The 56,385-nt window shown below is 65.9% G+C and carries 49 protein-coding genes and 1 pseudogene (1 of these 50 only partly in view); 27 read left to right on the top strand and 23 right to left on the bottom strand.

Annotated features, from left to right (window positions below):
* Positions 1-392 carry the 3' portion of a DUF6524 family protein gene (locus tag ACYQ1H_RS05320; protein WP_460026999.1) on the top strand. Its footprint begins 10 nt before the window's first position, so only the last 392 of its 402 coding nucleotides appear in the window; the start codon falls outside the window, past its left edge; it ends in the stop codon at positions 390-392.
* Between the two features lie 15 nt (positions 393-407).
* Here ACYQ1H_RS05320 and ACYQ1H_RS05315 read toward each other — a convergent pair whose 3' ends face one another.
* On the bottom strand, positions 408-1,730 hold the full coding sequence (locus ACYQ1H_RS05315; protein ID WP_460026998.1) for a M18 family aminopeptidase: 1,323 nt from the start codon (positions 1,728-1,730) through the stop codon (positions 408-410).
* 140 nt (positions 1,731-1,870) lie between these two features.
* Between ACYQ1H_RS05315 and ccmA the strand changes: the two genes are divergently transcribed.
* Genes ccmA through ACYQ1H_RS05300 form a run of 3 tightly spaced genes read left to right on the top strand, consistent with a single transcriptional unit; the run spans position 1,871 to position 3,922 of the window.
* Positions 1,871-2,500 carry a cytochrome c biogenesis heme-transporting ATPase CcmA gene (gene ccmA, locus ACYQ1H_RS05310; protein ID WP_460026997.1) on the top strand — a complete coding sequence of 210 codons (630 nt, stop codon included), beginning with the start codon at positions 1,871-1,873 and terminating at the stop codon, positions 2,498-2,500.
* A gap of 5 nt (positions 2,501-2,505) precedes the next feature.
* Positions 2,506-3,174 (top strand): heme exporter protein CcmB, encoded by a 669-nt coding sequence (gene ccmB / locus ACYQ1H_RS05305; RefSeq protein WP_460027021.1) that lies wholly within the window; start codon positions 2,506-2,508, stop codon positions 3,172-3,174.
* 4 nt (positions 3,175-3,178) lie between these two features.
* A complete protein-coding gene (locus tag ACYQ1H_RS05300) occupies positions 3,179-3,922 on the top strand; it encodes a heme ABC transporter permease (protein WP_460026996.1) in 744 nt (247 codons plus the stop codon).
* 97 nt (positions 3,923-4,019) lie between these two features.
* Here the strand turns inward: ACYQ1H_RS05300 and ACYQ1H_RS05295 are convergent, their stop codons facing one another.
* The gene (locus ACYQ1H_RS05295; RefSeq protein ID WP_460026995.1) at positions 4,020-4,277 is read right to left on the bottom strand and encodes an Lpp/OprI family alanine-zipper lipoprotein; all 258 of its coding nucleotides are present in this window, start codon (positions 4,275-4,277) and stop codon (positions 4,020-4,022) included.
* Between the two features lie 302 nt (positions 4,278-4,579).
* On the opposite strand from ACYQ1H_RS05295, the gene ACYQ1H_RS05290 reads away from it, so the two are divergent.
* Positions 4,580-6,214 carry an alpha-D-glucose phosphate-specific phosphoglucomutase gene (locus ACYQ1H_RS05290; RefSeq protein WP_460026994.1) on the top strand — a complete coding sequence of 545 codons (1,635 nt, stop codon included), beginning with the start codon at positions 4,580-4,582 and terminating at the stop codon, positions 6,212-6,214.
* A 109-nt stretch (positions 6,215-6,323) separates the two neighbouring features.
* Here ACYQ1H_RS05290 and rsmA read toward each other — a convergent pair whose 3' ends face one another.
* The 4 genes from rsmA to ACYQ1H_RS05270 are packed head-to-tail and all read right to left on the bottom strand — an operon-like array spanning position 6,324 to position 12,344.
* Positions 6,324-7,109, bottom strand: a complete 786-nt coding sequence (rsmA, locus tag ACYQ1H_RS05285) for a 16S rRNA (adenine(1518)-N(6)/adenine(1519)-N(6))-dimethyltransferase RsmA (protein WP_460026993.1) — start codon at positions 7,107-7,109, stop codon at positions 6,324-6,326.
* Positions 7,106-8,119, bottom strand: a complete 1,014-nt coding sequence (gene pdxA, locus ACYQ1H_RS05280) for a 4-hydroxythreonine-4-phosphate dehydrogenase PdxA (protein WP_460026992.1) — start codon at positions 8,117-8,119, stop codon at positions 7,106-7,108. The genes rsmA and pdxA overlap by 4 nt, the downstream gene beginning before the upstream one ends.
* Positions 8,116-9,480, bottom strand: coding sequence for a peptidylprolyl isomerase (locus ACYQ1H_RS05275; RefSeq protein WP_460026991.1), 1,365 nt, complete (start codon positions 9,478-9,480; stop codon positions 8,116-8,118). Before ACYQ1H_RS05275 ends, pdxA begins: the two co-directional genes overlap by 4 nt.
* An 11-nt stretch (positions 9,481-9,491) precedes the next feature.
* Positions 9,492-12,344: an LPS-assembly protein LptD gene (locus ACYQ1H_RS05270; protein WP_460026990.1), complete on the bottom strand. Its 2,853-nt coding sequence runs from the start codon at positions 12,342-12,344 to the stop codon at positions 9,492-9,494.
* A gap of 206 nt (positions 12,345-12,550) precedes the next feature.
* Here ACYQ1H_RS05270 and ACYQ1H_RS05265 point away from each other — a divergent pair, with 206 nt between their 5' ends.
* Positions 12,551-13,564 (top strand): aminoglycoside phosphotransferase family protein, encoded by a 1,014-nt coding sequence (locus ACYQ1H_RS05265; protein WP_460026989.1) that lies wholly within the window; start codon positions 12,551-12,553, stop codon positions 13,562-13,564.
* The gene (murU, locus tag ACYQ1H_RS05260) at positions 13,561-14,229 is read left to right on the top strand and encodes an N-acetylmuramate alpha-1-phosphate uridylyltransferase MurU (protein ID WP_460026988.1); all 669 of its coding nucleotides are present in this window, start codon (positions 13,561-13,563) and stop codon (positions 14,227-14,229) included. The genes ACYQ1H_RS05265 and murU overlap by 4 nt, the downstream gene beginning before the upstream one ends.
* A 4-nt stretch (positions 14,230-14,233) precedes the next feature.
* On the opposite strand, the gene asnB is transcribed toward murU, so the two are convergent.
* The 4 genes from asnB to argH form a co-directional block, all read right to left on the bottom strand.
* A complete protein-coding gene (asnB, locus tag ACYQ1H_RS05255; protein ID WP_460026987.1) occupies positions 14,234-16,093 on the bottom strand; it encodes an asparagine synthase (glutamine-hydrolyzing) in 1,860 nt (619 codons plus the stop codon).
* 1 nt (position 16,094) lies between these two features.
* Positions 16,095-17,801: an ArnT family glycosyltransferase gene (locus ACYQ1H_RS05250; protein WP_460026986.1), complete on the bottom strand. Its 1,707-nt coding sequence runs from the start codon at positions 17,799-17,801 to the stop codon at positions 16,095-16,097.
* 145 nt (positions 17,802-17,946) lie between these two features.
* Complete coding sequence (locus ACYQ1H_RS05245) at positions 17,947-18,570, bottom strand: histidine phosphatase family protein (RefSeq protein ID WP_460026985.1); 624 nt, start codon at positions 18,568-18,570, stop codon at positions 17,947-17,949.
* 5 nt (positions 18,571-18,575) lie between these two features.
* A complete protein-coding gene (argH, locus tag ACYQ1H_RS05240) occupies positions 18,576-19,964 on the bottom strand; it encodes an argininosuccinate lyase (protein ID WP_460026984.1) in 1,389 nt (462 codons plus the stop codon).
* A gap of 179 nt (positions 19,965-20,143) precedes the next feature.
* Between argH and leuS the strand changes: the two genes are divergently transcribed.
* Genes leuS through nadD form a run of 5 tightly spaced genes read left to right on the top strand, consistent with a single transcriptional unit; the run spans position 20,144 to position 26,265 of the window.
* A complete protein-coding gene (leuS, locus tag ACYQ1H_RS05235; protein WP_460027020.1) occupies positions 20,144-22,747 on the top strand; it encodes a leucine--tRNA ligase in 2,604 nt (867 codons plus the stop codon).
* A gap of 2 nt (positions 22,748-22,749) precedes the next feature.
* A complete protein-coding gene (locus ACYQ1H_RS05230; protein ID WP_460026983.1) occupies positions 22,750-23,271 on the top strand; it encodes an LPS-assembly lipoprotein LptE in 522 nt (173 codons plus the stop codon).
* Positions 23,268-24,311: a DNA polymerase III subunit delta gene (gene holA, locus ACYQ1H_RS05225; protein ID WP_460026982.1), complete on the top strand. Its 1,044-nt coding sequence runs from the start codon at positions 23,268-23,270 to the stop codon at positions 24,309-24,311. The genes ACYQ1H_RS05230 and holA overlap by 4 nt, the downstream gene beginning before the upstream one ends.
* Before the next feature lie 29 nt (positions 24,312-24,340).
* Entirely contained in the window at positions 24,341-25,579 is a 1,239-nt protein-coding gene (locus ACYQ1H_RS05220; protein WP_460027019.1) for a glutamate-5-semialdehyde dehydrogenase, read from the top strand.
* A 38-nt stretch (positions 25,580-25,617) separates the two neighbouring features.
* Entirely contained in the window at positions 25,618-26,265 is a 648-nt protein-coding gene (nadD, locus tag ACYQ1H_RS05215) for a nicotinate-nucleotide adenylyltransferase (protein WP_460026981.1), read from the top strand.
* A gap of 117 nt (positions 26,266-26,382) precedes the next feature.
* Here the strand turns inward: nadD and ACYQ1H_RS05210 are convergent, their stop codons facing one another.
* The 7 genes from ACYQ1H_RS05210 to ACYQ1H_RS05180 form a co-directional block, all read right to left on the bottom strand.
* Positions 26,383-26,907: a PepSY domain-containing protein gene (locus ACYQ1H_RS05210; RefSeq protein WP_460026980.1), complete on the bottom strand. Its 525-nt coding sequence runs from the start codon at positions 26,905-26,907 to the stop codon at positions 26,383-26,385.
* A 288-nt stretch (positions 26,908-27,195) separates the two neighbouring features.
* Positions 27,196-29,607, bottom strand: a complete 2,412-nt coding sequence (bamA, locus tag ACYQ1H_RS05205) for an outer membrane protein assembly factor BamA (RefSeq protein ID WP_460026979.1) — start codon at positions 29,605-29,607, stop codon at positions 27,196-27,198.
* 86 nt (positions 29,608-29,693) lie between these two features.
* Positions 29,694-30,428: a phosphate signaling complex protein PhoU gene (gene phoU, locus ACYQ1H_RS05200; RefSeq protein ID WP_460026978.1), complete on the bottom strand. Its 735-nt coding sequence runs from the start codon at positions 30,426-30,428 to the stop codon at positions 29,694-29,696.
* Between the two features lie 90 nt (positions 30,429-30,518).
* Positions 30,519-31,598 carry a 23S rRNA (cytidine(2498)-2'-O)-methyltransferase RlmM gene (gene rlmM / locus ACYQ1H_RS05195; RefSeq protein WP_460026977.1) on the bottom strand — a complete coding sequence of 360 codons (1,080 nt, stop codon included), beginning with the start codon at positions 31,596-31,598 and terminating at the stop codon, positions 30,519-30,521.
* 10 nt (positions 31,599-31,608) lie between these two features.
* Positions 31,609-32,877: a molybdopterin molybdotransferase MoeA gene (gene moeA / locus ACYQ1H_RS05190; RefSeq protein WP_460026976.1), complete on the bottom strand. Its 1,269-nt coding sequence runs from the start codon at positions 32,875-32,877 to the stop codon at positions 31,609-31,611.
* Positions 32,858-33,445: a molybdopterin-guanine dinucleotide biosynthesis protein B gene (gene mobB / locus ACYQ1H_RS05185; RefSeq protein ID WP_460026975.1), complete on the bottom strand. Its 588-nt coding sequence runs from the start codon at positions 33,443-33,445 to the stop codon at positions 32,858-32,860. Before mobB ends, moeA begins: the two co-directional genes overlap by 20 nt.
* Positions 33,438-34,448 carry an NAD-dependent epimerase gene (locus ACYQ1H_RS05180; protein ID WP_460026974.1) on the bottom strand — a complete coding sequence of 337 codons (1,011 nt, stop codon included), beginning with the start codon at positions 34,446-34,448 and terminating at the stop codon, positions 33,438-33,440. Before ACYQ1H_RS05180 ends, mobB begins: the two co-directional genes overlap by 8 nt.
* Before the next feature lie 255 nt (positions 34,449-34,703).
* On the opposite strand from ACYQ1H_RS05180, the gene ACYQ1H_RS05175 reads away from it, so the two are divergent.
* The 3 genes from ACYQ1H_RS05175 (at position 34,704) to argE (ending at position 38,270) form a co-directional block, all read left to right on the top strand.
* Entirely contained in the window at positions 34,704-35,324 is a 621-nt protein-coding gene (locus ACYQ1H_RS05175) for a TIGR04211 family SH3 domain-containing protein (RefSeq protein WP_460026973.1), read from the top strand.
* A gap of 61 nt (positions 35,325-35,385) precedes the next feature.
* Positions 35,386-37,089 (top strand): dihydroxy-acid dehydratase, encoded by a 1,704-nt coding sequence (gene ilvD, locus ACYQ1H_RS05170; protein ID WP_460026972.1) that lies wholly within the window; start codon positions 35,386-35,388, stop codon positions 37,087-37,089.
* 11 nt (positions 37,090-37,100) lie between these two features.
* Entirely contained in the window at positions 37,101-38,270 is a 1,170-nt protein-coding gene (argE, locus tag ACYQ1H_RS05165) for an acetylornithine deacetylase (protein ID WP_460026971.1), read from the top strand.
* On the opposite strand, the pseudogene ACYQ1H_RS05160 reads toward argE, so the two are convergent.
* From ACYQ1H_RS05160 to ACYQ1H_RS05150, 3 genes and pseudogenes are all read right to left on the bottom strand, one after another.
* Positions 38,180-38,916 (bottom strand): annotated as a pseudogene (locus ACYQ1H_RS05160) (type II toxin-antitoxin system YhaV family toxin). The gene argE and the pseudogene ACYQ1H_RS05160 overlap by 91 nt on opposite strands.
* Positions 38,909-39,238 carry a type II toxin-antitoxin system PrlF family antitoxin gene (locus ACYQ1H_RS05155; RefSeq protein WP_460026970.1) on the bottom strand — a complete coding sequence of 110 codons (330 nt, stop codon included), beginning with the start codon at positions 39,236-39,238 and terminating at the stop codon, positions 38,909-38,911. Before ACYQ1H_RS05155 ends, ACYQ1H_RS05160 begins: the two are co-directional and overlap by 8 nt.
* A 359-nt stretch (positions 39,239-39,597) precedes the next feature.
* Entirely contained in the window at positions 39,598-40,206 is a 609-nt protein-coding gene (locus ACYQ1H_RS05150) for an ABC transporter substrate-binding protein (protein ID WP_460026969.1), read from the bottom strand.
* Positions 40,207-40,372: 166 nt separating this feature from the next.
* On the opposite strand from ACYQ1H_RS05150, the gene ACYQ1H_RS05145 reads away from it, so the two are divergent.
* The 6 genes from ACYQ1H_RS05145 (at position 40,373) to ACYQ1H_RS05120 (ending at position 48,494) form a co-directional block, all read left to right on the top strand.
* Positions 40,373-42,556, top strand: coding sequence for a TonB-dependent receptor (locus ACYQ1H_RS05145; protein WP_460026968.1), 2,184 nt, complete (start codon positions 40,373-40,375; stop codon positions 42,554-42,556).
* A gap of 8 nt (positions 42,557-42,564) precedes the next feature.
* On the top strand, positions 42,565-43,491 hold the full coding sequence (locus ACYQ1H_RS05140) for a GTP-binding protein (protein WP_460026967.1): 927 nt from the start codon (positions 42,565-42,567) through the stop codon (positions 43,489-43,491).
* Positions 43,492-43,949: 458 nt separating this feature from the next.
* Positions 43,950-44,951, top strand: coding sequence for a CobW family GTP-binding protein (locus ACYQ1H_RS05135; protein WP_460026966.1), 1,002 nt, complete (start codon positions 43,950-43,952; stop codon positions 44,949-44,951).
* A gap of 142 nt (positions 44,952-45,093) precedes the next feature.
* Positions 45,094-45,576, top strand: a complete 483-nt coding sequence (locus ACYQ1H_RS05130; RefSeq protein WP_460026965.1) for a YchJ family protein — start codon at positions 45,094-45,096, stop codon at positions 45,574-45,576.
* Positions 45,577-45,726: 150 nt separating this feature from the next.
* Positions 45,727-46,356, top strand: coding sequence for an MEDS domain-containing protein (locus tag ACYQ1H_RS05125; RefSeq protein ID WP_460026964.1), 630 nt, complete (start codon positions 45,727-45,729; stop codon positions 46,354-46,356).
* Positions 46,353-48,494 (top strand): putative bifunctional diguanylate cyclase/phosphodiesterase, encoded by a 2,142-nt coding sequence (locus ACYQ1H_RS05120; protein ID WP_460026963.1) that lies wholly within the window; start codon positions 46,353-46,355, stop codon positions 48,492-48,494. Before ACYQ1H_RS05125 ends, ACYQ1H_RS05120 begins: the two co-directional genes overlap by 4 nt.
* A gap of 51 nt (positions 48,495-48,545) precedes the next feature.
* Here the strand turns inward: ACYQ1H_RS05120 and ACYQ1H_RS05115 are convergent, their stop codons facing one another.
* Positions 48,546-51,743, bottom strand: coding sequence for a PAS domain S-box protein (locus ACYQ1H_RS05115; protein WP_460026962.1), 3,198 nt, complete (start codon positions 51,741-51,743; stop codon positions 48,546-48,548).
* Positions 51,744-51,960: 217 nt separating this feature from the next.
* Here ACYQ1H_RS05115 and ACYQ1H_RS05110 point away from each other — a divergent pair, with 217 nt between their 5' ends.
* The 4 genes from ACYQ1H_RS05110 (at position 51,961) to ACYQ1H_RS05095 (ending at position 53,725) form a co-directional block, all read left to right on the top strand.
* Entirely contained in the window at positions 51,961-52,296 is a 336-nt protein-coding gene (locus ACYQ1H_RS05110; RefSeq protein ID WP_460026961.1) for a hypothetical protein, read from the top strand.
* Between the two features lie 22 nt (positions 52,297-52,318).
* Positions 52,319-52,945, top strand: a complete 627-nt coding sequence (locus ACYQ1H_RS05105) for a TMEM175 family protein (protein ID WP_460026960.1) — start codon at positions 52,319-52,321, stop codon at positions 52,943-52,945.
* A gap of 80 nt (positions 52,946-53,025) precedes the next feature.
* Positions 53,026-53,334, top strand: a complete 309-nt coding sequence (locus ACYQ1H_RS05100; protein WP_460026959.1) for a hypothetical protein — start codon at positions 53,026-53,028, stop codon at positions 53,332-53,334.
* A gap of 190 nt (positions 53,335-53,524) precedes the next feature.
* Positions 53,525-53,725, top strand: coding sequence for a BglII/BstYI family type II restriction endonuclease (locus ACYQ1H_RS05095; protein WP_460026958.1), 201 nt, complete (start codon positions 53,525-53,527; stop codon positions 53,723-53,725).
* 58 nt (positions 53,726-53,783) lie between these two features.
* Here ACYQ1H_RS05095 and ACYQ1H_RS05090 read toward each other — a convergent pair whose 3' ends face one another.
* Positions 53,784-54,062 carry a helix-turn-helix domain-containing protein gene (locus tag ACYQ1H_RS05090; protein WP_460026957.1) on the bottom strand — a complete coding sequence of 93 codons (279 nt, stop codon included), beginning with the start codon at positions 54,060-54,062 and terminating at the stop codon, positions 53,784-53,786.
* Positions 54,031-54,534 (bottom strand): response regulator transcription factor, encoded by a 504-nt coding sequence (locus tag ACYQ1H_RS05085; protein WP_460026956.1) that lies wholly within the window; start codon positions 54,532-54,534, stop codon positions 54,031-54,033. The genes ACYQ1H_RS05090 and ACYQ1H_RS05085 overlap by 32 nt, the downstream gene beginning before the upstream one ends.
* A 12-nt stretch (positions 54,535-54,546) precedes the next feature.
* Here ACYQ1H_RS05085 and ACYQ1H_RS05080 point away from each other — a divergent pair, with 12 nt between their 5' ends.
* The gene (locus ACYQ1H_RS05080; RefSeq protein ID WP_460026955.1) at positions 54,547-55,872 is read left to right on the top strand and encodes a sensor histidine kinase; all 1,326 of its coding nucleotides are present in this window, start codon (positions 54,547-54,549) and stop codon (positions 55,870-55,872) included.
* Between the two features lie 212 nt (positions 55,873-56,084).
* Positions 56,085-56,385, top strand: a 301-nt coding sequence (locus ACYQ1H_RS05075; protein WP_460026954.1) for a hypothetical protein, incomplete at its 3' end; no start/stop codon positions are given.

The raw sequence follows: 56,385 nt of genomic DNA, 5'->3' as shown, positions 1-56,385 counted from the left end.
TATTGCTTCGTTTCCTGATGGCGCTGGTGCTGGTGTTCGCAACCTGGAATCCCAGCGGGCATTCCTATCTGCACTGGCTGCTGCGTTCGCTGCCCGATATCACCGCGCCACTGGCCTTCACCGGCGTGGTGCTGCTGATCGGCTGGGTGTTGTTCCTGCACGCGACACTGGAGTCCCTGGGGTTCCTCGGGGTCCTGCTCGCCGCCGCCTTCTTCGGTACCCTGACCTGGCTGTTCTTCGACCAAGGCTGGATCACCGCCGAGAACGGCATCGTCACCTATGTATCACTGGTCGTCCTGGCGGCCATCCTCGCCGTGGGCATGGCCTGGTCGCACCTCTGGCGGCGCCTGTCGGGCCAGGTCGAGGTCGACGAGGACCGCGACCAGCGCTGAGAGGCCCTGCGCCTCTCAGCGCCGGAATGGGGCGGGGCTCTCCAGGAAGGTGCGCAGCAGGGCCATCAGCCAGAACTGATCCAGCACGCCGGCGCTCTCGCGCGCGCTGTGCATGGCCCACATGGGAGCGCCGCAGTCGATGGTGGGAACGCCCAGGCGGGCGGCGGTCATGGGGCCGATGGTCGAGCCGCAGCCGAGATCCGTCCGGTGCACGTAGGTCTGGCCGGGCACGCCGGCCTCCCGGCACAGCTCGATGAAACAGGCTTCGGTGAAACCGTCGGTGGCATAGCGCTGGTTCGCGTTGACCTTGACGGCCGGGCCGCCATTGACGCGAATGCCGTGCAGCGGCTCGTAGGCGTTGGGGAAGCTGGGGTGCCAGGCGTGCGCGGCATCGGCGCTGACCAGGAAGCTGCGGGCCAGGCCTCGCCGGTAACCGGTCCCGTCGTCGCCGCGACTCGATGCCAGTCTTTCCAGCACGTCGGCCAGGAAGCTGCCGTCCGCGCCCCTGTGGCTTTCGCTGCCGATCTCCTCGTGATCGAAGAAGGCGCAGACGGCGGTGGTTTCCCGCTCGCCGGCATTCAGCAGCGCCGTCAGGCCGGCATGGCAGGATGACAGGTTGTCGATCTGGCTGTCCGCCAGGAATTCCCCCCCGGCTCCCCAGAAGCTGCCGGGCTGATCGTCGAAAACCGCCAGTTCGAAACTGAGGACGTCATTGGCCTCGACCCCTGCCTGACGGGCCAGCAGGCGTAGGAACTGGCTTTCCGCTCCCAGCGCGTCATGCAGCAGCCCCAGGATCAGGGGCAGTTCCGTCTGCTTGTGCAGCTTGAGACCCTCGTCGTTGACCTTGCGGTTCATGTGGATGGCAAGGTTGGGCAGGCGCGCGACGGGCTGCTCGAAGCGGATCAGCCGGCTGGCGATGCCGTCGGGGCCGCGCAGGTGCACGCGGCCGGCCAGGTTGAGGTCGCGGTCGGTGAAGGTCGCCAGAATGGGACCCCCGTAAACCTCCACACCCAGCCGCAGCAGGCTATCGGCAGCATGGGCGGCCTTCGGCTTCAGGCGCAGCCCCGGAGAGTCGGTGTGCGCGCCGATCAGCCGGAACCCGGCTGCCGAGGGCGGCGCCGAGCCGACCCGAAAGGCGATCAGCGAGGCGCCGCCGCGGATGACATAGCGGCGGTCGCCCGCCTCCAGCGGCCAGTCCTCGTGCTCGGCCAGCTCGCGGTAACCCTGCCGGCGCAGGCGGCTGGCCAGCATGTCGACGGCATGCCAGGGACTGGGGCTGGCATCGATGAAGTCCAGCAGATCCTGGGCGTGGCGGCGTTGATCGGGCGAGATGTCCATTGGTGCAGCGGCCGGGGCGTTGAGTGATGCCGCAGTTTAGCCGATCGGTGGCCGCTGGCGCTCGCTGCCCGGCCCCGGGCGGTGCCGATTCTGCGATAATCGGTGGCCATGCCCTCACCCATGATTCGCGCCGGCGCCTGATGTCTGTTCCGATTCCCCTGCTGGAGGTGCGGCGGCTTGCCTGCCGCCGTGGCGAGGTGACGCTGTTCGAGGAACTGGCGTTCACGCTGGACCGCGGCGAGGTCCTGCAAATCGAGGGCGCCAACGGCAGCGGCAAGACCAGCCTGCTGCGCATTCTGGCGGGGCTGACGCCGGCGGACGAGGGAACGGTCTTGTGGCAGGGGTGGGACATTCGCGAGCGGCGATCCGAATTCCATGGCCAGCTGGCCTATCTGGGGCATCATCTGGGCTTGAAGCACGAGCTCACGGTCGTCGAGAACCTGCGTGCCGCGGCCGGCATCCAGGGCATGGGGGGCGCCGTCTCGCGTCTGCCGGGCGTGCTGGACAAGGTCCGGCTCGATCACCGGGCCGATTTGCCGGTGCGGGCCCTGTCGGCCGGCCAGCGGCAGCGCGTGGTGCTGGCACGCCTGCTGCTGCTGGGCACCGTCCTGTGGATACTCGACGAACCGTTCACGGCGCTGGATGCTGCCGGGGTCGATCTGGTGCGCAGCCTGGTCGAGGAGCACCTGGAAGAGGGCGGCGTCGTGATCCTGACCTCGCATCAGGCGGTCCCCCTGGGCCAGCGCCTGCGCAAGCTGGCGCTGTCGTGAAGCCAATGCTGGGAGCACTGCTGGCGCTGGTCAGGCGCGATCTCCTGCTGGCCTACCGCCATCGCGGGGAACTGGCGAATCCACTGCTGTTCTTCATGATTGTGGTGACCTTGTTCCCGCTGGGCGTCAGTCCCGCGGAGGCGCTGCTGAAAATCCTGGCGCCCGGCGTGATCTGGATCGCTGCCCTCTTGGCGGCGCTGTTCTCGCTGGAGAGCATGTTCCGTTCGGATTTCGAGGATGGCGCGCTGGAGCAGATGGCCATGAGTCCGCAGCCGCTGGCACTGCTGGTGCTGGGCAAGGTGCTGGCGCACTGGCTGGTCAGCGGCTTGCCGATGCTGCTGATGGCGCCCTTGCTGGCGTTGTTCCTGTCCCTGCCGGTGGCGGGCATCCTGGCGCTGGAACTGACCCTGTTGGTCGGGACGCCGCTGCTGAGCCTCCTGGGGTCGATCGGCGTGGCGCTGACCGTCGGCCTGCGCCGGGGCGGGGTGTTATTGACCTTGCTGGTTCTGCCCCTGTACATCCCGGTGCTCATTTTCGCCACCAACGCCGTCACCGTTGCCGTGGCCGGTCTTCCCTACGACGGGCAGGTCTATTTTCTGGCGGCACTCCTGGCGCTTGCCGTGACGCTGGCGCCATTCGCCACCGCCGCCGCCTTGCGCATCAGCCTGAGTTGACATCATGTGGAACGCGATCTGGTTGTTTTTTCACAAACTGGCCTCTCCCAAGCATTTCTATCGCATCAGCGGGCGGTTGCTGCCCTGGCTGGGCGGATTGACGCTGGTTCTGTTGCTGGCCGGTCTGTATCTGGGGCTGTTCGTGGCGCCGCCGGACTATCAGCAGGGACAGAGCTACCGCATCATCTTCGTGCATGTTCCCAGCGCCTGGATGTCGTTGTTCGTCTATACCTTCATGGCGGTGCTCAGCGCCATCCACCTGATCTGGAACATCAAGCTGGCCGATGTGATGGTCCGGAGTTCGGCGACCCTCGGCGCGTCGTTCACCCTCCTCGCGCTGGTGACGGGGTCGCTCTGGGGCAAGCCGATGTGGGGCGCCTGGTGGGTCTGGGATGCGCGCTTGACCTCGGAGCTGATCCTGCTGTTCCTCTATCTCGGCTACATGGCCCTGGTGTCGGCGATCGAGGACACGCGCACCGCGGCCCGGGCCGGCGGGGTGCTGATCCTGGTGGGCGTGGTCAACATTCCCATCATCCATTACTCGGTCGAGTGGTGGAATACCCTGCACCAGGGACCGACGGTGACCAAGATCGACAAGCCGTCCATTCACCTGAGCATGCTGGTGCCGCTGTTGCTGATGGCGGCGGCGTTCCAGTTCTACTATTTCACGGTCGTGCTGATGCGCGCCCGGGTCGAGTTGCTGTCGCGGGAGCGTCGTGGCGAGTGGGTGAAGGAGGTGGTGTCCTGAAGCCCCCCCGGGGACAGCTCCGGCAGTCACGTACACAAAAAAACCCGGTGGGTTGCCCCACCGGGTTTTTCGCAAGTTTTTCGCGGAGGCGAAAAGCTTATTTCATAGCGCCCTTGCGGAAGCCACGGTCCAGCTTGGCGTTGACTTCTTCGGCAGCGGCAGCCGCGCGGCGAGCAGCGGCGTCGGCGCTGGTGGCAGCGGACAGCGCTTCGTCAGCGGTGCTCTTGACAGAAGAGATCTCAGCCTTCAGGCCGTCAACCTGGGTCTGCAGGGCAGACAGGTCGCTTTTGCTGGCGCAGCCAACGGTCAGGCCAGCAGACAGAAGAACGATGGACAGCTTGGTTGCATTCATCATTGTGGGTTTCCTTCTTATGATGCGGTCGTTTAAGAAAGCATCTCTACTTTATCAAGGATGAAGCACAGATGCCGCTCGGAATTTAGTTTGCCGAGATTTCGCCAAACTTTCCAGTATTATTTTTACACAATCTGTTGCGATGTCACCAGCGATTTGGCGTTTTGACGCCAAATCTTCATCAAGCGAGCGGGTGCGCTTCCGCCGGTGGGGCCCTTGTCGACCCGGCTGCCGCGACTGCTGTCCGAATGCCCGAATTCAGTACAATGCACGCGGAATCTTCCTCTCAAGACCATGAGCCCATCATGCAGATAAGAACCATCGAGACGCGTCCCTACCCGGACCAGAAGCCCGGCACCTCGGGGCTGCGCAAGAAAGTCAGAGTCGTGCTGCAGGAGCATTACCTGGAAAACTTCGTCCAGTCGGTTCTGGACGTGATCGACGATGCCCGGGGCATGCCCCTGGTGCTGGGGGGCGACGGCCGCTTTCACAACCGCCGCGCCGCGCAGACCATCATCAAGATGGCGGCGGCCAATGGCGTCGGCCGGCTGCTGGTCGGGCAGGGCGCCCTGCTGTCGACGCCGGCTGCCTCCTGCCTGATTCGCAAGCAGGGCGCGCAGGGCGGCTTTGTCCTGTCCGCCAGCCACAATCCCGGTGGACCGGACGAGGATTTCGGCATCAAGTTCAACGCCGCCAACGGGGGGCCCGCGCCCGAGAACTTCACCAACGCGGTCTATGCCCGCACCAAGGCGATCACCGAATACCGGATCGCCGACACAGACGATGTCGACCTTGACACCCCGGGCGACTGGCGGGTGGGCGACATGGTTGTCACCATCGTCGACCCGGTTGCCGACTATGCCGAATTGATGGAAGGCCTGTTCGATTTCGCGGCCATGACCTCAGCGCTGAAGTCCGGCGCGATCTCGATCTGTTTCGATGCCATGCATGCGATCACCGGACCCTATGCCCGGCGCATCCTGGTCGACCGGCTCGGCGCCGCGCCGGATTCGGTCATGAACGCCACTCCGCTGGAGGATTTCGGTGGCGGGCATCCCGATCCCAACCTGGTCCATGCGCATGCCCTGGCGGAACGCATGTACGCCCCCGGCGCGCCGACCCTGGGCGCGGCCTCGGATGGCGATGGCGACCGCAACATGATCATGGGCGATCGTTTCTTCGTCACGCCCAGCGACAGCCTGGCCGTGCTGGCGGCCAACCTGCACCTGTTGCCCGGGTACCGGGATGGCCTCAAGGGCGTGGCCCGCTCGATGCCCACCAGCCAGGCGGTCGACCGCGTCGCCAGGGCAATGGGCATCGATTGCTACGAGACCCCGACCGGCTGGAAATTCTTCGGCAACCTGCTGGACGCCGGCAGGATCACCCTGTGTGGCGAGGAGAGCTTCGGCACCGGTTCCGATCATGTCCGTGAAAAGGACGGCCTGTGGGCCGTGCTGGCCTGGCTGAATCTGCTGACGGTGCGCCAGCAGTCGGTGGCCGACATCGTGCGCGAGCACTGGCGCGCATTCGGCCGGGACTATTACTCGCGGCACGATTACGAGGGCATGCCGGCCGCCATCGGCGACGGCATCATGGCGCATTTGCGCGGGCAGCTGGCGGGCTTGATTGGCCGCAGCTTCGGTGCCAACACGGTATGCCTGGCGGACGATTTCAGCTACACTGATCCGGTGGATGGCAGCGTCAGCCCGAACCAGGGCATCCGCATCGTCTTCGACAATGGTTCCCGCATCGTCTTCCGCCTCTCCGGCACCGGGACCGAGGGAGCGACCCTGCGCATCTATCTGGAACGCTACGAGCGCGATTCCTCCCGGCATGATCTCGATCCCCAGGATGCCCTCCAGGACCTGATCGAGCTGGCCGAGCAGCTCGGCGAGGTCCGGCAGCGCTCCGGCATGGCGGTGCCCACCGTCATTACCTGACGGGAAAGGCGCGCCGCGATCCGGTCATGGCCGGTTGCCTGCCCGCAGGCTGCCGGACCGCGGCGGCTGGAGTCCCGTCCTGTCCCGCCCGTTTATCGTCAGGTCCTTGCTATGGGTTCTGCCGCTGGCTCAGGCGGCGGGCCAGTCCGGCGAAGGCGGCCAGGTCGAGCGTTTCGGCCCGGGCACCGGGATCGATACCGGCGGCCAGCAGGTCGGCTTCGTCGAGCAGATGCCGCAAGGCGTTGCGCAGCGTCTTGCGCCGCTGGGCGAAGGCGGCCGCGACCACCTGGCCCAAGGTCACGGCGTCTGCCGTAACCGGCGGTTCGGCGTGGGGCGTCAGGCGCACCACGGCCGACATCACCCGGGGTGGCGGCTGGAAACTCTCCGGCGGCACCTCGAACAGCTTTTCCGCCCGGCAGCGGTATTGGGCCATCAGGCTCAGCCGGCCGTAATCGGGTTCGCCCGGCCCGGCGCACAGCCGATCCACGACTTCCCGTTGCAGCATGAAGTGCATGTCCTCGATCCGGTCCGCGGCGGCCAGCAGGTGGAACAGCAGCGGTGTCGAGATGTTGTAGGGTAGGTTGCCGACGATGCGGAGTTTCCCGCCTTCGCTCAGCCCGGCAATGTCGAATTTCAGCGCATCCGCTGCGTGCAGCCGGAATCCGGGCCGTTCGGCGAAGCGCTGACTCAGCCGGGCGACCAGATCGCGGTCGATCTCGATGGCGTCCAGCCGCGCCGAGCGGCCGAGCAGGGCCGCCGTCATCACACCCTCGCCCGGGCCGATTTCCACCAGATGATCCCCGGGGCGCGGGTTGACCGCCATGACGATGCGATGCACCACGGTATCGTCGCGCAGGAAATTCTGGCCGAAACGCTTGCGGGGAATATGGTTCATGCGGTTTGCGTGGAAGGGGACGGGACGCCGCGCGATCGGCCCGTCCGGACCAGGTCGGCGGCGGTCTCGATGGCGGCCAACAGGCTGCCGGGATCGGCCTTGCCGCTTCCGGCCAGGGCCAGGGCCGTGCCATGGTCGACCGAGGTGCGGAGAATCGGCAATCCCAGGGTGATGTTGACGGCGCGACCGAAACCCAGGTGCTTGAGCACCGGCAGGCCCTGGTCATGGTACATGGCGAGCATGGCATCGGCCTGGGCCAGTACCGGCGGCAGGAACAGGGTGTCGGCGGGCAGGGGGCCGGTCAGTCGCAGACCCTGTCGCCGGAGCGAGGCAACGACCGGTTCGATCACGTCGATTTCCTCTCGCCCCAGGTGCCCGCCTTCGCCGGCATGTGGGTTGAGGCCGGCGACCAGGATATGCGGTTCGGCGAGCCCGAAGCGGTTGCGCAGGTCGCGGTCGAGGATGCGCAGGATGCGCTCCAGGCCCGGGCCGGTAATGGCGCGGCTGACCTCCGCAAGCGGCAGGTGCGTGGTGGCCAGCGCCACCCTCAGCCCGGGAGCGGCCAGCAGCATCACCGGATCGCCGCCGGTCAGCGCGGCAATGAATTCGGTATGGCCGGTAAAGGGGTAGCCGGCCTCGTTGAGACTGGCCTTGTTGACCGGACCGGTCACCAGCGCGTCGCAGACGCCGTCGAGACAGGCGCGGACGGCGGCCTTGAGCGTCGTCAGCAGATAATCCGCGTTGTCCCGGTTCAGCCTGCCGGCCCCGGGATCGGGGCAGTCGGCCACCGGCCAGACCCACAGGCGTCCCGGCGTCGCGGTGCACGGGTGGCCGGGCTGCCAGATGACGAGTTCGATCCGCTGGCCGAGCTGGCGGGCGCGCTGCGCCAGCAGCGCGGGATCGCCGACCACCACCAGATCGGCAGGCAGGCTTCGTTCGGCGAGCGCCAGGCAGAGATCCGGGCCGATGCCGGCCGGTTCGCCTGGGGTCAGGGCGAGGCGCGGCCTCACGGTTCCGGCTTCGCCGGCGGTGGCGGCGGCGTGCCGTCCGGGGCCAGTTCGGGTATCCGGTACTCGACATAGGCCTCGTCCCGGATGCGGCGCAGCCACAGTTCCGTCTCTTCCGCCAGCTTGCGCTTGAAGATCTCGTCCTGTGCCTGCTTTCTCAGCAGTTCCTCCGTATCGTCGGACTCCTGCCGTTCCAGCACCTGGATCAGGTGCCAGCCGAACTGGCTCTGCACCGGATCGCTGAACTGGTTCGGTCCGAGAGCATTCATCGCCTGCTCGAATTCCGGCACCAGCGCGCCGGGCGCGACGAAGCCAAGGTCGCCGCCCTTGACGGCAGAGCCCTTGTCATCGGAGTTGCCCCGCGCAAGATCGCCAAAATCGTCGCCGGCCTCGATGCGGGTCTTGATGGTCTCCAGCTTTTTCCTGGCGTCTTCGTTGGTGATGAGTTCGTTGGGCTTGATGAGGATATGGCGGACATGCGTCTTGGTGACACGCTGCACGTCGCCGCCGCGCGTTTCCAGCAGCTTGATGAGGTGGAAGCCGCTCGGGCTGCGGATCGGGCCCTGGATGTCGCCCTTCTTCATCTTCGGCACGAGGTCGGCAAACAGGGTCGGCATCTCGCTCAGCTTGCGCCAGCCGAGCTCGCCGCCCTTGAGTGCTTCGGATGCATCGGAGGAACTCAGCGAGGCCTGGCGGAAATCCAGGCCCTGCCTGAGATCGGCGACCAGCTTCTCGGCCTTCTCGCGGGCAGCCTGCACCGCGGCTGGCTGTGCCGCCTGGGGGGTGGCGATGAGGATGTGGCCGAGCAGGAATTCGGCGTTGGGGTCGGCGCCGGACTTGCCGCGGGTCTCCATCCAGTTCTGGATCTCGCGGTCGCTGATCTTGATCTGGCTGTTGACCTGATTGCTGCGCAGACGCTGCTGCGCCAGCTCGCCACGGATCTGTTCGAGGAAATCGGGGTATTCGATGCCTTCGGCGCGCAGCGAGCCGCGCAGTTCCTCGGGCGTCAGGTTGTTTTTCTGGGCGATCTGCTGCACCGCCTGGCGCAAGGTTTCGTCATCCACCCGCAGGCCGGATTTTTCCGCCAGACTGATCTGGATCTTCTCCAGGATCATCCGGTCCAGCACCTGGCGCGCCAGGGTGATCCCGGAGGGCATGGGGGTGTCGCTCTGGGCCAGTCCCTGGCGGATGGCGGCGATCTTCTTCTGCAGTTCGCTCTCCAGGATCACATCGTCCTCGACCACGGCAACGATGCGGTCCACGCCATCGGCGGCGGCGGGCGGCACGGGCAGAGACGCCAGCCCGGTCAGGCCGGCGAGCAGCAGCGCGGAACGGGACAGGCGGGACATGAACGGTTTGACCATGGGTGTCGGTATCAGTAATCGCTGAATCGGTAACCGCTGACGCTGCGTTCGAGGAACTTGTCGACCTCGTCGCCCAGCGTGGTGAGTCCCTTCAGTTCCAGCTGCATGAACACGGCATTGTTGGATTGCGCCGTGCCGTCGGATTCGATGGTGTTCAGGTAGCGGCGTCCCAGCAGGGTGAAACGCCAGCAGCAGGTCTCCCGCTCGAAGCCGAAGAAGCTCTCGGTCGTCACATCGTCGAGTATCGAATACTGCCAGCGGCCGATGGCGTACCAGCCGGCGAGGATCGGCAGACGCATGGAGACATCGGTGAGGTTGAGGCAGCCGAAGTTGTTGGTGTAGTAGTTCTGGCCCAGGTCGTTCGGCAGGCAGGTATCGGTGTACTGGTTGCGGCGGTAGCGGTAGGCGACATTCAGCAGCTGGTTCTGGCGGTTGTTGTATTGCAGGCCGACCTGTCCGCGCTCGATGGAGTTGAGCGACGGGTTGTACTGTCCGGCGGTGTAGACCGACCAGTTCTCCGTGATGCCGCCGTATACGTCGCCGACGATGTTCGAGAAGGTCTGGGCATAGGTGTCCGGCGGAAGCCCCACGGGCGTGACCTCGCGGCGCTGGAAGTAGAACTGGTTGCCCAGGGTCGCCCGCAAGCGTTCGATGCCGGTGGTCTGGTCGATCAGCCGCGAGGTCACCGCTGCCGTCAGCTCGTTGGCGTCACCGATGCGGTCATAGCCGGCGAAGCGGTTCTCGCGGAAGAGCTGGTAGTAGGTGAAGTCGTAGCTGGTGGTATCGAACAGCGGGATGTTCTGCTGGTTGACCGTGGGAATGTAGACATAGAACAGCCGCGGCTCGATGGTTTGCTGCATGGCCCGGTCGCCCAGGGGAAATTCCCGGTCGAAATAGGTGCCGCTGTCCATCGACAGGATGGGCACGGTGAAGTTTTCGCTGGTCCCGGCGGTCGTGTTGACGCCCAGGCTCTGCTGCAGGCCCGACCAGAATTGTGGGCTCTGCAGCGTGTACTGGTTGAACGCCAGGGTGGCGCTGGGCCGGAAGAAGGCGGCGCTGGTCTCGATCGGGTAGCTCAGCTTGGGCCGGATCAGGAAGCGCTGACCCATGGTCATCTCGTTGCTGTCGGCCTGGATGTAGGCCATCTGGCTCTCGTTGCTGAACTGCAGGCCCGAGTCCAGGATGTTGTGGCCGAAAAAGTGGCTGACCTTGGGCAGGTAGAAATAGGGATACTGATCCTTGGGGATGCTCGGATCGATGGTCTGGAAGTAGTTGGCGATGGCGTTTACCGGCCCGATCGGGCTGTTGTAGTTCAGCGTCGCGGAACTGGGGATGTTGCGGTAGTCGACGATGGCCAGCGGCGAGCCCAGCTGGTTCAGGTAGTAGGGGTCGGAAACCCAGTTGGCCTGGATGCGGCTGGAAATGTTCTCGGAAATCTTCGCGTCGTTGGTCCAGCCGACCTGGCCGCGCGTGGTCGGGATTTCCTGACCGGTGCCCTTGGTGCTCTCCGCCAGCTGGTCGTAGGGCAGGATGTCGCCCACCAGGCGACCGCGGGAGTACTCGGTCAGGTAGCGGAACTCGTTGCGCAACATGAAGCCCCGCTTCGAGAAGTACGAGGGCTGTATCGTGTCGTCGAAATTCGGCGCGATGTTCAGATAGTAGGGCACCCTGACGATGGCGCCGCTGGCGGAGTTGCCGCCGATGCTGGGGCTCAGCAGGCCGGAGACGCGCCGGTTGTCGATCGGGAAATCCATGTAGGGCGCGTACAGGAACGGCACGTCCATGAATTCGAACCAGGCGCTCTGCGCCGTGCCGGTGCCGGTCTCCTTGTTGATCTTGAGCTTGTCGGCGTGCAGGACCCAGTCCTGGTTGCCGGTCGGGCAGGTCGTGTAGCTGGCGGTCTCGTAGCGCGACAGGGTGTTGCTGTCGATGTGGGTCAGCCGCGAGGTGCCGCGCCCGGGAACCGCCGGCAGGATGAACTGGGAGTTGCGGAACACGCCGCGATCGGATTCGCCGTCCATGAAGCCCGAGTCGCTGGAAAGGATCATCCCCTTTTCCTGATAGGTGACGTTGCCATGCACGTTGACGGCGTTGTTCTTCAGGTTGCGGGTGATGTAGTCGGCCCACAGGCGCTGGTCGGCCTTGACCATTTCCGCCGAGCCGTTGAAATTCGAAACCTCGCCGTCGATCAGCTCGAAGTAGTCGGAGTGGATGTCGACCGGCGCCTTCTCGCGCGCCAGTTTTTCCCCGGGACTCAGCAGGAACTCGGCCATGGGCGGGGGCCGCCGCTTGCCCACCTTGGGCGCGCAGCTGCGCTGCCAGGGGTTGGCCGGCAGCTTGCTCATCATGTTCTCGAAACGGTCCTCGTCCTCGCGCGTGATGCTGCTCGACTGGGCCCAGTTTTCGGTCGCCTCGCCTGCCTCGCTGACGACATGGGCCAGGCCGCGTGGGTCGCGACCGCTCAGCGAGCAGGACCAGCCGCGGTCGGGGCCTTCATCCAGGCTGGGCACGCAGCTCCAGCCTGCCACCTTGGCCTTGGCCGGCTCGCCCCTGGCCTCGGGGGTGTCGAAGGGCGCGCGGCTGTTCAGCAGCTCGGGCCTGTCCTCGGGGTCGCTGCCGGGGCGCGCGGCACCGTTGTCGGCGGCGGGGGGTGCGGGCTCCTCGCCCAGTTCGATGCCGCTGTCCTGGTTCTTCGGCGTCGGCCTGTGCGGCAAGGGGGTGGCCGAACCGCAGTTCCAGGCGCCGTTGCCGCTCTTGCGCTGGCAGTCCCAGTCGCTGCTGGCGCCTGCCGCCAGCGGCGGCGTCAACGCGCTGGCGCTGGCCACGACGAGGCCGAGCAGCGGCCCGCACCGCCGGGCGCGCATCGTCTCCCCGGCCGGGGGCGCATCGGGACAGTCAAAGGGAGGCGAGTTCCGCAGCAAGTCGGGTATCGGGAAAAGTGGGCGTCGGGGTACGCAAGGCACGAGTCGTCGTGACGTGGACTTTATGGTCAAATAACCCGTTTGAATGCCGCATTTTACCCAATGGCTGGGTTTCGGTAAGTTTTTTATCTGCCATGCCCCCGCGCCCGATGCAAGATCCGGATTTCCGCTACCGTCAGCTGCTTGACTGGCTGCGCCATGACCTTGGCTGCCAGCCGCTGGACATCGCGCCGGCCTCCGCCGACGCCAGTTTTCGCCGCTATTTCCGGATCCGGCTGGAAGACGGAACCCGCATCGTCATGGATGCGCCGCCGCCGCAGGAGAATGTCCGGCCGTTCGTGGCCATCGCCGGCCTGCTGCGCGAGGCCGGGGTGCAGACTCCTGCGGTGCATGCGGTCGATGCCGAGCGTGGTTTCGTGTTGCTGGGCGACTTCGGCGATCGCGACTACCTGCGGGCGCTGGATGACGAAAGTGCCGAAGCACTGTATGGCGACGCGCTGGAGACCCTGCTGGCCTTGCAGCGCAACGTGGTGGTGGCCACGGCCGGCTTGCCGGCCTACGACGAGGCCCTGCTGCGACGCGAACTGGGGCTGTTCCGCGAATGGCTGCTGGAACGCTGGCTGGCGCTCGCCCTGACGCCGGCGGAGGAGGCCCTGCTGGCCGACACCCTGGACCTGCTGGTGCAATCGGCGCTGGAGCAGCCGCGGGTGTGCGTGCACCGCGACTATCACTCGCGCAATCTCATGGTGACCGGAACCGGCAACCCCGGCGTACTGGATTTCCAGGACGCGGTGATCGGCCCCCTGACCTATGACCTGGTCTCGCTGCTGCGGGACTGTTACGTGGTCTGGCCACCCGCCCGGGTGCAGGCCTGGGTGGACGGCTATCGCGATCGTCTGCTGGCGGCGGGATTGCTTGGCGCGGGCGAGGCTGGCCGGTTCGGCCGCTGGTTCGATCTCATGGGCATGCAGCGGCATCTCAAGGCTGCCGGCATCTTCGTCCGCCTCAAGCTGCGCGATGGCAAGCCCGGCTATCTCGCCGACATTCCGCGAACCCTGGGCTATGTGGCCGAGGTGGCGCGTGCCTATCCCGAGCTGACGGCCTTCGCCGGGTTTCTCGACCAGCGCGTGTGGCCGCGCCTGAGCGCGGGGGAGCGCCCATGAAGGCCATGATCCTGGCGGCCGGGCGTGGCGAGCGCATGCGCCCGCTGACCGACCGCACCCCCAAGCCGCTGTTGCAGGCGGGTGGCCTGCCCCTGATCGAGCACCTGATCCGGGGCCTGGTCGCGGGTGGCATTCGCGAACTGGTGGTGAACACCGCGCACCTCGGCGAGCAGGTCGAGGCCGCGCTGGGCGACGGTTCGCGTCTGGGCGCCGCCATCGTCTACTCGCCCGAGCATCAAGCGCTGGAAACCGGTGGCGGCATTCACAGGGCCCTGCCGCTGCTGGGCGAGGAACCCTTTCTGGTGGTGAACGGCGACATTGCCACCGATTTTCCCTTCGGGACCCTGGTCTCGCGCCCCATCGAGCTGGCGCACCTGGTGCTGGTGCCGAACCCGCCCCACCATCCGGCGGGCGATTTCGGGCTGGATGGCGAGCGTACCCTGGAGACGGCCGGAAGCTGCCACACCTTCGGCGGCATCGGCGTCTATCGACCGGCCCTGTTTCGGGACTGCGCGCCGGGGCGTTTCCCGCTGGCGCCCCTGCTGCGCGCGGCCATGCGCGAGGGCCGGGTGTCGGGACAGCTTTACCCGGGTTTCTGGATGGACATCGGCACTGTCGACCGCTTGCGGGCCTTCGAGCGCCACCTGGCCAGCCGGGCCCCCTGACGCTTCAGGGCCGGCGGGCGGGTGCCGCCGTGTCCAGCCAATCCAGCCATTCGCTCAGCACCACCAGCGCCCACAGGGCCCGGCCGTGATCGGCCTGGCGCCGCAGGTGTTCCTGCAGCAGCGCGGCGATGGCCTGGCGGTCCAGCCCCAGGCGATCCAGCGCCGGCCGCGACAAGGCGGCCTCGACCCAGGGCAGCAGGGGTTCCTCGCGCAGCCAGCGGCTCAAGGGCACCGACAGGCCGCGTTTCTTGCGGTAGACGATGTCCTCCGGCAGGTAGCGGGTGGCGTAGCGCTTCAGGAAGACCTTGGTCTGGATGCCGCGCACGCGCTCGCGGGCCGGCAGGGTGGCAGCGAATTCCATCACCGCCGGGTCGAGGAACGGTGCGCGCAGTTCCAGCGCCGAGTGCATGCTGGCCCGGTCGGCCTTGGTCAGCAGCCCCTCCGCCAGCGAGCGCTCCAGATCGTAGTGCTGGATGCGGTCCAGCAGGCTTGTATCCGCCGGCGGTTCCCAGATCCGGAGTGCCGGCACGATGCCGAGGCGCGCCAGGGTGGCGGGCGCAAGGCTGGCGTTCCACAGCACATGCCGGGCGATACCCTCCAGGTTGTCACCCTGGACGAAGCGCTTGAGCAGGAAGGACAGGGTGACCTTCCTGTCGCTCGGTGGCCAGCGCTCGATCAGCGTCCGCAGGGCGGCGCGCAGGGCACCCGGCAGGCGAGCGTAGCGCTCGGCCAGGCCGGCGCCGAAATAGGTCGGGTAGCCGCCGAACAGCTCGTCGGCGCCCTCGCCCGAGAGCGCCAGGCGGATGTCCTGCGCGGCGCGCTCGGAGAGCAGGGCGGTGGGCACCCAGGCCGGGTCGGCCAGCGGCTCGCCGCTGGTGTGGATCACCGCCCGCAGGAGCCGCGGCAGCTCAGCTGGCGTCACCCAGACCGGGATGTAGGCGATGCCGAGATCGCCGGCGACGCGCTCGGCGTATTGGCCCTCGTCGAAGGAATCCTCCCCGAAGCGCAGCCCATAGGCGGTGAGGGGCTTGTCCGGATGCAGGCTGCGGGTGACGGCGGCGATCAGCGAGGAATCGACGCCGCCGCTGAGGAACAGTCCGACCGGTACGTCCACCTCGCTCTGTCGCCGTACCGCCTGCCGGAACAGGCCGTCAAAGGCCTCGATCGAGGCATCCGGGCGAGAGGGGCTCGGCTTGGGCCAGCGCCAGTAACGGCGGGTTTCAATGCCGTGGGCGGTCAGGGTCACGCACTCGGCTGGGCCTACCTTGATGACACCGGCCAGCGGGCTGTCGGGGGCCGCGAAATAGCCAAGTTGCAGGTAGCGGTGCAGGGCCGGGGCATCCAGGGCAGGTGGCTCAGCCTGCCTTGCCGCCATGGCCGCCAGCTGCGAGGCGAAGGTCACGGTGTCGCCATCCACGGCATAGAACAGGGGCCGCTCGCCCGCCCGGTCGCGCGCCAGCAGGAGCCTGCGCTCGCGCGGATCCCACACGGCCAGGGCGAAGGCACCGACCAGGCGGTCGACGAACGCCGCGCCGAGTTCCAGGTAGAGACCCGGCAGGACGGCGACATCGGTATCCTCCGGCACCGGCCGGCCGCGCCCGGCCAGCCAGGCGCGCAGTTCCCCGTGGTTGTCGATCTCGCCGTTGCAGACCACCATGACGCCGGTGGCGAGGTCGACCATGGGCTGTTCGCCGCTGGTCAGACCGCGGATCGTCAACCGCGCCATGCCGAATGTCGCGCTCGTGCCGTGCTTGATCCAGTGCCCGTCCGGGCCGCGATGGACCAGCCGGTCCAGCATCGTGCCGACCGCCGTCCCGCCGAGTTCCGCTTCCGCCAGGCTTGCCTGTCCACAGATGCCGCACATGTCAGCGCTCCGTTGCCGGCAGCAGGGTGCCGATGTAGTCGTTGCGGTAATGCTCCAGCCGCGCCCCGTGTGGCCTGGCCAGGGTTTCCAGTTCGTTGCGGCGGTGCGCGCGCGTCAGGAGATAGACGGGATGGGCGCGCGAGGCGAGATACGCCGCCAGCTGCCGGCTGGGTATCAGGTGCTCCGGCCAGGGTTTGCCGGAGGCCAGCGAGAACAGCACGTAATTGCTGGTCAGCTCGTGGCCATCCTCGGTGAATACGGTGATCGGCTTGCCGAGATAGAAGGGCAGGCCGTGCGGCATGCAGCCCAGGCAGGCAAATTCGGTGTCGGCCGGCAGCTGTCGTGGCAGGTTGGCGGCAATTTCGCGGGCCGACTTGATGCCGGCATGGCGCGGGATCCAGTCGAATTGCAGGGTGATCAGCCAGAGCGGGGTGGCCAGGAAGGCCAGCATCGCCAGGCGGACATGGTCCCGTGCCCAGGCGACCCCTGCCAGCAGGGCGACGGTGATCAGCGAAATGGCAAGGCCAGGCAGCAGATCGCCGAAGTGTTGCAGGAACTCCGGCTTCGGGGTCAGCGTCGCTGGCCATGAGGTCGGGGCGTATGCCAGCAGCAGCGCCGGCGCGCTCAGCAGCAGGGCAGCCAGCGCCAGTCCGGCGCAGGCGTTGCGTACCAGGCGCCGCGCCGCTTCGTTGCCTGTCAGGGCCTCGCCGAGCACGCGGGCGACCAGGACACCCAGGGCAATGACACCGGTAAGGATGTAACCCGGCAGCTTGGACTGCGACAGCGAGAAGAACACCACGACAATCAGGGCCCAGATGACGAACAGGCGGTCCGCGGCGTCGAGCTGCCGCCGTTCGCGCCAGGCCATGGGCAGGGATGCCGGCAGCAGCATGCTCCAGGCGAAGAAGCCGCCGGCGATGATCAGGCCATAGTAGTAGAACGGCTGGGTCCGCCGGAATTCCGTGGTGGTGAAGCGGGCGATCGACTCCTTCATGATCCCGTAATACGGGAAGTCCGGGCAGGCCAGGGAGAGACCGGCAAACCAGGGCAGCACCACCGCCAGGAACAGGCCGACATGGACCGGCGCGAAGAAGCGGCGGATGGCGCGCCAGTTGCCGGATGTCCCGTGGTAGGCGGTCATCACCAGCAGTGGCACCAGGAATCCGACCGGCCCCTTGACCAGGGTGCCCAGCCCGGCCATCGCCGTTGCCGTCAGGTACCAGCGCCGCCGGCCGGCGGGGTCTTCCCGGGTTTCCGCCAGGAACGCCGAGAGGATGGCGGCGCAGACGCAAAAGGCCAGCGTCATGTCGAAGATGACGATGCGCGCGAAGGCCATGAACAGCGGCGTACTGGCGACGACGACCACGGCGATGGCCGCTGTCAGCCGGTCGTAGACCTGCCGGCAGAAGCCCCACAGCATCACCAGCAGACCGAGGGCAAACAGCGCCGACGGCAGGCGGGCGGCGAATTCCGTGGTGCCGAAGGCGCCGAGGGACAGGGCGACGGCCCGGAAGAAGAAGGCCGGCTTGTCGAGGTAGGTGGCGCCGTCGTAGGTCGGTACCAGCCAGCTGCCGCTCTCCAGCATTTCCCGCGCCACCTCGGCATTGCGGCCCTCGTCCGGCGACAGCAGCGGAAAATCACCCAGATGATGGAAGGTCATCCAGGCGCCGAACAGCAACGCGGCAAGGGACAAGAAACGATCGGGCACGCGACCGGCTCCCGCGGGCCGGGGCATGTTCTGGGTGGGCGCGGTATTCAAGGGAAAGCCTGCAGGTTGGTGGTTGGGCGCCCCGGCCTGGCTGGCCGCAGGGGTGGGATGGCTCGCAGGTCCCGGCGACGGTGCGATGGGGGGCTCAGGATTTCAGCGATCCGGCATGAAAGATCAGTTGGCCGAGGAACTCCTCGCCCTGCTCGGCGTATTCCACGCGCGTGACACAGGCGGTGCCGACCTTGATGCGGAACAGGTTGGCCAGCGGAATGCCGAGCACCTGGGCCATGACCATGCGAATGATGCCGGCGTGGCAGACGATCAGCAAATGCTTGCCGGCGTGCCGGTTGAGGATGTCGCGGCAGGCGCCGGCGACCCGGTTGCGGAATTCGGCCAGCCCCTCGGCCCCGTCCGGTCGGTAGGTCGTGGGATCGCGATAGAAGCGCTGCACCACGCCGGGATCATAGCGGGTGATTTCCTCGCTGGTTTTTCCCTGCCAGGCGCCGAAGCCGATCTCCTTGAGGCGGTCGTCGGTTTCCAGCGGGATGCCGGCTTCCTCGCTCATGGCCTCGGCGAAGGCCAGGCAACGGCTGAGCGGCGAGCTGACGATGACATTCCAGGGCCGCTCACGGCCAACCGCGCAGAGCATTTCCTGCCAGCCGGCGTGGCTCAGGGGATCGTCGGTCTGGCCCCGGTAGCGGGCGCCACCGACGGATTCGCCGTGACGCAGCAGGTCGACCAGGGTGGTGACGCGGTCGTCGGTGATCACGGCACTCAGGCCTGTTGCCGGCGGGCGCGGGCCGCGGCGATGGCGCGCCGAACCTGACCTGGCGCGGTGCCGCCCAAGTGGTTGCGCGCCTCCAGCGAACCCTCCAGGGTCAGCACGGCAAATACATCCGCCTCGATGTCCGGCGACAGCCGGCGCAGTTCCTCCAGGCTCAGCTCGGACAGGTCGCGCCCGGTGTCGACGCCCAGTCGCACGGCCTTGCCGACAACCTCGTGGGCATCGCGGAAGGGCATGCCCTTCCGCACCAGGTAGTCGGCCAGATCCGTGGCGGTGGCATAGCCCTGCAAGGCGGCGCGGCGCATTGCCTCGCGCCGCGGTTGCAGGTTGGGCACCATGTCGGCGAAGGCGCGCAGGCAGTCGCGCACCGTGTCCACGGCGTCGAACAGCGGTTCCTTGTCCTCCTGGTTGTCCTTGTTGTAGGCCAGCGGCTGGCCCTTCATCAGCGTCAGCAGGCCGACCAGGTGGCCGAACACGCGCCCCGACTTGCCGCGTACCAGTTCGGGCACATCGGGATTCTTCTTCTGCGGCATGATCGAGGAACCGGTGCAGAAGGCGTCGGGCAGGTCGACGAAACCGAACTGCGCCGAGGTCCAGAGAATCAGCTCCTCCGCGAAACGCGACAGGTGCATCATGATCAGGCTGGCGCAGGCCGTGAATTCGATGGCGAAATCGCGGTCGCTGACGGCGTCCAGGGAGTTGGCGGCGGGACGGTCGAAACCGAGCAGCCGCGCGGTCAGCGCGCGATCCAGCGGGAAGGTGGTGCCGGCCAGCGCCGCCGCGCCCAGGGGCATGACATTGATGCGCTTGCGGCAATCGCCGAGACGCTCGTGGTCCCTCTCCAGCATCTCGAACCAGGCCAGCAGGTGATGGCCGAAGCTGACCGGCTGCGCCACCTGGAGATGGGTGAAGCCGGGCATGATGGTGTCGGCCTCGGCTTCCGCCAGGTCCAGCAGCGCATCCTGCAGGCGCCGGATCAGGTGTCCGATCGTGTCGACTTCGTCGCGCAGGTACAGGCGGATGTCGGTGGCGACCTGGTCGTTGCGCGAGCGCCCGGTATGCAGCTTCTTGCCCACCTCACCAATGCGCTGGGTCAGGCGGGCCTCGATGTTCATGTGGACGTCCTCGAGCTGCACCGACCACTCGAAGGCGCCGCGTTCGATCTCGGCGGCAATGGCGTCCAGACCCTGGCTGATGAGGCTGCATTCGTCGTCCGTCAGCACGCCAATGGCGGCCAGCATCCGCGCATGCGCCTTGGAGCCCTCGATATCGTGCCGGGCGAGGCGTTTGTCGAACGAGACCGAAGCGGTAAAGGCTTCGACGAACGCATCGGTCGCTTCGGTGAAACGGCCGGCCCAGGGTTTCGAATCGGTGCTCATGGCGGCTGAATTGGCGGAAAATATCTGTGGATTATACGCGATCGGCCACCCCAGGTTGGCGGGGTCCCGGTGCCCGGGGTGATGCTGTCTGGTGGCCGGCCCGCCGGGAAATTGCCGGTGCCGGGCCGCCTCGAGTATCCTTGCCCGTTTAGTCTGACTGCACAATGCCGCCACTGCGTATGGACGATCTCTACCAGCCTGCCGCCATCGAGCCCGACATCCAGCGCCAGTGGGAAGCGGCGGGCGTGTTCCGGGCCGTCGAGGATCCGGCCCGGGAAAAATTCTACTGCCTGTCGATGTTCCCCTATCCGAGCGGCCGGCTGCACATGGGCCATGTGCGCAACTACACCATCGGCGACGTCATGTCGCGCTACCAGCGCATGCAAGGCAAGAATGTCCTGCAGCCCATGGGCTGGGACGCCTTCGGCCTGCCGGCGGAGAACGCGGCCATGAGCAAGGGCGTGCACCCGGCGGAATGGACCTACGACAACATCGCCTACATGAAGCGCCAGCTCAGGGAGCTGGGTTTCGGCTACGACTGGCAGCGTGAGGTGGCGACCTGTTCGCCCGAGTACTACCGCTGGGAGCAATGGTTCTTCCTGCGCCTGCTGGAGAAGGGACTGGTCTACAAGAAGACCTCGCCGGTCAACTGGTGCCCGCATGACGCCACCGTGCTGGCCAACGAGCAGGTCATCGACGGTTGCTGCTGGCGCTGCGACACCCCCGTCGTGCGCAAGGACATCTCGCAGTGGTTCATGAGGATCACCGCCTATGCCGACGAACTGCTGGCCGAGCTGGACAGGCTCGAGGGCTGGCCGGACCAGGTCCGCACCATGCAGGCCAACTGGATCGGCAAGAGCCATGGCGTGCGCTTCGCCTTCCCCTACCTGCTGGATGGCGAGGAAGGCCGATTGTGGGTGTACACCACGCGCGCCGACACCCTCATGGGTGTCACCTTCTGTGCCGTGGCCCCGGAACACCCGCTGGCCACCCGTGCCGCCCGCGACAACCCGGCGCTCCAGGCCTTCATCCGCGAATGCGAACAGAGCGGCACCGCCGAGGCCGATCTGGCCACCCTGGAAAAGAAGGGCATGGCTACCGGCATCACGGTCACTCATCCGCTCACCGGCGAGGCCATTCCCGTTTGGGTCGGCAACTACGTGCTGATGAGCTATGGCGAGGGCGCGGTGATGGCGGTGCCGGCCCACGATGAGCGCGATTTCCATTTCGCCCGCAAGTACGGCCTGCCGGTCAGGCAGGTCATCGCCCACCGGGACGGCGGACTCGAATTCAGTGCCGATGCCTGGCAGGACTGGTACGGCGACAAGAGCGTGGGCGTCTGCGTCAACTCCGGCCCCTATGACGGGCTGGCCCATGCCGAGGCGGTCGACGCCATCGCCGCCGACCTGAAGGCCAGGGCGCTGGGCGAAAAGCAGACCAATTTCCGTCTGCGCGACTGGGGGGTCTCGCGCCAGCGCTACTGGGGCTGTCCGGTACCGGTCATCTACTGCGACGACTGTGGCACCGTGCCGGTGCCCGACGAGCAGCTTCCGGTCCTGCTGCCCGGGGACGTCGACATTACCGGCGTCGGCTCGCCGCTGGCGAAACTGGACAGCTTCGTCCACGTCGATTGTCCCGCATGCGGCCAGCCGGCCCGGCGCGAGACCGACACCTTCGATACCTTCATGGAGTCGTCCTGGTACTTCGCCCGCTACACCGGCGCCGACAACGGCCAGGCCATGCTGGACGAGCGCGCGCATTACTGGCTGCCGGTCGACCAGTACATCGGCGGTATCGAGCATGCCATCCTGCATCTCCTCTACGCGCGCTTCTATCACAAGCTGCTGCGCGACGCCGGCCTGGTCCGCAGCGATGAGCCCTTTGCCAACCTGCTGACCCAGGGCATGGTGGTGGCGCCCACTTTCTACCGCGAGGAACACGGCAGGAAGGTCTATGTCGGCCCGGCCGAGGTCGATGTCGGCACCGACGACAAGGGCCGCATCACCGGCGCGACGCTCAAGGCCGACGGCCAGCCGGTCAGGGTCGGCGGTACCGAGAAGATGTCGAAGTCGAAAAACAACGGCGTCGATCCCGAGCATCTGGTCAGTCGCTACGGCGCCGATACGGTCCGCCTGTTCACCATGTTCGCCGCGCCGCCCGAGCAGTCGCTGGAGTGGTCGGATTCCGGCGTGGAAGGCGGTTTCCGCTTCCTCAAGCGGCTGTGGAAGCAGGTGGCCGCCCATGTCAACGACGGTCCTGCGCCGGCGCTGGACACAGCGACGCTGAGCGACGCACAGAAGGCCCTGCGCCGCCAGGTACACGAGACCCTGCGCAAGGTCACCGACGATATGAGCCGGCGCTTCACCTTCAACACGGCCATCGCCGCCAACATGGAACTGCTCAATGCCCTGGCGAAATTCGACGATGCCAGCGCCCAGGGCCGGGCCGTGCGGCAGGAGGCCTTCGAGCTGGTGACCCTGATGCTGTCCCCGATCGTGCCGCACATCTGCGAGCGGCTGTGGCGGGCGCTCGGTCACGAGGGGCTGGTGGCCACCGCCGCCTGGCCCTCTGTCGACGAGACCGCACGGGTACAGGACGCCATCGAGATGGTGGTGCAGGTCAACGGCAAGCTGCGCGGCAAGATCACCGTGCCGGTCGCCGCCGACCAGGCCGCCATCCGGGAGACCGCGCTGGCGGATGCGAACGTGCAGCGCTTCATGGATGGCCAGCCGGCGAAAAAGGTGATCGTGGTGCCGCGCAAGCTGGTCAATATCGTGGTTTGAACATGCGGCTGCATGGCAGGGGCAGGGTCCTGACACTGGCGGCCGCGCTGCTGCTGGCCGGCTGCGGTTTCCATCTGCGCGGCGATCTGCCCGGGACGCCCCAGGAAAAGACCTTCTTCCTGACCGGAATCAACCGTTCCAATCCCGTCTATGCCAATTTCGCGCAATCCTTGGCCGCGGCGGGCGGCACCATGGCGGCCAAGCCCGGCGACGCGCGGGCCATCGTCAACCTGGTCCGCGTGCGGCACATCCGCCGGCCCATCACGCTCAGTGCCGCGGGCCGGGCCAACATGTTCGACTTACGCCTCCTGGTGATCTTCGAGGTACAGAACGCCAAGGGCGATGTCCTCATCCCCGAGAAGGAGATCGAGGTCCGCCGCGAGTACTTCAACACCCAGGGTTCGCCCCTGGGGCAGGGGCTGGAGGAACGCCAGATGCGTGAGGAAATGGAAAAGGAAGCCGCCCAGACCCTGCTGCGGCAGGTCGTCTTCGGGCTGCGTGAGGCGCCGCCCCAGCCCGCGTGAAGGTCTACCCGGATCAGCTCGACGGCCAGCTCAAGCGGGAACTGGGGCCGGCCTACGTGCTCAGCGGCGACGAGCCCCTGCAGCTGATGGAGGCGGCGGATGCCGTGCGCCGGGCTGGCAGGCTCAGGGGGTTCCTCGGGCGCGAGGTGTTTTCCGCCGAGGCCGGCTTCGAGTGGGGACAGTTTCGCGCCGCCTGCGATGCCTACGCCCTGTTTGGCGAACCGCGGATTCTCGATGTGCGGCTGGCCGGCAAGCCCGACAGGCCCGGCGCCGAGGCCCTGCTGCACTTCGCCGAGCAGCCGCCGGACGATGCCATCTTGCTGCTCAGCCTGCCGCGGCTCTCCGCCAGCGACCAGAAAGCCCGCTGGTTCCAGGCGCTGGAGCGCCGCGGCGTGGTGGTCCAGGTCTGGCCGCTGGAGGGCGACAAGCTGCTGCGCTGGCTCGACTGCCGGCTCAACGCGCGCGGTCTGCTGGCCGACCAGTCCGGCCTCAGGTTGCTGGCTGCCCGCGTCGAGGGCAACCTGCTGGCCGCCGCGCAGGAGATCGAGAAGCTGCACATCCTGCATGGCAGCGGTCGGCTCAGTGACGAGCAGATTCTGCAATCGGTGGCGGACAGCGCCCGTTACGATGTCTTCGACCTAGCCGACCAGGTGTTGCGCGGACGGCTCGGCAAGGCCGCGCGTATCCTCGCGGGGCTCAAGGGCGAGGGCGTTGCCGCGCCGGTGGTGCTGTGGGCGCTGACACGCGAATTGCGCCTGCTCAACCAGCTGAAATCCGAGCTGCTGCGCGGCATCCCGGCCGAGACTGTGTTCAGCCAGCACCGGCTGTGGGACAGCCGCAAGGCGGCCCTGAGCCAGGCTCTGCAGCGGCTGGAACTGCCGACGATCCGCACGGCCCTGGTGCTGGCCGCCCGTGCCGACCGCATCATGAAGGGCGCCGAGCTCGGTGAGGACTGGGACGCCCTGTTGCAGCTCTGCGAACTGCTCAGCCACCCCGGCGCGGTCGGCCATCCCGCTTTTTCGACCACCACCTGTCACTGACGACCATGTCCGAATCCCTAGCCAGCCAGATGCGCCGACTCGGCGACAACGCCCGGGCGGCTTCGCGCGCCATCGGCCGCGCCGAAACCGCCGCCAAGAACCGTGCCCTGACAGCGATCGCCGAGGCGCTGCTGTCCGCTGTCCCGCGCCTGATCGACGAGAACCGCAAGGATCTGGATGCGGGCAGGGCGCGCGGGCTGGAGGCGGCGATGCTGGAACGCCTGTCGCTCAGCGAGGAGCGCATCCGGGCGATGGCCGATGGCGTCCGCCAGGTGGCCGCGCTGCCGGACCCGATAGGGGAAATCACCGGCCTGACGTATCGGCCCTCGGGCATTCAGGTCGGTCGCATGCGGGTGCCCCTGGGGGTTATCGGCATCATCTATGAGTCGCGGCCGAACGTGACCGCCGACGCCGCCGCTCTGTGCCTCAAGTCCGGCAATGCCTGCATCCTGCGTGGCGGCTCCGAGTCGATCCATTCCAACCGGGCCATCGCCGCCTGCATCCGCGAGGGGCTCGCCGTCGCGGAACTGCCCGCCGATGCCGTGCAGCTGGTCGGGACGACCGAGCGGGCCGCCGTGGGCGAACTGCTGCGGCTGGATGACTGCATCGACGTGATCGTGCCGCGCGGCGGCAAGGGCCTGATCGAGCGCATCATGGCCGAGTCGCGCATACCCGTCATCAAGCACCTCGACGGCATCTGCCATGTCTATATCGACGATCGTTGCGATCTGGAGAAGGCGCAGCGGATTGCCCTCAATGCCAAGACCCAGCGCTATGGCGTCTGCAATGCCATGGAGACCCTGCTGGTGGCCCAGCGCATCGCGCCGATCGTGTTGCCCGAGCTGGCCCGGCAGCTGCTGGAAAAGAGGGTCGAGCTGCGCGGTTGCGCGAAAACCTGCGCGCTGGTGCCGGAGGCCATCCCCGCCACCGGGGAAGACTGGGATACCGAGTACCTCGCGCCGATTCTGGCGATTCGCGTGGTGGCCGACATCGACGAGGCCATGGAGCACATTCACCGCCACAGCTCGCGGCATACCGAGTCGATCGTTACCGAGGATTACGGGCGGGCGCGGCGCTTCCTGCGCGAGGTGGACTCCAGTTCCGTGATGGTGAACGCCTCGACCCGTTTTGCCGATGGCTACGAATACGGCCTGGGGGCGGAAATCGGCATCTCCACCGACAAGCTGCATGTCCGCGGCCCGGTCGGGCTGGAGGGACTGACGACCCAGAAATTCATCGTGCTCGGCGACGGACAGGTGCGCGGCTGAGCCTTGCCGCATCGGCGTCGGCCGGGATGAGGGGACGCGTGATCGGCGTCTACGGCGGCACCTTCGATCCCGTCCATTACGGCCATCTGCGCACCGCGCTGGAGGTCGCCGAGATCCTCGGCCTCAGCGAGTTGCGCTTCGTACCCTGCCGGATTCCACCGCACCGGCAGACGCCCGGCGCCACCCCGCAGCAGCGGCTGGCCATGCTGGAAGCCGCTCTGGCCGATGCGCCGGCCTGCTTTCGCATCGACCAGCGCGAGCTGGAAAGACCGGGCCCCTCCTACATGGTCGACACCTTGGCCACCCTGCGCGGCGAGGTGGGGCAGGCGTCGCTGGTGTTGATCCTCGGGCTGGATGCGTTTCTGGGGTTTTACCATTGGCACCGCTGGCGCGAGATTCTCGATCTGGCCCACCTTGCGATCATGCGGCGCCCCGGCTTCCTGCCCGAGCCGGAGGCGGTGCTCGCGATGGAGTATGCGGCTCGCCGGGTACCCGATGCCGGCCAGCTGCGTGGGCGGCCAGCGGGTTGCATGTACGATCTCGCGGTCACGCCGCTGGCCATTTCCGCCAGCCAGATACGTGAACTGTGCCAGTCAGGCCGCAGCCCGCGCTACCTGACGCCGGATGCCGTGGTGCGGCAGATCGGAACACAGGGGCTGTATGCGGGCGTTGCCGGGCAAGGCTGAACCGATTCCGGCGACGGACTGATCCGTCGGGGGGATGTCGCAGCCGTGCGGGGCGGGCACCCATGGAGAGGGAAAGGGATGTGGCCATCCCTGGCCACGGCGGCGGGGGACGAGACCTTATTCCTTGCCGATCTGGTAGATCTCGCGCTGGTCGTCCTCGACGACGGCGCCGGTCGCGGCGTCGATTTCCATCTTGACTTCCTTGCCATCCGCCTGCCGGATGTCGAACTCATAGGACGCGTTGCCGTTCGACTCGATCTCGAATTCCATCTCGACAATCTCGCCGGGGTGGGCCTTCAGCGCGATGGTCTTGGCCTCTTCCAGGCTGATCTTGGCCTTGGCCTTGAACAGGGCATGGTCGATGGCATCGACTTCCTGTTCCTCCTCGGTGATCTTGCCGGTATTGGCGTTGCACTCGTACTCCATGGTCTTGTCCTTGCCGGCGATTTCGATCTCATAGGTCGGAATCTTGCCCTCATGCTTGAATTCCACCTTGACGACATCGCCGTTCATTTTCGCCAGGGCGGCCTGAAGACAGGTTTCCAGCCCGGCCTTGGTCTTGGGGATGGCAGCGGTTTCCGCCATCGCCACGGGAGCGCCCAGAAGGGCGACGCAGCCGAATGCCAGGGTAATCCTTTTCATGGTCTTGATCCTCGTCGAAGTGTGAAAGCAAATAGAGTATCCCGCTTGCGAAGCCTTGGCCACCGGGGCCCATCCGGCCAGCGCCATGCCATTTCTTCGCGTCGGTCAGGCTACGCGCGCGGGTTGCGGGGATGTGCCGGGCAGGTCGAGGGCATGCCGGCTCGGACAGTGCCTCCGCCAGGCGAAGGCCTTCCGGCGCACTTGACTGGGCCGGCGAGACGGCCCGGCCAGTCCGGCGCAGGCGTTCCAGGGATGCCCGGGCACGGTCCGCAGGACCGCGTCGCGATGCTAGAACGCCTGCCCGAACGAGAACTGGAACAGCTGTGTGCGGTCGCCGCGGACGGTGTTCAGCGGCCGGGCGATACTGACGCCCAGCGCCCCGAAGGGTGACAGCCAGCGCGCCAGCAGGCCCGGCGAGTAGCGGAGGAAGTCACCCTCCTCCTCGGCGAAACAGGGGGTGCTGCCGGCGCCCTGGGTGATGCCGCTCGGCGAGGCGACCTTGAAGGCGTCGCAGTAGACGTTGCCGATATCGAAGAAGGCGCCGAGCCGCATGTTCTTGCTGTCGGATATGAACGGCACCGGCGTCAGCAGTTCGATCGAGCTGACGATCTTGCTGGAGCCGCCCAGTGACAGGTTGCCGCCCTGGCCGAGCGCGTTCGGGATGGTGCGCGGACCCAGCGAGCTCGGATAAAAGCCGCGCATGACCTGCGGGCCGCCGGCAAAATAGTTTTCCCAGAACGGCAGGTAGGGGGTGTCGTTGTAGCCGTCACCATAGGCGACCTCGCCCATCAGCATCAGGGTCAGGTCCTCGGCCAGCGGGAAGTAGTACTGCGCCTTGTAGGCGGCCTTGAAGAAGTTGACGCTGTCGGTGCCGAAGACCGGGGGGGTGCCGAGGAAGGACAGGCGCTGCGCACCGCCGTCGGTGGGGAACATGGCCCGGTTGAGGGTGTCGTGGACGTATCCCACCGCCAGCGGGATGTAGTTGAAACCGTACTTGCTGGCCGCGCAGTTGTTCAGCGGCTCGTCCTTGCAGGCGTAATACTGGATGTAGTCGATGATTTCCTGCGAGGAGCGATAGCTGCCCTTGACGTTGGTGTAGTTGTAGTCGGCGTTGAAGCGGATGCTGTCGAATTCGCCCAGCGGGATGCCGAGATTGCCGCCGAGCTGACCGGTGTCGGTGGTGTAGTTGGCGAGGTTGATGACGTAGGCGTCGGTCTTCCGGTAGGCGGCATCGAAACCGCCGCTGACCCCGTCCAGTGTCACGTAGGGGTTGAAATAGCTGACCTGATAGATGGTGTTGATGCGGCTGTTGTTGAAGTTGAAGGCCACTCGCTTGCCCGTGCCGAAGACGTTGTCTTGGGTCACGTTGGCATTGAAGATGATGCCCTGCTGCTGCGAGTAGCCGACACCCGCCATGATGTTGCCCGAGGATTTCTCGACCACGTTGTAGTTGACGTCGATCTGGTCCGAGGTGCCGGGCACGGCGGGTGTTTCGACGTTGACTTCCTGGAAGTAGCCGAGCCGTTCCAGGCGCACCTTGGAGCGTTCGATCTTGGTGCTGGAGGCCCAGGCCGCCTCCATCTGCCGCATCTCCCGGCGCAGCACCTCGTCGCGGGTGCGCGTGTTGCCACGGAAGTTGATGCGGCGGATGTACACCTGCTTGCCGGGATCGACAAAGAAGGTCATGGCCACCGTCTTGCCGGTCTCGTTGATTTCCGGAACCATGTTGACGTTGGCGAAGATGTAGCCCTCGTCGCCGAGGCGGTCGGAGATGGCCTTCTGGGTTTCCGTCGCCAGCCGGCGGGAGAAGGTGTCGCCCGGGCCGATCTTCACCAGGGGCGTGATTTCCTCCGGCCGCACGATCAGCTTGCCGGTCACCTTCACATCGCTGACCTTGTAGATGTCACCCTCCTTGAGATTGACGGTCAGGTACATCTCCTTCTTGTCCGGCGTCATGGCCACCTGGGTCGACTCGATCTGCGAATTGATGTAGCCACGGTCCAGGTAGAAGGAGCGCAGCCGTTCGAGATCGGCCGACAGCTTCTGTTTCGAATACTGGTCGTCCTTGGTATAGAAGGACAGCAGGTTGCCGGTGCTGAGCTCGAACTCCTCCAGCAACTGCTCGTCGGTGAAGGCGTTGTTGCCGACGATGTTGATCTGCTGGATGGTGGCGACCTTGCCCTCGGAGATATTGATGTCGACCGCCACGCGGTTGCGCGCCTGGTCGGTCACGCTGGATTCCACCTTCACGCCGTATTTGCCGCGCGCGTAGTACTGCCGGCGCAGTTCCTGCTCCACCTTGTCGAGCACGGCCCGGTCGAACACCTTGCCCTCGGTCAGGCCGATGCCCTTGAGCGCCTTCTTGAGGTCGTCGGTACTGATGTCCTTGTTGCCCTCGATGGTGACGCTGGCGATGGACGGACGCTCCTCGACGATCACCACCAGGGTATCGCCGTCCTGTTCCAGCCGCACGTCCTTGAAAAAGCCGGTCTTGAACAGCGCCTTGATGCTCTCGGCCGACTGCCGCTGGTCGAACTCGTCGCCGACCTTGACCGGCAGGTAGTTGAAGACCGTGCCCGGCGACACGCGCTGCAGACCCTCGATGCGGATGTCCTGGATGGTGAAGGAATCCGCGGCCGGCGACGCCGGGGCGTGCAGCGTCAGGAGGAGCAGCAGGGCGGCGAGGCTGGCGCGGGTCATAGGCAGGGAGCGGTCGGTACCGGCCCGGTGGGGGCCGCGCGGCAAGGGGCGGAAGGCATCATGGGGCGGTGTGGCGGCACATGGGGTCAGCCTGACCGCAGGTCGCGCTCGACTTCATCGATGCTGATGTGGCGGATGTTCTTGCCCATGGCGTAGTAGATGACGTATTCGCAGATGTTGCAGGCACGGTCGCCGATGCGTTCCAGCGCCCGGGCCGCCCACATGATGTTGAGCGCCACGGGGATGGAGCGCGCGTCCTCCATCATGAAGGTGATCTGCTGGCGCATGATGCTCTCGTATTCGAGGTCGACCTGCGGGTCTTCCTGCACGACCCGCAGGGACTCGTCGACATCGATGCGGGCAAAGGCATCCAGCGCCTCGCGCAGCATGGTGCGGGCGTGCTGGGCAATCTGCTGCAGGTCGGTCAGCTGGTTGCGCTTGGCGAAATGATCGGCCAGCTCGACGGCGATGCGGGCGATGCGCTTGGCCTCGTCACCGATGCGTTCCAGATCGGTGATGGTCTTGATGACCGCCACCACCAGCCGCAGGTCGCGCGCGGCGGGTTGCCGCAGGGCCAAGATCTGCGTGCACTCCTCGTCGATGGCGACTTCCATCGAGTTGACCTTGTAGTCGTCCTTAATGACCCGCTCGGCCAGCTCGACATCACTTTCCAGAAGGGCGTTGACCGCCTGTTCCACCTGGGCCTCGACCAGTCCGCCCAGACTCAGCACGCGGTTGCGGATGGCGAGCAGTTCGTGATCGTACTGCTTGGAAATATGGTGATGACCGAGATCGCTCTCGACGTCGGAGACTGTCGTCATGCTGGGTCCTGGGCCGGAGATGGGGTAAGTGCGTGATTTGAATCGTCCGCGATTATAGTCCAAGTGCCGGAAAAAACCGTGAAACCGGTCTTACGGCAAGGGACCGCGGATGTCGGCATGGCCGGTGATTTCCGCCCGGTCATGATAGAGCTGCTTAAAGCGCAACCGGCAGAGCAGGCCGGTCGCGGCCAGTCGCGCCTCGATCAGACCCCGGCAGTCGAGAACGGTTTCGTAACGCTTCTTCATCGGCAGCTTGAGGTTGAAGATGGCCTGCCGGCAATGCCCGTTGGCCAGCCAGTCCGCCACCAGGGCGGCGATGCGGGTCGGCTGCTCGACCATGTCGCAGACCAGCCAGTCGACCGGTTTCGGTGGCCGGTAACGGAAGCCGTCGACCCGCAGGTGTTCGACGATGCCCGAGTCGAGCAGGGCGGGGTCGAGTGCGCCGTTGTCCACCGCCACGGTGCGGATGTGGCGGTGCACCAGCTGCCAGGTCCAGCCACCCGGCGCGGCCCCGAGATCCACGGCTGTCAGGCCGGGGCCGAGATCCCGCTCGGGGTGGCGCACGAACACCCGGAAGGCCTCGTCCAGTTTCAGGGTCGAGCGACTGGGCGCGCCGCGGGGAAATTTCAGCCGCGGTATACCCAGTGGCCAGGGCGAGGCATTGCCGGGCTGGCTCAGGGCGACGATGGCCGCCGTGCCGCTGCGGAAGAAGACATGCAGGCGCGGCTGGCCGGGATGCCCGAGCCAGCATTCCCGTTGCAGCGCCTGTCGCAGCGGCACGGCGAACTTGCGCAGCAGGACTGCCAGCGACTTGGCCTCGTTGGTGTCGGCGGTTTCCAGGAGCAGCTCGGAGAACCGTCTGCCGGTCTGCCGGATCAGGGCCAGCAGGGGCGACAGCCGGTCCGCCGGCGACAGCTCCTCGCAACGCCCCAGCACCCACAGCAGCTGCCGGGCGAAGATCAGATCGTCGAAGCGCAGCCGGTCCGCCAAGTTCCGCTCGGCCGATACGGACAGCCACTCCACGAGGCCGCCGTCCGGGGTGGCCCGGACATAGCCCGGGCTGCCCAGCGCGCTCGTCTGCGCGAGGATTTCGGCGGCGCATTCCTTCTCGAAGCCGGGACGGCAGTACAGCAGAAGGCCGCTCGCGGGCGAAGATGCCGGGGATGACATGGGCGAATCCTCAGGACGATGCGTCGGCGCTGGCCGTCCACGCCGGCGCGATGCCGAACGGCTCGACCTCCACCAGCTCGCCGGCGGCGACGCCGGTGCTGGCCGCCGGCAGGACGATGAAACAGTTGGCCCGGCTCATGGAGGTCAGCCGGTGGCTGCCCTGCGCCCTGAAGGGCGTGACGCTGACCGGATCGGCCTGCCAGTCCAGCCAGCCGCGCAGGAATTCCAGCCGGCCGGCCGGCTTGCGCACGGGCTGTCGGCAGACGGCCCGCCAGCGCGGGGCGGCGGTGGCGGCGCGGCCCGCCATGCGCAGCAGCGCCGGTCGCGCCAGCTGCAGGAACGTGACCATCATCGAGACCGGATTGCCGGGCAGGCCGAATACCGGTGTGGTTCCCAGCCGGCCGCAGACGAATGGCTTGCCGGGCTTGATGGCGACCTTCCAGAAATCGACCTCGCCCTCCTCGCGCAGCAGTTCGACGACATGGTCGGCCTCGCCGACCGAGGCGCCACCCGTGGTCAGCAGGACATCGGCGCGGCGGGCACCTTCCCGCAGGGCCTGGCGCAGGGCTTCGCGGTCGTCCCGCACCACGCCCAGATCGACGGCTGCCATGCCCAGCTCGGTCAGCAGCGCCGCCAGTACCGGCCGGTTGCTTTCGTAGAGGCTGCCGGGCAGCGGGGGTTCGCCCGGCAGGACCAGCTCGTCGCCGGTGGCAAGATAGGCCACACGCAATCGGCGACGGACGGCCACCTGCTGGCAGCCCGCCATCGCCAGCAGGCCCAGGTCCGCCGCCTGCAGGCAGCGGCCGGCCGGCAGCAGGAGGTCGCCGGTGCGCAGTTCCTCGCCACGCTGGCGGACGTTGTCGCCGGGCCGTGCGGGCTGGCGCGGATGCAGGGTGACGAATTCCTCCGCGCGTTGGGCCTCTTCCTGTACCACCACCGCATCCAGCCCCTCCGGCAAGGGGGCGCCGGTGAAGATTCGCACGCACTGCCCCGGTCCGACAGCAGTCTCATGGGGACGTCCCGCCCAGGCGGTGCCGGCGATCGCGAGACGCACATCGGGGCGTGCCTCGGCGGCGCGGACGGCATAGCCGTCCATGGCCGACTGGGTGAACGGCGGCAGGTCCAGCTGCGAGGGCAGGTCGGTGGCGAGGACGCGGCCCAGCGCGCCGGAAACCGGCACGGTTTCCACTTCCGCCACCGGTGTCACGGCGGCCTGCAGGCGCTGGATGGCTTCCGCCAGGCTGAGAAGGCCGGCCGGTCTATCGCAGATCGAGGGCATGGCGGGCGGCGGGCAGGAATATCCGGACGATGAAATCGGCCAGGCTGGCCGGCTGGTTGAGGTCGAGACAGGGCAAGTCGGGCAGGGGGGTGGGCGGGACGTCGGTCGCCAGGGCAATGACATGGGCGTCCTCCCGATACAGCGGGGGCTGGTCGAGGGCGGCGCGGCGCAGTTCGATCTTGGGAAAGGCCTCGTGCTTGAAGCCCTCCACCAGCAGGATGTCGACCGCCGACGGGTCCAGGTGGCGCAGCTCCTCGTCGAGCCGGGGATCCAGCGGTCGGGCGTGCTCGGTGATGATGGCGCGCCGGTGCGCGCCGCTCAGCATGACCGGGCTGGCGCCGGCCAGGCGCAGTTCGTGGCTGTCCTTGCCGGGGTGATCGATCTCGAAGGTGTGATGTGCGTGCTTGATCAGGCCGACCCGCAGCCCGGCCAGCTTCAGCAGCGGGATCAGTTGCTTCAGCAGCGTGGTCTTGCCGGTGCCGCTGTGGGCGGCGAAGCCCAGCAGCGGCACGCTGGCCCGCGGCAGGGCGTCGTAGCAGACCGGCCGGGTCAGGCCAGGCTCAGGCATGGCCATAGTAGTCGCGATACCAGTCCACGAAGCGCGCGATGCCGGTCTCGATCGGCGTTTTCGGCGCATAGCCGACGTCGCGCATCAGATCGTCGACATCGGCGTAGGTGGCCGGCACGTCGCCGGCCTGCATCGGCAGGAAGTTTTTTTCGGCCTGCTTGCCCAGACAGTGTTCCAGGACCTCGATGAAGCGCATCAACGCCACCGGTTCATGGTTGCCGATGTTGTAGAGCCGGTAGGGCGCCCGGCTGGTGCCGGGGTCGGGATGCTGGCCGTCCCAGCCGGCATTCGGCGTGGCGACATGGTCCAGCGTGCGCACCACGCCTTCGACGATGTCGTCGATATAGGTGAAATCGCGTTGCATGCGGCCGTGATTGAAGACATCGATGGGCCGGCCTTCGAGGATGGCCCGGGTGAACAGGAACAGCGCCATGTCCGGCCGTCCCCAGGGACCGTAGACGGTGAAGAAGCGCAGGCCGGTGGTCGGCAGTCCGAACAGGTGGCTGTAGGTATGCGCCATGAGCTCGTTGGCTTTCTTGGTGGCGGCATAGAGGCTGACCGGGTGGTCCACGTTGTGGTGCACCGAGAACGGCATCGCCGTGTTGGCGCCATAAACCGAACTGGACGAAGCGTAGACCAGGTGCTCCACCGCCTGCTGACGGCAGGCTTCGAGAATGTTGCAGAAGCCGACCAGGTTGGCGTCGATGTAGGCATGCGGATGGGTCAGCGAGTAACGCACGCCTGCCTGGGCCGCCAGGTTCACCACCCGCTGCGGCCGGTGGTGGGCGAACAGGGCGAACAGGGCGTCGCGGTCCTCCAGGGCGATGCGCGCCTCGGTGAAGCCCGGCTGTGGGGTCAGGCGCGCCAGCCGCGCCTCCTTCAGGCTGACTTCGTAGTAATCGTTGACGTTGTCGACGCCGACGACCTCGTCGCCGCGGGCCAGCAGGACGTGCGCGAGCGCGGAACCAATGAAGCCGGCGGTGCCGGTCACCAGAATTTTCATGTGGGAAGGCAGCAGGGAAGGATGGCGGAAAGGGAGGGATGATCGGTGCACTAATTTAGCATTCGGGGACGGTATGCATCGAGCATGTCCGCAACTGGCGGTCTGCACGCGTTGGGCGCCCGGCGGGCTTGCGTTAACATAGCCGGACTCGCCCGCTCGACCGCCAGGGACCGCATGGCTTCGATGCCGCCACGGAAAACACCCGGTGCCGGGGAGCAGGGAATGAATCACGCATTTCGGTAGCTTCGATACCCCATGGCGATTTTCCGCACGATCATGTTCCTGTTGCTGAGCCTGGGGCTGTTCCCGCTTCAGGCAGCCGAGACGGCGACCGCCTACATCGCCCCGGGTGCGTCGGTGGAACTCAGGAGCGGCTTGTCCCGGAAGGACAAGACGCTCGCCACGCTTGAGCCCGGCTCGCCTCTCAAGATCCTCAGGCAGAACGCCAGGCTGGGCTATTCCCGCGTGCAACTGCCGGGCGGCGAAATCGGCTGGCTGCCTTCCCGGGCGCTGACCCGCGAGGCGCCGGCCGTCGCACCGTCGTCGGCCGCGGCGCTGCCCGAGGCGGCGGAGACGACGCAGACGCCCCAGCAGCTACAGGCGGAAATCGGCCGCCTGCAGACCGAGCTGATTGCCGTGCGCCAGGCTTCGGCGGATATCCTGCGCATCCAGGCCGAGCGCGACCAGCTGCAACAGAGCGTGATTTCCCTGCGCCGCGAGCTGGAAACCGCGCAGCGCGACAAGCATGCCCTCAACGAGGACCAGAAACAGGCCTGGTTCCTGGTCGGTGCCGCCGTGCTGCTTGCCGGCATCCTGATCGGCCTGCTGCTGCCGCGCCTGAGCTTCCGCCGGCGCAGCCACTGGAGTTCCTTCTGACCCACCCGCGCAACCCTTTCCCGTTCACCTTACCTGCAACCACCCGGATGGCCCTGGCCCTATGAGCAATCACGAAGACAAGACCCGCCACTTCTCCTCCCAGGTCGTCGACGGCATGGAGCGCGCGCCCAGCCGCGCCATGCTGCACGCCGTGGGCTTCACCGACGCCGATTTCCAGAAGCCCCAGATCGGCATCGCCTCCACCTGGAACATGGTGACGCCCTGCAACATGCACATCAACAAGCTGGCCGACGACGCCGCGCGCGGGGTGGACGGGAACGGTGGCAAGGCAGTGGTATTCGGCACCATCACGATTTCCGACGGCATTTCGATGGGCACCGAGGGCATGAAATACTCGCTGGTGTCGCGCGAGGTGATCGCCGATTCCATCGAGACGGTGGTCGGTTGCCAGGGCTTCGACGGCCTGGTCGCCATCGGCGGCTGCGACAAGAACATGCCCGGCTGCATGATCGGCATCGCCCGCCTCAACCGCCCGGCGATCTTCGTCTACGGTGGCACCATCCTGACCGGCTGCCACGGCGAGAAGAAGCTGGATATCGTCTCGGTGTTCGAGGCCGTGGGCGCCCGCGCCAACGATCGCATCGACGACGCCGAACTCAAGGCCATCGAGGCCAAGGCCATTCCGGGCCCGGGCTCCTGCGGCGGCATGTACACCGCCAACACCATGGCTTCGGCCATCGAGGCCTTGGGCATGAGCCTGCCGGGCAGTTCGGCGCAGGCGGCCATCTCCACTGACAAGCAGCGCGACTGCGAGCGTGCCGGCGCGCAGGTGGTGAAGCTTCTGGAATTGGGTATCCGCCCCCTGGATATCATGACCCGCAAGGCATTCGAGAACGCCATCACGGTGGTCATTGCCCTCGGCGGCTCCACCAACGCAGTGCTGCATCTGCTGGCCATGGCCGATGCCTGCGGTGTGGATCTGTCGCTGGATGATTTCACCCGCATCGGCCAGCGCGTGCCGATGCTGGCCGACCTCAAGCCCAGCGGCCAGTACGCCATGGCCGAGCTGGTCGAGATCGGCGGCATCCAGCCCTTGATGAAGACCCTGCTGGACGCGGGCCTGCTGCACGGCGACTGCCTGACCGTGACCGGCAAGACCCTGGCCGAGAACCTGGCCGATGCACCCGCCTACCCCGAGGGGCAGGACATGATCCGGCCGCTGGACAGGCCGATCAAGAAGGACAGCCATCTGGTCATCCTCTACGGCAACCTGGCGCCGCAGGGCGCCGTGGCCAAGATCACCGGCAAGGAAGGCCTGAGCTTCACCGGTCAGGCGCGGGTGTTCGACTGCGAGGAGCTGGCGCTGAAGGCCATTCTCGACGGTACGGTGGTGAAGGGCGATGTCATCGTCATCCGCTACGAAGGCCCCAAGGGTGGCCCCGGCATGCGCGAGATGCTGTCGCCGACGTCCGCCGTCATGGGCAAGGGCCTGGCCAAGGATGTCGCCCTCATCACCGACGGGCGTTTCTCCGGTGGCACGCACGGCTTCGTGGTCGGCCACATTACGCCGGAAGCCTACACCGGCGGACCGCTGGCGATCGTCCAGGATGGCGACGGCATCACCATCGACGCCGAGCAGGCCGCCATCACCCTGCATGTCGACGAGGCGGAAATCGCCCGGCGCCTCGCCGCCTGGCAGCGCCCGGCGCCGCGCTACACCCGCGGCGTGCTGGCCAAGTTCGCCAGGCTGGCGGCCTCGGCCTCGGAGGGCGCGGTGACCGACAAGCACCTCGGCGATTTCTGAGGCATCCGGCCATGGCCCGGTGCCTGCCGCCCATCCCCGGGATGATCGCCGCGCTGATCGGCGAACCCTCGGTCAGCAGCGCCGACCCGCGCCACGACCAGGGCAATCTGGGCGTCATCCACCGGCTGGCGGAATGGGCCGAAGGCCTGGGCTTCCGGGTGGAGATCGATCCGGTCAGCCCGGGCAAGGCCAATCTGATCGCAACGCTGGGCGCTTCGTCATCCGCCGATATCCCCGGCGGATTGGTGTTGTCCGGCCACACCGACACCGTGCCCTGCAACCCGGAGCTGTGGGCCAGCGACCCGTTCACGGCCACCGAGCGCGATGGGCGGATTTATGGCCTCGGCACCGCGGACATGAAGTCGTTCCTGGCCCTGGCGCTGTGGGCTGCGTCCGCATTCGAGGCACGGGATCTGCAACGTCCGCTGGTGCTGCTGGGTACGGCAGACGAGGAGAGCTCGATGTCCGGCGCCCGCCAGTTGCTGGCCCGGAACCGGCGCCTGGGCCGCCAGGCCGTCATCGGCGAGCCGACCGGCCTGAAGCCCATCCGCCTGCACAAGGGCGTGATGATGGAGTCGATCCGGGTGCTGGGTCGCGCCGGCCATTCCAGCGACCCGTCGCTGGGGGCCAACGCCCTGGTCGGCATGCATGCCGTCATGGGCGAGCTGCTGGCCTGGCAGCGGGAATTGCGCGAGCGGCATCGCAACCCCGCCTTCGCGGTCGATCATCCCACCCTCAACCTGGGCGCCATTCACGGGGGCGACAATCCCAACCGCATCTGCGGTGCCTGCGAGCTGCTGATCGACATCCGGCCCCTGCCGGGCATGTCACTGCCGGCGCTGCGCGAGACCCTCGAAACCCGCCTCGCCGCCACTCTGGCTGCCTTCCCGGGGCTGCGCCTGGAGGTCCGGCCGCTGTTCGCCGGTGTCCCGCCCTTCGAGAATCCGGCCGATGCCGAATTGACCCGTACCTGCGAGGCCCTCAGCAGTCACCCCGCCGGCGCGGTCGCTTTCGGCACCGAGGCGCCCTTCCTCGGTGAGTTGGGGCTGGACACCATCGTCATGGGTCCGGGTTACATCGAGCAGGCACATCAACCGGACGAGTATCTGCCCCTGGCGCACATCCCGCCGGCAATCGACCTGTGCACCCGGCTGATCGAGCGGTTTTGTCTGCGAGACTGAACGCCTGTCGGGAAGCGCACGGCGCATGAGGCGCTTGGGTGTCGGACCGAATGCCCGCCCAGTGTCAAAGCGGCGCCCGTCGCTCGCCTGATGGCCTGCGCGTTGGCGCTCTGCCTGAGCAAGGGCCGAGGCATCGCCTTATGTGAGGTGGAGCAAGTCTTGTGGATTGATGGCCGCAGCGAACCATCGCAGCCGTTGTCCCTCAGGCCGGGCCTCGGCCAGCAACTGGTTCCAGTCATCCGGCGGAACACTCGGTAGGCGTCGTTGTTGTTCTCATAGGCGCACTTGGTGTCCTCGTCGTTGACCCAAGCGAACACGATCACCTTGCCTGGCCCGTGGTAGCGAAAAAAAGCCGGTGCTGTTGGAGAAACTTCGCCCGGAACCAGTGCTTGTGATCGTTACCAAGGGTGCCGCCTTGGCGGTACTCCGGTCGGGTCGGATCTTGCGGGATGATATCGAAGGCCAGCTTCGTGATGGCCGCCAGCTGCTTGCTGGCGTTTTTCCTCACGTACCCGACCGGATCCTTTTGCCTTGATATCTCGACCTGCCGTGCCAGCGCCCCGATCTGCGCGAGGAACAACGGGTGAGCGAAGACCGTCCAGCCGCGAATGACCAGAGGGGTGGGGGCTTGCCCGGGCTCATTCATCATCTGCCGAGAGGGTGGCATCGAGATCGGCTTCGACGCCGCCGACCAGCGACTGGAGCCGTTGGACAAAGTCAGCATCCATGGCCTGCAAGCGTTCGGGGTGGCTGGCGATATCGCGGGCGAGGAAGCCCAGGAACCGTCCAAGCACCGGGTCGTCGCCCTCGGAAGGTTCGACGCGAGTCAGTACCACCTCGCCGTTGGGGCGGATGGTGTAGTGGATTTTGTTGCGTTTGCCGAGCCGAAGGGCGCGACGCACGGTTTCCGGCACCGTCGTCTGGTAGCGGTCGGTCAATGTGGATTCGACTTCGAGGGTGGCGGGCATGGTGTTTTCCAGTCAACAGAATGAACGCCTTGCGGGGCAATGCAATCGCCTTGCTTTGGTCAATGCAATTGCATTGCCTGCGGATGTGTTCAGCGCTTCCTTGGCGCCGCAGGTTCAAGATGGTTTTTATATGTGGCCAATTTAGGCTCCTCACAGGCAACGCTAAGAGAGCTGCCGGATGGATGTTGCTTTAGCCGTGTGAATTCCGCCTGGAGAGCGTCATTGCCCGAGAATTGCACGCTGCACAGCCGCCGTGTCCGTGAATTTCACCGTGCAGCCCAAGGCGTGACCGGTAGCCATCGACGCCCATGAAAAAAGCGCCCTGACGGCGCTTTTTTCATGGGCTGGGCACGGCTGTGTCAGGCATTGTTTTTGGCGTAATCGGAAATTTTCTGCCCCAGCTTGTTGAGCAGGGCGTTGAAACCTTCGCGGTCGATGACGCTGGTGTACTGCGCCTTCTTCAGCGCGAGATCGCTGATGCCGTCCACCACGATGTTGATGATGTGCCACTGGCCGTTGAACTGGCCGACGAAGTATTCGAACTTGATCGGTTTTTCGTTTGGCGCAACCAAGTTGTAGCGCAGCAGCAGCCGGCCGTTCTTGATGTCCTGGCTGGAGTCGAACTGGAACGATTCACCGCCGTATTCCTTGAACTGCGCTGCGTAGGTGGCGATGCTCAGATCCCGCAGCTTGTTCATGAAAGCCAGCTTCTGGTCGTCCTGGAGCTTTTTCCAGTGCGCTCCCAGGGCAATCTGGGAAACCGCCTCGAACTCGAAGGTTTCCCGGATGACCGGTTCCAGCTTCTTGTAGCGGCCGTTGTACCCCATCTTGGTGCCGCCCTTCATGGCCTCGACGAGGGCGCCGTTCAGCCGGTCGACGGTCTTCTTGGCCTCTGTCGCGTCGTCCGATCGCGCCGCCAGCGGCATCAGGGCGAGCAGCCAGAATGCCAGGAAAAATCTCAGCAACATGCCATGAACCTCAGGTCTTTCATGCGGCTATCCTAGCATAAAGGCGGGTTTTCCCCGTTCGCAGGCGGCGCGGCCCCGGCCCACGCGCGAGGGGCTGGAAGGGAGCGGGTTCTTTATGTGATACTGTAACATCACTAAGCGATGCCTCCCATCCTCCTGTCCACGCATGCGCAAACTCATCCCTTGCCTCTGTCTGTTGAGTGTTTCCACCCTGGCCGGCGCGGACGTGGCCGCACCGGTGAGCACCGATGCGCTGCCGGAATCGACCGAGTCCACCTCCGGCGAGGCTACCGACGGCGACGCTGCCGACAAGCCCGCGAGTGGAACCGGCGAGGTCCACCAGCTTGAGGAGGTGGTCGTCGAAAGCGAGCCGCTGGAGCGCACCATCGGCAGCCTGGCGCGGCCGGTGACGGTGGTCCAGGATGCCGAACTCCGCCAGCAGATGGGGCCGACCATTGGTGCGACCCTGAGCCAGCAGCCCGGCATCAACAACCAGTCCTTCGGTCCGGGCGTCGGCCAGCCAGTGATCCGCGGCCTGACGGGGCCGCGCGTGCGGATCATGGAAAACGGCATTGGCAACAACGACGTCTCCAACATCAGCCCCGACCATGCCAACAGTATCGAGCCCTCGCAGGCGGAGCGCATCGAGATCCTGCGCGGCCCCTCGACCTTGCTCTATGGCAGCGGGGCCATCGGCGGCGTCGTCAATGTCATCGACAACCGGGTGCCGGACAAGAAAGCCGAGAAGCCCCTGGGGGGGGCCTTCAACCAGATCTACAACTCGGCACTGGACGAAACCTCCAGTTCGCTGAAGCTCGAAGGCGGCGAAACCGAATTCGCCTATCACCTGGACGGCTTCTACCGCAACAGCGGCAACGAGATCATCGGTGGCCAGGCGATCGACGAGAACGCGGCCCGCGCCTACGATCCCGCCTTGGCGGAGGAGCCTTACCTGCAGAACAGCGAGGGTTACGTGGCCAACACCAACGCCCGCGCCAAGGGCGGCACCGTCGGCGCTTCCTGGGTCGGCGATCCCGGTTATGCCGGCGTCGCCATCAACTATCTGGAGAACAATTACGGCATCCCGCCCGTGGGCGTGCCGGATGAGCCCAACATCCGCATCAATCTCTGGCAGACCAAGTACGATTTTCGTGGCGGCATCGACAAGCCGTTCGAATTTGCCGACAAGCTCAAGGTCAAGTTCGGCTACACCGATTACAAGCACATCGAATACGAAGGCGGCGAGGTCGGCACCACCTGGACCAGTGATTCCTACGAGGGCCGCGTCGAGCTTAATCACAAGCCATTGGGTCCCTTCAAGGGCCAGTGGGGCTTTCAGTCCGTCAATGGCGTGACCCAGGCGATCGGCGAGGAGGCGACGCTTCCCAGGACCGAGATCGCCAACTATGGCGTGTTCGCCGTGGAAACCCTGGAAACCGACCCGCTGACCTACGATTTCGGTTTCCGCATCGAACCGCAGAGCGTCACGCCCGAAGCGTCCAGCGGCTATGTGGCGCGCAGCTTCCTGCCGGTCAGCGGGTCCGTGTCGGGGCTGTGGAAGGTCGATTCCGCCAATAACCTGAGCCTGGCCTTCACCGAGTCCCAGCGTGGACCGCAGGCGCAGGAGCTCTATGTCAACGGCGTGCACCACGCCACCCGCGCCTTCGAGATCGGCAATCCCGATCTTGGCATGGAGACCTCCTTCAACCTGGAGCTGGGCTACACCTTCAAGCAGGACTGGATGAATGCGGAACTCAACCTGTTCAACAACTGGGTCAACGATTACATCTACGCCCAGTACACCGGCGAGGTCTACGGGCACGAGGCGGGCGTCCATGGTCCGGGGGAGGGCGATGCCGGGCATGATCATGGCGGCGAACTGCCGATCCTGCAGATCGAGCAGGCCAACGCTGTATTCAAGGGGTTCGAGGCCAACGTCATGTTCCCGCTGATGGAGAACGGCTACGGCCTGCTCGACCTGACCCTGTTCGGCGACTACACGCGTGGCCAGCTGGTCAACGCCGGCAACGGCAATGTCCCGCGCATGCCGCCGCTGCGTTTCGGTGCCCAGCTGGATTACGCCCGCGACAAGTGGTCGACCTACTTCCGCGTGACCCGCGGCGAGCCACAGGAATACCCGGGCGAGAACGAGACCGATACCCCGGGCTGGGTACTGATGAACGTTGGCGTGACCTACGAGGCCAAGTCCTTTGCCGACAGCCAGCTGCTGTTCTACCTGAAGGGCAACAACCTTCTGGATCAGGATATCCGCAACTCGACTTCCTATCTCAAGAACTTCGCCCCCGAACCGGGTCGCGGCGTGCAGCTCGGCTTCCAGATCAGCTATTGAGCAGCGCCATGCCCCCACTCCAGCCCCTGCCTGCCGAATCACGCCTGCCGATCGCCGAGACCTTCACCTTCCGCGATGAAGACGGCGTGAGTCTCCTCGACCTGGCGCGGCTGGATACCCTGGTCACGGTGGTGGATGCGGTCAACTTCCTGAGGGATTACCTGGGGGCGCAAGATATGCGGGATGCCGGGCAGAGCGTGAATGAGAACGACGAGCGCAACATCGCCGACCTGCTGGTCGATCAGGTGGAATTCGCCAACGTCATCCTGATCAGCAAGGCGGACCTGGTTAGCGGCGAGGAACTGTGCAATCTTGTCGCCATCCTCCACCAGCTGAACCCCGACACCGACATCCTGCCCATGGTGATGGGCCAGGTGCCGCTGGAGCGGGTACTGAACACCAGTCGCTTCGATTTCGCCCAGGCTGAACACGCTCCCGGCTGGCTCAAGGTGTTTCGCGGCGAGCATACTCCGGAGACCGAGGAATACGGCATCGCCAGTTTTGCCTACCGGGCGCGGCGTCCTTTCCATCCCGAGCGGTTCCACCGCTTCCTGTACGAGGGTGAGTGGGACAACGGCGCCCTGCTGCGTTCCAAGGGCTTCTTCTGGCTGGCCTCGCGGCATGACCACGCCGGTACCTGGTCGCAGGCCGGCGGCATCATGCACCACGCAGCGGCCGGCCGCTGGCTGGCGGCGGTGCCCCGCGAGCACTGGCCGGAGGATGCCGCGATCCGCGCCGAGGTCCTGCAAGACTGGGCCGAACCCTATGGCGACCGGCGGCAGGAACTGGTGTTCATCGGTCAGAACGTGGACGAGGCCCGGCTCCGTGCCGAACTGGATGATTACCTCCTGACCGACGTGGAACTGGCCGCGGGCCCCGACGCCTGGCGGCGCTATCCGGATGCCTTCCCAGCCTGGCCGATCGCCGACAGCTGAGGATGGGCCCGCCGCTTCCGCCGAAGCCGGCCGATACGCCCTGGCCGCCGGTGTGGCTGTCACGCCGGCGCCAGCGTGCACCTCTGTCTCCCGTCTTCTGTTGAGCACTCGACATTTAGTGAGAGCACTAATCTTCGGAGGTGTCGGCAGTCTGCCGTCATTCATCAATGCGGCACCGGGATGGCGCGGGCCGTCTTGACCGAAACCCTGACCAGCGGGCGTGTCTGACGACGGCTCACGATCCTTGTGCTGCTTCTGGCACAAGGGGGGAGGAAACATCGGGGCATATTCAGCGCCTCAAGGAACCGTGCCTCGGCGGCGATGGTGGCGCCCTGTTACGAATGGTCGAGCAAACCCGACCCGCTCGCTCGTCATGCCGGTCAATCCAATTGCTTCTGTAACACCATGCGAGGCAATCGCCCGGAAGCGATGCCTCGACCCACCCAGCGGGGCTGGACATGAGCCATGACGTGATTTCATCCTCGGGTAACCTGAAGAATCCCGAGCGCCTACCCGTCCTGGTGCTCACGGGTTTTCTCGGCAGCGGCAAGACCACCTTGCTCAACCGGCTGCTACGGCAGGGGCCGCGCGCGGCTGTGCTGATCAACGAGTTTGGCGCGGCGCCGGTGGACCAGCAACTGATCGAGCAGGAAGGGCTGCCCCTGATGACGCTTTCCGGCGGTTGCCTGTGTTGTCAGGTGCGAGGGGCGTTGGCGCCAGTGCTGAAGAACATACGCCTGATCTGGGGTAAGCCCGGTGCGCCGGAATTTGCCCGCGTCATCATCGAAACCAGCGGTATCGCCAGCCCCGAGCCGGTCTTGGACACCCTGCTGCGGGAACGCTGGCTGGCCGCCCGCTGCCGGCTCGATGGCGTCGTTGCCACGGTGGCGGCGCCCTCGGCGGAGCAACAGTTCGCCCGCTTTTCGGAAGCCCAGGCCCAGGTGGCCTGGGCCGATACCGTGGTGCTGACCCAGACCGATTTGGCCGATGCCGCGACGATCGCCCGCGTGGATGCCCGGCTGGCCGAGCTGGCTCCGGCGGCCGCAAGGTTGCATGCGGTACAGGGTGACCTTGACCCCGCCGTCCTGCCGCGGGCGATCGCCTACCGCCGGGTGCCGAGTGGCATCGAACCGTCCGACCATGGCTTTCGCAGCGTATCTCTGTACCTCCGGGCCGTTCCCTGGCCGCGCTTGCAGGAGGCCCTGGAAAGCCTGCTGGCCCGCCATCCCGATCTGGTACGGGTAAAGGGGGTGGCCCATCTGCCCGACCGGCTCGAACCGGTGGCGGTGCATGGCGCGGCCGGCCGGCTGTACCCGCCTGTGACGCTGCCACCCCGAGTGGCCACCGATGGCCACGGTCGGCTGGTGCTGATTGCCTGCGGCCCGGTCAGCCCGCTGACGGAAGAACTGGCGATCACCCTCGGCGGCTATCTGGAGCCCGCGGGGACCCGCCGGTACTGAACCTGGCGACCCGGGCTCGATCGGCTATCGGCGCGGTGTTCGGCGGGCAGATCGGGTGGCGCGCGCGCCCGGGTCAGGTCCGGTGTTGCCGGCAGAGGGTGATACCATGCGCCCTTTTTCTGCACCGACGATCGATTGCCCCATGGCGTCACCGAATTCCTGCCCCTGTTACCCCGGCCGGCCCTTCGACCAGTGCTGCGGTCCCTATCTGGCCGGCGAGGCCATCCCGCCGACCGCGGAGACACTGATGCGCTCGCGTTTCTGCGCCTTCCAGCGGCGCGACGCGGACTATGTCCGGCAGACCTGGGATCCGGTCAAGCGGCCCAGGCAGCTGAATTTCGACCGGGATCAGCGTGTCTGGTCGAGCCTCGAGATCGTGGCTACCCTCGGTGGCGGCGAACAGGACGAGCGCGGCGTGGTGGAATTCAAGGCCCGTTACGAACTGGGCGAGGATACCTATCTGTTTCACGAGGTCAGCCGCTTCACCCGCCACGATGGCCGCTGGTTCTACCTGGATGCGACGTTCCCCTTTCACGGCAAGATCGCCCATCAGGGCAAGCCATTGAAAAATGCCCCCTGTCCTTGCAACAGCGGCCAGAAATACAAGAAGTGCTGCGGTGCGTGAGACAGCGGGTCTGGCGGGGGCGGGGCCATCGCCTCTTGACGGCGTGCCGCCTCTGGCGATTAACTATCGAATAGCCGCTTATGCGCATGGATGATGAGGCATGCCGGGCTGGCTCAGGTACCTGCAAGGAACACAAGCTGAGGTAAGGCAATGCACGACTCTGCACGGATGGTGAACCTGGGTTTCGACGCGACGCCGTATCCGGCCAACACCCACATGTGCTTCATCTTCAATGACGATGACGAGCGGCGCCGGGTGCTGGCACAGTTCACCCGGACCGGTCTCGCCGACCACGAGCAGGTCAGCTATTTCGTCGATACGCTGCCACCGGAGGAACTCAAGCAGGTGATGCGCGAGCTCGGCGCGGAGCTGCCGGACGAACTCGAGGGGCAGCAATACGTGTTCGAGGATGCCGGCAAGGTCTATTGCCCGGACGGCTGTTTCAAGGTCCAGCGGATGATCGATACCCTGGCCGGCTGCTATCACCGCAGCCAACGCGATGGCTATGCGGGCTCCCGCCTGACCGGGGAAATGTCGTGGGCCCTCAAGGGCTATCCCGGTTCCGAGGATCTGGTCGAATACGAGGCGCGGATCAATCTCTTGCTGCGCGAGGTGCCGAGTACCATCATCTGCCAGTACGACGCCCGCCTGTTCGACGGTGCCACCCTCTACGGCATCCTCAGCGTGCATCCGATGATGATCGTGCACGGCCAGGTAGTCCGCAATCCCTACTACATCGAGCCCGAGGTCTTTCTCGCCGGACGGCATCTCCACGCATGAACCGCGACAGCGGCAAGCACCCGCGCAGCGAGGTGCTGGGCCGCCTGCTGGTTGCCCTGCAATGCCTGGATATCCTGCCCAGCCGGAAGGAGATGGCGGAATTTCTCGAACAGTCGCTGCGGGAGGTGCCCGGTGTCGCCGGCATGCGTTTGATGATGGCAGACCAGGCCGGCGAGGGAGCAGCGGGCACTACCCCCATGGACGGGGCGCTGATCGAGTCGATCCCCATGCGGACGCCGCGGGTCTGCTTCGGAGAGTTACAGCTGCGCATCGATGATCCGGCCGCCTATGCCCACTACCGGTCGTTCCTCATCAACATCGGTCACATGCTGGCCACCATCCTCGAGAATCGCGACAATGCCGGGAAGCTGGCGGAGGCCAACCGGCAACTAAGCCAGCTGGTCGGCGAGCTGGAGCAGCGGGTCGAGGAACGCACCCGGCACCTGCTGGAAAACCAGCAGCAGCTGCTGCTCTCGGCCAAGGTGTTCGAGAACAGCGCCGAAGCCATTATCATCACCGACGCCCGGCAGCGGATCCTGTCCGTCAATCGCAGTTTCACCGAGATCACTGGTTACGCGCCGGACGAGGTGATAGGCCGCACCCCGCGGGTGAGGCGTTCGGGACACCTGGACAAGGGCTTCTACCAGGCGATGTGGCGCACCATTGCGGAATCCGGCCAATGGCAGGGCGAGATACTGAACCGGCGGCGCAATGGCGAGATCTATCCCGAGTGGCTGAGCATCACCGCCGTCCATAACGAGGCCGGCGACATCACCCACTACATCGGCATCAGTTCCGACATCACCGAGCGCAAGCGGGACGAGGCCCGCATCCAGTTCCTGGCCTACCATGACCAGCTGACCGAACTGCCCAACCGGGTGCTGTTCCGCGAGTGCTTCGACAAGGCGAAGGCCATCGCCGAGCGGGAGTCGGGGGGGCTGGCCCTGATGCTGCTCAACCTCGACGAGTTCAAGTCGGTCAACGATTTCCTCGGCCATCTCGGCGGCGATCAGGTGCTGCAGGCCGTGGCCCAGCGTCTCAGGAGCAGCCTGAAGCCACCGGATATCGTCGCCCGGCATGATGGCGACGAATTCATGCTCCTGATCCAGTCGGCCGTGGACCGCAAAGGTCTGGCCGCCATCGCGGAGTCGCTGCTGGAGCGTGTCAACGGCATCTACCCTATTGACGGGAACGAGGTCGACCTGTCGGCCTCCCTCGGTATCGCCCTGTTGCCCGGCGATGGCCGGGATTTCATTGCCCTGGTCAAGCATGTCGACTCGGCCATGCTCAGGGCCAAGAAAGCCGGGCGCAATACCTACCGGTTTTTCGCTGACAGCATGGATGCCGGCGCCATCGAGCAGCTGACAATTCGTAACAAGCTGCGGGGGGCGCTGGAGCGGGGCGAGTTCCAGCTTCACTACCAGCCGCAGATCGACCTGTCCGGCGGCCATATCGTCGGCGCCGAGGCCCTGTTGCGCTGGTTGCCCCCGGGAGAGGCGCTGGTTTCGCCGCAGCTGTTTATCCCGGTGGCGGAGGCCAGCGGCCTGATCGTGCCGCTGGGCGAATGGGTGTTGCAGCAGGCCTGCCGCGATGCCGCCGACTGGAACCGCGAGCTCTCGCCCGGCCTGATGGTGGCCGTCAACCTTTCGGCAGTCCAGTTTCATCGCGGCAATCTGGAGCAGACGGTGCAGCGGGCCCTGCGACAGGCCGGACTTCCGCCCGAGCGGCTCGAGCTGGAATTTACCGAGTCGGTGCTGATCAACGACGATGAGCAGGTGACCGAGACCATTCATGCCCTCAAAGCCCTGGGCGTGGCCCTGTCCATCGACGATTTCGGCACCGGTTATTCCAGTCTCGCCTATCTGCGCCGGTTCCACGTCGACCATCTCAAGATCGACCGTTCCTTCATCCAGCGCTTGCCCGAGGATACGGAAGATCTCGCCATTGTTCGCGCCATTGCCGACATGGCCCACGGTCTCGGTCTGCGGCTGATCGCCGAGGGCGTCGAGACCGAGGCGGCGGCCGCCATGCTGCGGCAGCTGCGCTGCGACATGGCGCAGGGTTTCCTGTATTCGAGGCCGGTGCCCGCAGCACGGTTTGCCGAGCTGTTGAAGGCCTGGAGGGTTCCCCCGCGGTGAGCGGGCGATTGACCGGCCGGCTTCCCCTGCCAGCGTCCAGGTTCCGCCCGGCTAGGCCGACAGGGACTCGGCTGGCGCTGTCGGCGACGGCCCGGGTGCCTCGTTGACTTCCACCCGATTGCGGCCACCTGTCTTGGCCCGGTAGAGCGCCTCGTCGGCACGCGCCAGTGCCGCGTCGGTGCTGGCGTCGTGAGGCATCATTTCGGTCACGCCGATGCTGGCGGTGACGGCAATTGTCTGTCCGTCCCATTGCAGCGGCGTTTCGGCGATGCGCCGGCGCAGGCGGTTGGCGTAGGCTCCGGCGGCGCGGAGGTCGGCGCCGACCAGCAGCACGGCGAATTCCTCCCCGCCCAGGCGGCCGAGCGTGTCGGTCTTGCGCAGACCCTGACGGATCAGCTGGGTAATGTGCTTGAGCACGGCGTCGCCGATGGCATGGCCGAAGCTGTCGTTGATGCGCTTGAAGTAATCCAGATCCAGCATCAGCAGGGACACGCGCAGCTGCCCGAAGCGTTGCAGGCGTGCCATCTCGTTCTCCGCCCGGCCGATGAAATGGCGCCGGTTGGGGATCCCGGTCAGGAAATCCGTGGTGGCCAGCTGCCGCAATTCCGCCTCCATGCGCTTGCGCTCGGTGACGTCGCGCTTGATGCCGATGAAATGGGTGATGGTGCCTGCGGCACTCTTCACCGGCGCGATGCTGAGGTCCTCATGGTATAGGTTGCCGTCCTTGCAGCGGTTGATCACTTCGCCACGCCAGGACTGGCCGGCCTCGATGGTGTCCCACATCGATCGGTAGAAGGCCCGGTCCTGCAGTCCCGACTTGACCAGGTCGGACGGTTTGCGGCCCAGAGCCTCCGCCGGGCTGTAGCCCGTCAGAGCCTCGAAGGCCGGGTTCGCCCACTGGATACGGGCGTCCGTGTCGGTCAGCACCACCCCCTGGTCGACGACTTCCAGCGCCGCCAGCAGCAGGTAGGCGCGCTCGTCGGCCCGCTTGCGCTCGGTGATGTCGGATCGGGTGCCGACCATTCGCAGCGGCGCGCCGGCCTCGTCGCGCTGGATGATCTTGCCGCGCGATTGTATCCATCGGCAAGCGCCGTTCTCGCACAAGACCCGGTATTCGCATTCATAGCGCTCGGTTTCGCCATCCAGGCAGGCACGTAGCCTGTCCCGCAGGGTGGCCGCATCGTCCGGATGTACGAGCCTGATCCAGTCCTCGTAGCTGTCACCGATCTCGACGCCTTCGCAACCCAGGATTTCCACCGTGGACGGAGAGTACGAGATGATGTCCTCGACGATGTCCCAGTCCCAGACGCCTTCACCGGCGCCTTCCAGGGCGAATTTCCAGCGTTCCTCGCTCTGGCGCAGGGCTTCCTCCATGGCCTTGCGGCGAGTGATGTCCTGGTGCGAGGCGATCACGCGCACCTGGCCACCATGCTGCATTTTCGACAGGCGGACCACGAACCAGCGTGCCTGGCCGGGCAGCCGGCAGCGATACTCCATTTCGAAGCGATCCTGGCGGCCGGCCAGGATATCCCTCAAGGCGTTCCCGATGGCGTCCGCATCCGGGGTGTCCAGCGCGCTATCGGCGAGTATCGCGCAGGCAGCCCGATAGCCGGGACCCTCATCGATCGGTGCGGCGCCGCCCTGGTGTAGCAGACGGAAATCCTTCCAGGCCTGGTTGGCCAGGACAATCCCGCCGCGCTCGTCGAGCACGCAAATCTGGGCGGTCAGGCCATCCAGGGTCGCCTGGATGAACTGCTTGTCCGAGAAGGTCGCCGCCTCGGCCTGCTTTTGCGGTGTGATATCGATGCAGGAGCCGATGTAGCCGCAGAATCGGCCGTTTTCATCCAGCCGCGGGACGCCGTTGTCGAGTAGCCAGCGGTATTCCCCGTCGTGGCGTCGCAGGCGATATTCCATCGCGAAGGGTTCGCGGCGGTCGAAATGCGAGGTGTAGATGTCGAGACAGCGCGGGTAATCCTCGGGATGCACACCCTCCGCCCAGCCGTTGCCCGACTCCTCCGCCAGGCTGCGTCCGGTGAAGCTCAGCCAGGTCTGGTTGAACCAGTCGCAGCCCTTGTCCTCGCCGGACAGCCAGATCAGCGTCGGTGCCGCGTCGGCCATCGTCCGGAAACGCCGCTCGCTTTCCGACAGCTCCCGCGTCATCCGCCGGGCCAGTGCCAGCGCCCGCAGACGTCCGCTGTGCAGCGTCCAGGTCAGCAGCGACAGCAGCAGGCTGAGGAGCGTGCCGGTCACGGCTATGTAATTGGCATAGTCCCTGGCCAGTCGACTTTCGAGCGTCGGCTGGCTGCGCAGGACCAGGGTCCAGGGGCGGCCGGCGACGGTCATGGTCAGGCGGTCCTCCAGGGTGGTTGGCGCCAGGGCAGGGTTGCCGCTGTCGTAGATCAGGTTGTCGGTGGTCGCGCTGCCGCCATCGTGGACGGCGATGTCAAGGTCGGTTCCCAGGTGGCTGACCAGATTGACCATCAGGTCCCGGGCGAGAATGCGGGCATAGATCCAGCCGGTGATGTGGGCACGGCGGCTTTCCAGGCTGTCGTGCGGTTGGCCGGGCTCATAGAGCGGAAGGTAGAGCACGAAGCCGGCCGGATCTTCGGGGGAGCCATTCTCGACCAGGCGAATCCGGGCGGTGATGCTCGCGGCATCGGTGTCGCGGGCGCGCTCCATGGCGGCACGGCGTTCCGCTTCGGCGAGCATGTCGAAGCCCAGGGCGCAGCTGATCGGCGCCTTGAAGGATTCGAGGTAGACGATGGGGGCATACCGCTCGCGCTCGCCATCCGGCCGGACCGTATAGTCCGGGCAACCCTGCCGGCGCATCTCGGCGATATGGCGGCTGCGCTGCGCGTGCGGCACGAGCGGCGCAAAGCCGATGCCCTGGATGCCCGGATAGCGCTGGTTGATGGTCAGCTCCCGGAAATAGGTACCGAATTCCTCCTGGCTGACGTGCTGGCTGCTGGCGAACAGCCCCCGCGTGCCGTACAGCACCTGTTCGTAAGCCCACAGCGTATGCTGCACCCGGTCGACGGTTTCCCGCACCCGCAAATCGAAATTGAGCAGGAGTTCCTGGCGGGATGCCTTCTGTTCGGTGCGCCAGGCGCCATAGGTTGCAGTCAGGGAGATTGCGAGCACGGACAGGGGCAGCAGCAGCGAGCGGATCCCGCGTCGTCCGGGCTCGGCCATGTCGGTGGCGACGGGCGGAGCGTTGTGCCTCGGGGAAGGGGCCGTCTTGATGCTCATGGATAGAAGTGTTTATAAGGCTTCTATTCTATCTGGAGGAAGATGATGTTGCTCACGGGCTGGATGTGCCGCCAGGCAACCTGGCGCCGGACTTTTTGCCAGTAGAATGGCGATCCTGAGCGGAGGGGCGTGGCTGGTCTTGCGGCAGACCCGTTGCCCTGGTCAGGATGGGCTGCCCGGCGGCGCGGGGTCGCCGGGGCCAGATGAGGGTTTGTGCATGAAACGACTGATCTTGATTCTGTGGCTCGCGGCAGCGGGCCATGCCGTCCCGATGGCGTGGGCGGATTGGTGGAGCGACAACGGCGACAGCGCGGACGCCCAGGACATCGATGCCGGCGCCAGGGCGGAAACCGACACTGATGCCGATCTGCTGCGCAACGCCAACGGACCCGGCGAACCGCAGGATCCACCGCAACCCCGGGTGCCCGTTTTCTACGATGGCTGGGGTTTCGCCCATCCGTATGGCATGCCCTACGGATATGGACCCTATTTCGGCTATGGGGACGGCTATATCGGCGGACCGGTTGTCGCGCAGGACCCGCGCAGCAGGTAGGCGGGCACCCCGGCAGTCCGCGATGACGGCGACCACCCTGAAATTCGACAAGGGCCGACTCCAGTCGCTGAGCGATGGCGTGTTCGCCATTGTCATGACGCTCCTGGTGCTGGACCTGATCGAGGACGACGTGCTGAGCGCCGTCTCGGCCAGGGAACTGCATGGCGCCTTGCTGGCGCTCTGGCCCAAGGTGATCAGCTACGCGATCAGCTTTGCCGTCGCCGCACGCTATTGGGTGGCCCAGCATGTGATGACCCACTACGTCGCCCATACCGACCTGCGGTTCATCTGGCTGAACATCCTGTTCCTGTTCTGGATCAGCCTGTTGCCCTTTTCGGCCGCGCTGCTGGGCGAGCACCACCGCTATGCCGTGGCGGAAATCGTCTATGGGCTCAACATGTTGCTGATCATCCTGTCGCTCAACGCCTGCTGGGGCTACGCGACCCGGCAGGCCGGCCTCTCGGCCGGCGACAAGGCGCCCGATTTCCTGCGCAAGGTCCGGCGTCGCCGACTGCTGGCCCCGCTGGTCTACGTGCTGGGCATCCTCGCCTCGCCGGTGAACCCGCATCTGACCTACGCGATTTACGTCGGCGTGGCGGTGCTGTCGGTCGTCATGTCCGGCCTCGACAAGCGCAGCCTGCCTCTGTGAGCCGGGTCCGCCGACCATGGCCGCTCCGTGGCTGGCCGGGATCGGGATGGGGCCGGCTGGCCCTGGCCACCATGATGTCGATGTCGGCCTGCACCAACGGCTATTCCCCCGGCGGCGGGTACGGGTATCCCGGTGGCTATGGCTATCCGGGCGGCTACGGATACCCGCCTCGCTATGGCTATCCGGGCGGGTACTACGGCTACCACCCCTACGGCTATTACCCGCCGCCGCACCCGGTCCATCCACCGTCGCCGCCGCCAACTCCGCTCACGCCCGAGCAGGCACGGCTCCAATACCTGTACAAGAATCGCGACAAGATCAAGAAACTGCCACCCCAGCAGCGCCAGCAGGTCTACCGCCACGCCGAGGAATTGCTGAGGAAGCATTAGCGCCGTGCTCCCTGTCAGCGGGCGTCCGGCGTGTTGTGCCGGGTTGGATAGCGCACCCATGCGCCAGCGCGTGTGACAAGGAGGATGGCTGCTTCTCGCTCAGATCGATGGCAATACGCATCCCTGATGGCGGCTCCTCCCGGTTGCCATCGTCCGTAAGGGGTACAATCCGCGCCTGAGACGACCCGTCATGTCATGGGTAAAGCGTGAAGGGGAGGGAATGTTCGAGCGAATCAAGAAAAAAGGGTTTCAGGTACTCGCGCTTCACCACGCCGAGGCCATACTCAAGCATGATATGGCCGATGCCATGCTTGACTTGGAGCAGGTTTTGCTAGATGTCGAAATTCCGGCCGAGGAACTCATCCGCAGCGGTGGGGGCGGGGAAAAGTAGCCCGGACGGCACGATAGGCCGAAAATAGCGGGCAGGCGCTATGGAACTTAGCGGTAGTTCAGCTCACTTCGTTTTGCGAGCAGAACCGGGTTACAAAAGGCAGTAGGCGGTAACCCACGCTTCGTTCGGCATGAATCGGCAATGTCATGCCGCTTTGCCGATGTACCCGATCCCGCAGACGGCTAACCATCACTTCGGTTCGGTGCTTGTTGTATTCCTCCGGCATTAGACCCAAGGCGGCCGCGAGTTCGGCATGCCCGCATGGCTCGCCTTGGTGTGCGAGAAGTGCTCGTAGAAGCTGGAACTCACTTAATTGAGAGTCGTATCCAGGTGTCATTTGGCGTGACCAGCATGCCTGATGTGCTGTCCAGACGCCATGGCCCGCGCTCAAGGTCCGCAGTAGTTGGTCGATCTGCCGATTCAGCGGCGCTCAGGCGCTGTCCCAAGCGGCGCAGGATCAGGACCAACTCATCAACGTCCACGGGTTTCGCCAGATAGGCGTCCGCGCCGGCATCGAGTCCGGTCAGACGTTCGGAGCGCAAGGCGCGGGCTGTTACGAACACGATGCCCATGCCGACATCATGCGCGCGCAGGTACCGGCACATCGACAGGCCATCCTCGCCATCCAAGCCGATATCCAGCACGGCCAGTGTTTTCGGACGGGTAGCCAGATACCGATAGAGCTGGGCCGCGCTTTCGAAGGCTTCAACACGGAAACCATGATGGTCAAGCTGGAACGCCAGCTCCTCGCGCAATATGCGTTCGTCTTCGACGATCGATACGTTGTAGGAAATGGGTTTCAGACTCACTTGGAGCACCAGATGTTGATCGATGTCTTTACTCTAGCCTTGGCGGCAGGGCTGGGCAACCTGGCCTTCGCGGCCCTGGCCGCAGTGTATGCCCGTTCCGCCCAAAGTGCCTATCCGCCTCTGGCAATCTGGCGCCTGGCGCGGACCATGGCCGGCATCTCTTTCCTGCTGATCTGGCTCCGGCCCGTGATACCGGCCTGGCTGTCCATGACGCTTTCCCACATCCTGTTGCCGCCGGCCTGGGCGCTGGAGTTCGCTGCCTATGCCAGCTTGCTGAGCTTCACAGGCTGGCGTCGGCCCCTGATCTCATTAACCATCCTGGCGATGACCGCTCAAGTGGGTCTGCATGTTTTCGAGGTCGGGCGACGCCTGGACTTGATTTATTTTTCCGCGATGAACGGCATTTATTTCGTGGCGATGGCGGCTGTTCTGCTGCTGAGTGACCGGCACGGCCGGCTGGCCCGGATGATGGGATTCACCAATGGCCTGCTGGGGCTGCTGTTCATGCTGCGCATCCTTCATTTGGTCGGAATCGATGACCACGCGGTGGGCGGCTACAAGGTCCTCCATGCGGTGCCTTGGGTTTTTGCTTACGTCATCGTCACCATCAACGGTTTCGGTTTCCTGCTCTTGTCCAAGCAGGAAGACGACCGCAAGTTGCGCGAGGCCCTGGCCGACGTATCCCTGGCCGAAGCCGAGCAGCGCCAGTTGCTGTCGCTGGCCTCCCATGAATTCCGTACTCCCGCTGCGATGATTCAAGCCTCGCTGGATTCCGTGAAGCTATTGACCGACAGCATACCGCCGGCTGTCACGGGACGCCTTGAAAATATCGGGATGGCAGCCCGGCGCCTGACGCATCTGGCCAACACCCTGATTGCCCAGGACCGGCTGCGGGAACTACGGTTCAGCCTGGTCCGGCGGGAGACCGACCTCAATGCTGTCATGGCACGGGTGGCGGAACGCTATGTCCCGTCCATCATCCGGCAGGGTTTCACCGAGCTGCCACTCATGGCCCTGGACGACGAACTGCTGATGATTGCCCTGCACAACCTGATCGACAATGCTCTCCGGCACAGCAGCATGGGCGGACCGCCCGTCATGGGTGTGCAATGCGTTGGCACCATGCTGGAAATCACCGTGGCCGACCAGGGTCCCGGTGTGCCGGATGAGGAGAAGGAAGCCGTGTTCGAGCGCTTCTACCGCCGCGAAACCGGCCCCGGCAGCGGCCTGGGTCTCTCCATCGTCCGCACTATCGCCCGCCTGCACGGCGGCGATGCCCTGATCCGGGACAATACCCCGCGAGGCGCGGTATTCGTCATCCGCCTGCCTATCACCTGACCCCGGTTCCATCAGAGGCCAACTACGCCCTGTCGCCTTTCAAACCAGGCTCCAAACGCTCTCAAACCGAGAGGATTTGAGAGCCAATGGTATGTGCATTTGATATATGCTCCCCACGCGCCGGATGCTAACGCACAACGCCATCGCCTTCGATTTGGGCTTCTGAGGGGTGTCGCTCAGATCAGGACATTGCTTAGACACTGAGGTGACGTATGAAAGGAAAATCGAATCGAACGCAGAACGTGATTCAGCGGAATTTAGTATGGGTGGTAAACAGCGTGCTTGCCGCCGGCCTGTGGATTTCCACCGCCGATGCGGCTCGGCGCGACACGGTGTTTCTCAAGGAAATGGCCGTGCATTACCCCGAACAATGCAAGCCGTCCATGGCTGGCAAGACGGGCACAACCGGGCTTTGCTTACGGGTCAGTACCAGCCCCAAAGTCAGCGGCGATTTCCGCGTGCGCCCAGCGCAAAGGTGGATATCCGACAGGCAGACGGCGGGTGGTGTGCCGG

The organism is Methyloparacoccus murrellii (assembly GCF_054657115.1).
This window is presented reverse-complemented; position numbering and strand designations above follow the sequence as displayed.

What these genes read in the sequence shown, in the direction of transcription:
- ACYQ1H_RS05315 (WP_460026998.1), bottom strand. Translation starts at nt 1,730, where the DNA reads ATGGACATCTCGCCCGATCAACGCCGCCACGCCCAGGATCTGCTGGAC.
- ccmA (WP_460026997.1), top strand. Translation starts at nt 1,871, where the DNA reads ATGTCTGTTCCGATTCCCCTGCTGGAGGTGCGGCGGCTTGCCTGCCGC.
- ccmB (WP_460027021.1), top strand. Translation starts at nt 2,506, where the DNA reads ATGCTGGGAGCACTGCTGGCGCTGGTCAGGCGCGATCTCCTGCTGGCC.
- ACYQ1H_RS05300 (WP_460026996.1), top strand. Translation starts at nt 3,179, where the DNA reads ATGTGGAACGCGATCTGGTTGTTTTTTCACAAACTGGCCTCTCCCAAG.
- ACYQ1H_RS05295 (WP_460026995.1), bottom strand. Translation starts at nt 4,277, where the DNA reads ATGATGAATGCAACCAAGCTGTCCATCGTTCTTCTGTCTGCTGGCCTG.
- ACYQ1H_RS05290 (WP_460026994.1), top strand. Translation starts at nt 4,580, where the DNA reads ATGCAGATAAGAACCATCGAGACGCGTCCCTACCCGGACCAGAAGCCC.
- rsmA (WP_460026993.1), bottom strand. Translation starts at nt 7,109, where the DNA reads ATGAACCATATTCCCCGCAAGCGTTTCGGCCAGAATTTCCTGCGCGAC.
- ACYQ1H_RS05275 (WP_460026991.1), bottom strand. Translation starts at nt 9,480, where the DNA reads ATGGTCAAACCGTTCATGTCCCGCCTGTCCCGTTCCGCGCTGCTGCTC.
- ACYQ1H_RS05270 (WP_460026990.1), bottom strand. Translation starts at nt 12,344, where the DNA reads ATGCGCGCCCGGCGGTGCGGGCCGCTGCTCGGCCTCGTCGTGGCCAGC.
- ACYQ1H_RS05265 (WP_460026989.1), top strand. Translation starts at nt 12,551, where the DNA reads ATGCAAGATCCGGATTTCCGCTACCGTCAGCTGCTTGACTGGCTGCGC.
- murU (WP_460026988.1), top strand. Translation starts at nt 13,561, where the DNA reads ATGAAGGCCATGATCCTGGCGGCCGGGCGTGGCGAGCGCATGCGCCCG.
- asnB (WP_460026987.1), bottom strand. Translation starts at nt 16,093, where the DNA reads ATGTGCGGCATCTGTGGACAGGCAAGCCTGGCGGAAGCGGAACTCGGC.
- argH (WP_460026984.1), bottom strand. Translation starts at nt 19,964, where the DNA reads ATGAGCACCGATTCGAAACCCTGGGCCGGCCGTTTCACCGAAGCGACC.
- leuS (WP_460027020.1), top strand. Translation starts at nt 20,144, where the DNA reads ATGGACGATCTCTACCAGCCTGCCGCCATCGAGCCCGACATCCAGCGC.
- ACYQ1H_RS05230 (WP_460026983.1), top strand. Translation starts at nt 22,750, where the DNA reads ATGCGGCTGCATGGCAGGGGCAGGGTCCTGACACTGGCGGCCGCGCTG.
- ACYQ1H_RS05220 (WP_460027019.1), top strand. Translation starts at nt 24,341, where the DNA reads ATGCGCCGACTCGGCGACAACGCCCGGGCGGCTTCGCGCGCCATCGGC.
- ACYQ1H_RS05210 (WP_460026980.1), bottom strand. Translation starts at nt 26,907, where the DNA reads ATGAAAAGGATTACCCTGGCATTCGGCTGCGTCGCCCTTCTGGGCGCT.
- bamA (WP_460026979.1), bottom strand. Translation starts at nt 29,607, where the DNA reads ATGACCCGCGCCAGCCTCGCCGCCCTGCTGCTCCTCCTGACGCTGCAC.
- phoU (WP_460026978.1), bottom strand. Translation starts at nt 30,428, where the DNA reads ATGACGACAGTCTCCGACGTCGAGAGCGATCTCGGTCATCACCATATT.
- rlmM (WP_460026977.1), bottom strand. Translation starts at nt 31,598, where the DNA reads ATGTCATCCCCGGCATCTTCGCCCGCGAGCGGCCTTCTGCTGTACTGC.
- moeA (WP_460026976.1), bottom strand. Translation starts at nt 32,877, where the DNA reads ATGCCCTCGATCTGCGATAGACCGGCCGGCCTTCTCAGCCTGGCGGAA.
- mobB (WP_460026975.1), bottom strand. Translation starts at nt 33,445, where the DNA reads ATGCCTGAGCCTGGCCTGACCCGGCCGGTCTGCTACGACGCCCTGCCG.
- ACYQ1H_RS05180 (WP_460026974.1), bottom strand. Translation starts at nt 34,448, where the DNA reads ATGAAAATTCTGGTGACCGGCACCGCCGGCTTCATTGGTTCCGCGCTC.
- ACYQ1H_RS05175 (WP_460026973.1), top strand. Translation starts at nt 34,704, where the DNA reads ATGGCGATTTTCCGCACGATCATGTTCCTGTTGCTGAGCCTGGGGCTG.
- ilvD (WP_460026972.1), top strand. Translation starts at nt 35,386, where the DNA reads ATGAGCAATCACGAAGACAAGACCCGCCACTTCTCCTCCCAGGTCGTC.
- argE (WP_460026971.1), top strand. Translation starts at nt 37,101, where the DNA reads ATGGCCCGGTGCCTGCCGCCCATCCCCGGGATGATCGCCGCGCTGATC.
- ACYQ1H_RS05155 (WP_460026970.1), bottom strand. Translation starts at nt 39,238, where the DNA reads ATGCCCGCCACCCTCGAAGTCGAATCCACATTGACCGACCGCTACCAG.
- ACYQ1H_RS05150 (WP_460026969.1), bottom strand. Translation starts at nt 40,206, where the DNA reads ATGTTGCTGAGATTTTTCCTGGCATTCTGGCTGCTCGCCCTGATGCCG.
- ACYQ1H_RS05145 (WP_460026968.1), top strand. Translation starts at nt 40,373, where the DNA reads ATGCGCAAACTCATCCCTTGCCTCTGTCTGTTGAGTGTTTCCACCCTG.
- ACYQ1H_RS05140 (WP_460026967.1), top strand. Translation starts at nt 42,565, where the DNA reads ATGCCCCCACTCCAGCCCCTGCCTGCCGAATCACGCCTGCCGATCGCC.
- ACYQ1H_RS05135 (WP_460026966.1), top strand. Translation starts at nt 43,950, where the DNA reads ATGAGCCATGACGTGATTTCATCCTCGGGTAACCTGAAGAATCCCGAG.
- ACYQ1H_RS05130 (WP_460026965.1), top strand. Translation starts at nt 45,094, where the DNA reads ATGGCGTCACCGAATTCCTGCCCCTGTTACCCCGGCCGGCCCTTCGAC.
- ACYQ1H_RS05125 (WP_460026964.1), top strand. Translation starts at nt 45,727, where the DNA reads ATGCACGACTCTGCACGGATGGTGAACCTGGGTTTCGACGCGACGCCG.
- ACYQ1H_RS05120 (WP_460026963.1), top strand. Translation starts at nt 46,353, where the DNA reads ATGAACCGCGACAGCGGCAAGCACCCGCGCAGCGAGGTGCTGGGCCGC.
- ACYQ1H_RS05115 (WP_460026962.1), bottom strand. Translation starts at nt 51,743, where the DNA reads ATGAGCATCAAGACGGCCCCTTCCCCGAGGCACAACGCTCCGCCCGTC.
- ACYQ1H_RS05110 (WP_460026961.1), top strand. Translation starts at nt 51,961, where the DNA reads ATGAAACGACTGATCTTGATTCTGTGGCTCGCGGCAGCGGGCCATGCC.
- ACYQ1H_RS05105 (WP_460026960.1), top strand. Translation starts at nt 52,319, where the DNA reads ATGACGGCGACCACCCTGAAATTCGACAAGGGCCGACTCCAGTCGCTG.
- ACYQ1H_RS05100 (WP_460026959.1), top strand. Translation starts at nt 53,026, where the DNA reads ATGTCGGCCTGCACCAACGGCTATTCCCCCGGCGGCGGGTACGGGTAT.
- ACYQ1H_RS05095 (WP_460026958.1), top strand. Translation starts at nt 53,525, where the DNA reads ATGTCATGGGTAAAGCGTGAAGGGGAGGGAATGTTCGAGCGAATCAAG.
- ACYQ1H_RS05090 (WP_460026957.1), bottom strand. Translation starts at nt 54,062, where the DNA reads ATGACACCTGGATACGACTCTCAATTAAGTGAGTTCCAGCTTCTACGA.
- ACYQ1H_RS05080 (WP_460026955.1), top strand. Translation starts at nt 54,547, where the DNA reads ATGTTGATCGATGTCTTTACTCTAGCCTTGGCGGCAGGGCTGGGCAAC.